Origin of the sequence: Amycolatopsis sp. WAC 01376 (assembly GCF_003947415.1) — a bacterium.
Classification (GTDB): Bacteria; Actinomycetota; Actinomycetes; order Mycobacteriales; family Pseudonocardiaceae; genus Amycolatopsis.
Genome location: NZ_QHKL01000009.1, coordinates 279,405 through 335,204 on the forward strand (window position 1 = coordinate 279,405; position 55,800 = coordinate 335,204).

55 protein-coding genes (2 of these 55 running past the window's edge) are annotated in these 55,800 nt (G+C 68.5%); 38 read left to right on the forward strand and 17 right to left on the reverse strand.

Going from position 1 to position 55,800, the window contains the following annotated elements; genetic code table 11:
- The 4 genes in view from DMH03_RS36795 to DMH03_RS36810 are tightly spaced (at most 3 nt apart) and all read left to right on the forward strand, a layout consistent with a single transcriptional unit that may run on beyond the window.
- Nucleotides 1-790, forward strand: the 3' portion of a protein-coding gene (locus tag DMH03_RS36795) for an ABC transporter substrate-binding protein (protein WP_125796601.1). 533 nt of this gene lie to the left of the window's left edge; the window shows 790 of its 1,323 coding nt (coding positions 534-1,323); its start codon lies off the left edge, out of view; it ends in the stop codon at nt 788-790.
- Complete coding sequence (locus tag DMH03_RS36800) at nt 787-1,734, forward strand: carbohydrate ABC transporter permease (RefSeq protein ID WP_125796602.1); 948 nt, start codon at nt 787-789, stop codon at nt 1,732-1,734. Before DMH03_RS36795 ends, DMH03_RS36800 begins: the two co-directional genes overlap by 4 nt.
- Entirely contained in the window at nt 1,734-2,576 is an 843-nt protein-coding gene (locus DMH03_RS36805; protein ID WP_034313318.1) for a carbohydrate ABC transporter permease, read from the forward strand. Before DMH03_RS36800 ends, DMH03_RS36805 begins: the two co-directional genes overlap by 1 nt.
- Before the next feature lie 3 nt (nt 2,577-2,579).
- Nucleotides 2,580-3,758: an ABC transporter ATP-binding protein gene (locus tag DMH03_RS36810; RefSeq protein WP_125796603.1), complete on the forward strand. Its 1,179-nt coding sequence runs from the start codon at nt 2,580-2,582 to the stop codon at nt 3,756-3,758.
- 444 nt (nt 3,759-4,202) lie between these two features.
- Here the strand turns inward: DMH03_RS36810 and DMH03_RS36815 are convergent, their stop codons facing one another.
- Nucleotides 4,203-5,552, reverse strand: coding sequence for an MFS transporter (locus DMH03_RS36815; RefSeq protein WP_125796754.1), 1,350 nt, complete (start codon nt 5,550-5,552; stop codon nt 4,203-4,205).
- Between the two features lie 118 nt (nt 5,553-5,670).
- Between DMH03_RS36815 and DMH03_RS36820 the strand changes: the two genes are divergently transcribed.
- From DMH03_RS36820 to DMH03_RS36855, 8 genes are all read left to right on the forward strand, one after another.
- Complete coding sequence (locus tag DMH03_RS36820) at nt 5,671-6,156, forward strand: MarR family winged helix-turn-helix transcriptional regulator (RefSeq protein WP_125780927.1); 486 nt, start codon at nt 5,671-5,673, stop codon at nt 6,154-6,156.
- A 58-nt stretch (nt 6,157-6,214) separates the two neighbouring features.
- Nucleotides 6,215-7,153, forward strand: a complete 939-nt coding sequence (locus DMH03_RS36825; RefSeq protein ID WP_125796604.1) for a hydroxymethylglutaryl-CoA lyase — start codon at nt 6,215-6,217, stop codon at nt 7,151-7,153.
- A complete protein-coding gene (locus DMH03_RS36830; protein ID WP_125796605.1) occupies nt 7,150-7,875 on the forward strand; it encodes an enoyl-CoA hydratase/isomerase family protein in 726 nt (241 codons plus the stop codon). Before DMH03_RS36825 ends, DMH03_RS36830 begins: the two co-directional genes overlap by 4 nt.
- Nucleotides 7,872-9,059: a CaiB/BaiF CoA-transferase family protein gene (locus DMH03_RS36835; protein ID WP_125796606.1), complete on the forward strand. Its 1,188-nt coding sequence runs from the start codon at nt 7,872-7,874 to the stop codon at nt 9,057-9,059. Before DMH03_RS36830 ends, DMH03_RS36835 begins: the two co-directional genes overlap by 4 nt.
- Nucleotides 9,060-9,827, forward strand: a complete 768-nt coding sequence (locus DMH03_RS36840) for an enoyl-CoA hydratase/isomerase family protein (RefSeq protein WP_125796607.1) — start codon at nt 9,060-9,062, stop codon at nt 9,825-9,827. It abuts the gene before it with no gap.
- Nucleotides 9,827-11,425: an AMP-binding protein gene (locus DMH03_RS36845; RefSeq protein ID WP_125796608.1), complete on the forward strand. Its 1,599-nt coding sequence runs from the start codon at nt 9,827-9,829 to the stop codon at nt 11,423-11,425. The genes DMH03_RS36840 and DMH03_RS36845 overlap by 1 nt, the downstream gene beginning before the upstream one ends.
- Entirely contained in the window at nt 11,425-12,396 is a 972-nt protein-coding gene (locus DMH03_RS36850; RefSeq protein WP_125796609.1) for a nitronate monooxygenase family protein, read from the forward strand. Before DMH03_RS36845 ends, DMH03_RS36850 begins: the two co-directional genes overlap by 1 nt.
- Nucleotides 12,397-12,512: 116 nt before the next feature.
- Nucleotides 12,513-13,274 (forward strand): NPP1 family protein, encoded by a 762-nt coding sequence (locus DMH03_RS36855; RefSeq protein WP_125796610.1) that lies wholly within the window; start codon nt 12,513-12,515, stop codon nt 13,272-13,274.
- A gap of 7 nt (nt 13,275-13,281) precedes the next feature.
- On the opposite strand, the gene DMH03_RS36860 is transcribed toward DMH03_RS36855, so the two are convergent.
- Nucleotides 13,282-13,482 carry a PspC domain-containing protein gene (locus DMH03_RS36860; protein WP_034313416.1) on the reverse strand — a complete coding sequence of 67 codons (201 nt, stop codon included), beginning with the start codon at nt 13,480-13,482 and terminating at the stop codon, nt 13,282-13,284.
- A gap of 200 nt (nt 13,483-13,682) precedes the next feature.
- On the opposite strand from DMH03_RS36860, the gene DMH03_RS36865 reads away from it, so the two are divergent.
- Complete coding sequence (locus tag DMH03_RS36865) at nt 13,683-14,606, forward strand: hypothetical protein (protein WP_125796611.1); 924 nt, start codon at nt 13,683-13,685, stop codon at nt 14,604-14,606.
- Nucleotides 14,607-14,675: 69 nt separating this feature from the next.
- Here the strand turns inward: DMH03_RS36865 and DMH03_RS36870 are convergent, their stop codons facing one another.
- The gene (locus DMH03_RS36870; RefSeq protein WP_125796612.1) at nt 14,676-15,356 is read right to left on the reverse strand and encodes a TetR/AcrR family transcriptional regulator; all 681 of its coding nucleotides are present in this window, start codon (nt 15,354-15,356) and stop codon (nt 14,676-14,678) included.
- Nucleotides 15,357-15,478: 122 nt separating this feature from the next.
- On the opposite strand from DMH03_RS36870, the gene DMH03_RS36875 reads away from it, so the two are divergent.
- On the forward strand, nt 15,479-17,002 hold the full coding sequence (locus DMH03_RS36875) for an MFS transporter (protein ID WP_125796613.1): 1,524 nt from the start codon (nt 15,479-15,481) through the stop codon (nt 17,000-17,002).
- 200 nt (nt 17,003-17,202) lie between these two features.
- Here the strand turns inward: DMH03_RS36875 and DMH03_RS36880 are convergent, their stop codons facing one another.
- From DMH03_RS36880 to corA, 3 genes are all read right to left on the reverse strand, one after another.
- Nucleotides 17,203-18,042: a ParB N-terminal domain-containing protein gene (locus DMH03_RS36880; protein ID WP_125780951.1), complete on the reverse strand. Its 840-nt coding sequence runs from the start codon at nt 18,040-18,042 to the stop codon at nt 17,203-17,205.
- A complete protein-coding gene (locus DMH03_RS36885; protein WP_125796614.1) occupies nt 18,039-18,686 on the reverse strand; it encodes a metallophosphoesterase in 648 nt (215 codons plus the stop codon). Before DMH03_RS36885 ends, DMH03_RS36880 begins: the two co-directional genes overlap by 4 nt.
- A 178-nt stretch (nt 18,687-18,864) precedes the next feature.
- Nucleotides 18,865-19,953 (reverse strand): magnesium/cobalt transporter CorA, encoded by a 1,089-nt coding sequence (corA, locus tag DMH03_RS36890; RefSeq protein ID WP_034313298.1) that lies wholly within the window; start codon nt 19,951-19,953, stop codon nt 18,865-18,867.
- Between the two features lie 250 nt (nt 19,954-20,203).
- On the opposite strand from corA, the gene DMH03_RS36895 reads away from it, so the two are divergent.
- A complete protein-coding gene (locus DMH03_RS36895) occupies nt 20,204-20,782 on the forward strand; it encodes a MaoC family dehydratase (protein WP_370311024.1) in 579 nt (192 codons plus the stop codon).
- 33 nt (nt 20,783-20,815) lie between these two features.
- Nucleotides 20,816-21,919, forward strand: a complete 1,104-nt coding sequence (locus DMH03_RS36900) for a DUF2332 domain-containing protein (protein ID WP_199749166.1) — start codon at nt 20,816-20,818, stop codon at nt 21,917-21,919.
- A 144-nt stretch (nt 21,920-22,063) separates the two neighbouring features.
- Here DMH03_RS36900 and DMH03_RS36905 read toward each other — a convergent pair whose 3' ends face one another.
- Entirely contained in the window at nt 22,064-22,492 is a 429-nt protein-coding gene (locus tag DMH03_RS36905; protein WP_125796616.1) for an NUDIX hydrolase, read from the reverse strand.
- Nucleotides 22,493-22,678: 186 nt separating this feature from the next.
- Between DMH03_RS36905 and DMH03_RS36910 the strand changes: the two genes are divergently transcribed.
- The 7 genes from DMH03_RS36910 to DMH03_RS36940 all read left to right on the forward strand — a co-directional run bounded on the left by DMH03_RS36910 (nt 22,679) and on the right by DMH03_RS36940 (nt 27,681).
- Complete coding sequence (locus DMH03_RS36910) at nt 22,679-22,840, forward strand: hypothetical protein (RefSeq protein WP_005167589.1); 162 nt, start codon at nt 22,679-22,681, stop codon at nt 22,838-22,840.
- Between the two features lie 24 nt (nt 22,841-22,864).
- Nucleotides 22,865-23,425, forward strand: coding sequence for a PH domain-containing protein (locus DMH03_RS36915; protein WP_034313292.1), 561 nt, complete (start codon nt 22,865-22,867; stop codon nt 23,423-23,425).
- 51 nt (nt 23,426-23,476) lie between these two features.
- Nucleotides 23,477-24,340: a PHP domain-containing protein gene (locus tag DMH03_RS36920; protein WP_125796617.1), complete on the forward strand. Its 864-nt coding sequence runs from the start codon at nt 23,477-23,479 to the stop codon at nt 24,338-24,340.
- Nucleotides 24,337-24,966: a MarC family protein gene (locus DMH03_RS36925; RefSeq protein ID WP_125796618.1), complete on the forward strand. Its 630-nt coding sequence runs from the start codon at nt 24,337-24,339 to the stop codon at nt 24,964-24,966. Before DMH03_RS36920 ends, DMH03_RS36925 begins: the two co-directional genes overlap by 4 nt.
- 682 nt (nt 24,967-25,648) lie before the next feature.
- Nucleotides 25,649-26,509 (forward strand): PD-(D/E)XK nuclease family protein, encoded by an 861-nt coding sequence (locus tag DMH03_RS36930; RefSeq protein WP_125796619.1) that lies wholly within the window; start codon nt 25,649-25,651, stop codon nt 26,507-26,509.
- Between the two features lie 34 nt (nt 26,510-26,543).
- The gene (locus tag DMH03_RS36935) at nt 26,544-26,888 is read left to right on the forward strand and encodes a hypothetical protein (protein ID WP_125796620.1); all 345 of its coding nucleotides are present in this window, start codon (nt 26,544-26,546) and stop codon (nt 26,886-26,888) included.
- 118 nt (nt 26,889-27,006) lie between these two features.
- Complete coding sequence (locus tag DMH03_RS36940; RefSeq protein ID WP_125796621.1) at nt 27,007-27,681, forward strand: hypothetical protein; 675 nt, start codon at nt 27,007-27,009, stop codon at nt 27,679-27,681.
- Nucleotides 27,682-27,723: 42 nt separating this feature from the next.
- Here DMH03_RS36940 and DMH03_RS36945 read toward each other — a convergent pair whose 3' ends face one another.
- Together DMH03_RS36945 and DMH03_RS36950 are read right to left on the reverse strand one after the other, a co-directional pair.
- On the reverse strand, nt 27,724-29,121 hold the full coding sequence (locus tag DMH03_RS36945) for a hypothetical protein (RefSeq protein ID WP_125796622.1): 1,398 nt from the start codon (nt 29,119-29,121) through the stop codon (nt 27,724-27,726).
- 35 nt (nt 29,122-29,156) lie between these two features.
- On the reverse strand, nt 29,157-30,758 hold the full coding sequence (locus DMH03_RS36950; RefSeq protein WP_125796756.1) for a DEAD/DEAH box helicase: 1,602 nt from the start codon (nt 30,756-30,758) through the stop codon (nt 29,157-29,159).
- 460 nt (nt 30,759-31,218) lie between these two features.
- Between DMH03_RS36950 and DMH03_RS36955 the strand changes: the two genes are divergently transcribed.
- The 3 genes from DMH03_RS36955 (at nt 31,219) to DMH03_RS36965 (ending at nt 33,557) form a co-directional block, all read left to right on the forward strand.
- On the forward strand, nt 31,219-31,872 hold the full coding sequence (locus DMH03_RS36955; RefSeq protein WP_125796623.1) for a ferritin-like fold-containing protein: 654 nt from the start codon (nt 31,219-31,221) through the stop codon (nt 31,870-31,872).
- 59 nt (nt 31,873-31,931) lie between these two features.
- Nucleotides 31,932-32,162, forward strand: a complete 231-nt coding sequence (locus DMH03_RS36960) for a DUF3107 domain-containing protein (RefSeq protein ID WP_076163324.1) — start codon at nt 31,932-31,934, stop codon at nt 32,160-32,162.
- A 114-nt stretch (nt 32,163-32,276) separates the two neighbouring features.
- Nucleotides 32,277-33,557: a heparan-alpha-glucosaminide N-acetyltransferase domain-containing protein gene (locus tag DMH03_RS36965; RefSeq protein ID WP_125796624.1), complete on the forward strand. Its 1,281-nt coding sequence runs from the start codon at nt 32,277-32,279 to the stop codon at nt 33,555-33,557.
- Between the two features lie 340 nt (nt 33,558-33,897).
- Here DMH03_RS36965 and DMH03_RS36970 read toward each other — a convergent pair whose 3' ends face one another.
- Both DMH03_RS36970 and DMH03_RS36975 read right to left on the reverse strand, forming a co-directional pair.
- Nucleotides 33,898-34,224: a DUF4873 domain-containing protein gene (locus tag DMH03_RS36970; protein ID WP_005167612.1), complete on the reverse strand. Its 327-nt coding sequence runs from the start codon at nt 34,222-34,224 to the stop codon at nt 33,898-33,900.
- Nucleotides 34,221-35,000, reverse strand: coding sequence for a TetR/AcrR family transcriptional regulator (locus DMH03_RS36975; RefSeq protein WP_125796625.1), 780 nt, complete (start codon nt 34,998-35,000; stop codon nt 34,221-34,223). Before DMH03_RS36975 ends, DMH03_RS36970 begins: the two co-directional genes overlap by 4 nt.
- A gap of 50 nt (nt 35,001-35,050) precedes the next feature.
- On the opposite strand from DMH03_RS36975, the gene DMH03_RS36980 reads away from it, so the two are divergent.
- The gene (locus DMH03_RS36980; protein ID WP_199749167.1) at nt 35,051-35,959 is read left to right on the forward strand and encodes a diiron oxygenase; all 909 of its coding nucleotides are present in this window, start codon (nt 35,051-35,053) and stop codon (nt 35,957-35,959) included.
- A complete protein-coding gene (locus DMH03_RS36985) occupies nt 35,956-36,879 on the forward strand; it encodes an alpha/beta fold hydrolase (protein ID WP_125796627.1) in 924 nt (307 codons plus the stop codon). The genes DMH03_RS36980 and DMH03_RS36985 overlap by 4 nt, the downstream gene beginning before the upstream one ends.
- Nucleotides 36,880-37,098: 219 nt before the next feature.
- Here DMH03_RS36985 and DMH03_RS36990 read toward each other — a convergent pair whose 3' ends face one another.
- A complete protein-coding gene (locus DMH03_RS36990; protein ID WP_125796628.1) occupies nt 37,099-37,635 on the reverse strand; it encodes a carboxymuconolactone decarboxylase family protein in 537 nt (178 codons plus the stop codon).
- A 162-nt stretch (nt 37,636-37,797) separates the two neighbouring features.
- Between DMH03_RS36990 and DMH03_RS42720 the strand changes: the two genes are divergently transcribed.
- Nucleotides 37,798-38,391, forward strand: a complete 594-nt coding sequence (locus DMH03_RS42720; protein ID WP_233611811.1) for an amidohydrolase family protein — start codon at nt 37,798-37,800, stop codon at nt 38,389-38,391.
- A gap of 30 nt (nt 38,392-38,421) precedes the next feature.
- Entirely contained in the window at nt 38,422-39,207 is a 786-nt protein-coding gene (locus DMH03_RS42725) for an amidohydrolase family protein (RefSeq protein ID WP_233611812.1), read from the forward strand.
- Between the two features lie 70 nt (nt 39,208-39,277).
- Here DMH03_RS42725 and DMH03_RS37000 read toward each other — a convergent pair whose 3' ends face one another.
- Nucleotides 39,278-39,901 (reverse strand): TetR/AcrR family transcriptional regulator, encoded by a 624-nt coding sequence (locus tag DMH03_RS37000; RefSeq protein ID WP_125796629.1) that lies wholly within the window; start codon nt 39,899-39,901, stop codon nt 39,278-39,280.
- 321 nt (nt 39,902-40,222) lie between these two features.
- Between DMH03_RS37000 and DMH03_RS37005 the strand changes: the two genes are divergently transcribed.
- The 3 genes from DMH03_RS37005 (at nt 40,223) to moeZ (ending at nt 43,632) form a co-directional block, all read left to right on the forward strand.
- Nucleotides 40,223-41,080: an alpha/beta fold hydrolase gene (locus tag DMH03_RS37005; protein WP_199749175.1), complete on the forward strand. Its 858-nt coding sequence runs from the start codon at nt 40,223-40,225 to the stop codon at nt 41,078-41,080.
- A gap of 81 nt (nt 41,081-41,161) precedes the next feature.
- Entirely contained in the window at nt 41,162-42,337 is a 1,176-nt protein-coding gene (locus DMH03_RS37010) for a DUF3152 domain-containing protein (protein WP_125796630.1), read from the forward strand.
- A gap of 116 nt (nt 42,338-42,453) precedes the next feature.
- Complete coding sequence (moeZ, locus tag DMH03_RS37015) at nt 42,454-43,632, forward strand: adenylyltransferase/sulfurtransferase MoeZ (protein WP_125796631.1); 1,179 nt, start codon at nt 42,454-42,456, stop codon at nt 43,630-43,632.
- Nucleotides 43,633-44,204: 572 nt separating this feature from the next.
- On the opposite strand, the gene DMH03_RS37020 is transcribed toward moeZ, so the two are convergent.
- Nucleotides 44,205-45,152: a hypothetical protein gene (locus DMH03_RS37020; protein ID WP_125796632.1), complete on the reverse strand. Its 948-nt coding sequence runs from the start codon at nt 45,150-45,152 to the stop codon at nt 44,205-44,207.
- 105 nt (nt 45,153-45,257) lie between these two features.
- Here DMH03_RS37020 and DMH03_RS37025 point away from each other — a divergent pair, with 105 nt between their 5' ends.
- Nucleotides 45,258-46,055 carry a TIGR02569 family protein gene (locus DMH03_RS37025; protein WP_125796633.1) on the forward strand — a complete coding sequence of 266 codons (798 nt, stop codon included), beginning with the start codon at nt 45,258-45,260 and terminating at the stop codon, nt 46,053-46,055.
- Between the two features lie 38 nt (nt 46,056-46,093).
- Here the strand turns inward: DMH03_RS37025 and DMH03_RS37030 are convergent, their stop codons facing one another.
- Genes DMH03_RS37030 through DMH03_RS37040 form a run of 3 tightly spaced genes read right to left on the reverse strand, consistent with a single transcriptional unit; the run spans nt 46,094 to nt 49,554 of the window.
- Nucleotides 46,094-48,337, reverse strand: coding sequence for an ABC transporter permease (locus DMH03_RS37030; RefSeq protein WP_125796634.1), 2,244 nt, complete (start codon nt 48,335-48,337; stop codon nt 46,094-46,096).
- Nucleotides 48,334-49,014, reverse strand: coding sequence for an ABC transporter ATP-binding protein (locus DMH03_RS37035; RefSeq protein ID WP_125796635.1), 681 nt, complete (start codon nt 49,012-49,014; stop codon nt 48,334-48,336). The genes DMH03_RS37030 and DMH03_RS37035 overlap by 4 nt, the downstream gene beginning before the upstream one ends.
- Before the next feature lie 15 nt (nt 49,015-49,029).
- Nucleotides 49,030-49,554: a PadR family transcriptional regulator gene (locus tag DMH03_RS37040; protein ID WP_125796636.1), complete on the reverse strand. Its 525-nt coding sequence runs from the start codon at nt 49,552-49,554 to the stop codon at nt 49,030-49,032.
- A 237-nt stretch (nt 49,555-49,791) separates the two neighbouring features.
- Between DMH03_RS37040 and DMH03_RS37045 the strand changes: the two genes are divergently transcribed.
- The 4 genes in view from DMH03_RS37045 to nirB are tightly spaced (at most 29 nt apart) and all read left to right on the forward strand, a layout consistent with a single transcriptional unit that may run on beyond the window.
- Nucleotides 49,792-51,861 (forward strand): molybdopterin oxidoreductase family protein, encoded by a 2,070-nt coding sequence (locus DMH03_RS37045; protein WP_199749168.1) that lies wholly within the window; start codon nt 49,792-49,794, stop codon nt 51,859-51,861.
- Nucleotides 51,858-53,285 carry an FAD-dependent oxidoreductase gene (locus DMH03_RS37050; protein WP_125796637.1) on the forward strand — a complete coding sequence of 476 codons (1,428 nt, stop codon included), beginning with the start codon at nt 51,858-51,860 and terminating at the stop codon, nt 53,283-53,285. Before DMH03_RS37045 ends, DMH03_RS37050 begins: the two co-directional genes overlap by 4 nt.
- A gap of 29 nt (nt 53,286-53,314) precedes the next feature.
- Nucleotides 53,315-54,673, forward strand: coding sequence for a NarK/NasA family nitrate transporter (locus DMH03_RS37055; protein WP_125796638.1), 1,359 nt, complete (start codon nt 53,315-53,317; stop codon nt 54,671-54,673).
- A protein-coding gene (gene nirB / locus DMH03_RS37060) for a nitrite reductase large subunit NirB (RefSeq protein WP_125796639.1) crosses the window boundary here: on the forward strand, nt 54,673-55,800 show its beginning. It continues 1,377 nt past the right edge of the window; 1,128 of the gene's 2,505 nt are visible here — the first part of the coding sequence; its start codon is at nt 54,673-54,675; the stop codon falls past the right edge of the window. The genes DMH03_RS37055 and nirB overlap by 1 nt, the downstream gene beginning before the upstream one ends.

Sequence of the window (55,800 nt, forward strand, 5' to 3'; positions counted from 1 at the left end):
GGCGCTCAAGGCGCAGGGCAAGCCGGCGAACGTCGTGTTCACCGGCGCGCAGTACGAAGGCCTCGTCGTCATCTACAACACGCTCGTCGAATCGGCGGGCGGCAAGATCCTTTCCGACGACGGAAAATCGGTCGTGATGGACGCGGGCGCGGTCAAGGCGCTGGAGATGCTCAAGAAGGTCACCACGGCCGGGATCACCGACCCGTCGCTGACCAACTCGAAGGAGGACGAGGTCCGCCAGGCGTTCCAGCGCGGGAACGCCGCCTTCGAACTGAACTGGCCGTTCGTCTACGCCTCCTACGCCAAGGAGAAGAAGGACGAGCTGAAGCATTTCAAGTGGGCGACCTATCCGCGGCTCGAAGCGGACAAGCCCGCCAAGACCACGATCGGTGGCTACAACCTGGCGGTCAGCTCGACTTCGAAGCACAAGGCCGAGGCCTACGAAGTCGCGCTGTGCCTGCGCAACGAGAAAAACCAGAAGTTCTCCGCGCTCAAGGACGGTGTCCCGCCGACGATCGAGTCGCTCTACACCGACACGGTCCCGCTCGACGCCACCGCGGGCGTCAGCGACGACAACCCGAGCATGGACACGAAGTACCCGATGCGGGAAACGATCCTGGACGCGCTCAAGAACGCGGCGGTGCGCCCGCTGACCCCGGCGTACCAGAACGCCTCGACAGTGTTGTCGAAGGTGCTTTCCCCGCCTTCTGAAATCGATCCGCGGAAGACGGCGGAGAAGCTGAAAGAACAGCTCGCCGACGCGCTCGAGTCGAAGGGAGTGATCCCGTGACCGTGCAGGAAGCCGCCGGTTCGGCGACCGCGAGCAAGCCGGGGAAGAAGAAACCCGCGCTCAGTGAAGGAAAGAAGGCCGAACGCAGACTCGGGCTCTGGCTGTGTGCCCCGGCGGCGTTCGTGATGATCGCCGTCACCGGCTATCCGATCATCTACTCGATCTGGCTTTCGCTGCAGCGCTACGACCTCAGGTTCCCGGCGCAGCAGGAGTTCGTCGGCCTCGACAACTACATTTCGGTGCTGTCCAACGGTTACTGGTGGACGGCGTTCGGGACGACGATGGGCTTGACCATCGTTTCGGTGGTGATCGAGTTCGTCCTCGGCATGGGCCTGGCGCTGATCATGCACCGGACCCTCGTCGGACGGGGCCTCGTGCGGACGGTCGCCCTGATCCCGTACGGCATCGTGACTGTGGTCGCGGCGTTCTCCTGGTACTACGCCTGGACGCCGGACACGGGCTACCTTGCCAACCTGTTCTTCCCGGACAGCGCGCCGCTGACCGAATACTGGCCTTCGCTGGCGATCATCGTGCTGGCCGAGGTGTGGAAGACGACGCCGTTCATGGCGCTGCTGCTGATGGCGGGGCTGGCGCTGGTGCCGGACGACCTGCTGAAGGCCGCGGCGATGGACGGCGCGACCGCTTGGCAGCGGTTCACCAAGGTGATGCTGCCGGTGATGAAACCGGCGATCCTGGTGGCGTTGCTGTTCCGCACCCTGGACGCGTTCCGCATCTTCGACAACATCTTCGTGCTCACCAACGGCGCGCAGGATACGTCGTCGGTGTCGATGCAGACCTACAACAACCTGGTCAAGGGGCTGAACCTCGGGATCGGGTCGACGATGGCGGTGCTGATCTTCATCACGGTGGCGATCATCGCGTTCATCTTCATCAAGGTGTTCGGCACGGCCGCACCCGGCAGTGACAATGGGGGTAAGCGCTGATGGCCATCGGTGGAGCGGTCACTCCCGGCCGCAAGTTCAAGTGGGGCCTCGTCGACATCCTGGTCCTGGTGTTCGCGTTGTTCCCGGTGCTGTGGGTGGTTTCGCTTTCGTTCAAGACCAAGGAGACCTTGGACGACGGGAACTTCATCCCGTCGGAATGGACGTGGCAGAACTACGCGGACATCTTCGAGACCACGGAGTTCATCAGGGCACTGGTGAACTCGATCGGGATCGCGATCATCGCGACGGTGATCGCGGTCGTCCTCGGCACGATGGCGGCGTACGCGATCGCGCGGCTGGACTTCCCCGGCAAGCAGGTGCTGGTCGGGATGTCGCTGCTGATCGCGATGTTCCCGCAGGTGTCGCTGGTGACGCCGCTGTTCAACATCGAACGTGAGCTGGGGTTGTTCGACACCTGGCCGGGGCTGATCCTGCCGTACATCACGTTCGCGCTGCCGCTGTCGATCTACACGCTTTCCGCGTTCTTCCGGGAAATCCCGTGGGAGCTGGAAAAGGCGGCGAAGATGGACGGCGCGACCCCGGCGCAGGCGTTCCGGAAGGTGATCGCGCCACTGGCGGCACCGGGGGTGTTCACCACCGCGATCCTGGTGTTCATCTTCTGCTGGAACGACTTCCTGTTCGCGATCTCGCTGACCTCGACCGAGGCCTCGCGCACGGTCCCGGCGGCGCTGTCGTTCTTCACCGGGTCCTCACAGTTCGAAGACCCGACAGGGACGATCTCCGCGGCCGCCGTGGTGATCACCGTCCCGATCATCCTGTTCGTGTTGTTCTTCCAGCGTCGCATCGTGGCGGGGCTGACGTCCGGTGCGGTGAAGGGCTGACCCATGGCTGAAATCGTTCTCGAAAAAGTGTCCAAGAAGTACCCCGACGGCGCCCTCGCGGTGTCCGAAGTGGACATCACGATCGCCGATGGTGAGTTCATCATCCTGGTTGGTCCGTCCGGCTGCGGGAAGTCCACGACCCTGAACATGGTCGCGGGCCTGGAGGACATCTCCTCCGGCGAACTGCGCATCGATGGCCGGCGTGTCAACGAGAAGGCGCCGAAGGACCGCGACATCGCGATGGTGTTCCAGTCCTACGCGCTGTACCCGCACATGAGCGTGCGGGAGAACATGGCGTTCCCGTTGCGGCTGGCCAAGGTCGACGACCGCACCGTGCGGGCCAAGGTCGAGGAGGCGGCGCAGATCCTCGATCTGACCGGACATCTGGACCGCAAGCCGGCGAACCTGTCCGGCGGGCAGCGGCAGCGCGTCGCGATGGGGCGGGCGATCGTGCGTAACCCCAAGGCGTTCCTGATGGACGAGCCACTGTCCAACCTGGACGCGAAGCTCCGCGGCCAGATGCGGACCTCGGTGTCGAAGATCCAGAAACAGCTGGGCACGACGACGCTCTACGTCACGCACGACCAGACCGAGGCGATGACCCTCGGCGACCGGGTCGTCGTGCTGAGGGCGGGCTACGTGCAGCAGATCGGTTCGCCGCAGTTCCTCTACGACAACCCGGCGAACCTGTTCGTGGCCGGGTTCATCGGCAGCCCGTCGATGAACTTCGTGCCCGCGACGCTGGAGAACGGGACCGCCCGCAGCGCGCTGGGCGACATCCCGCTCACCGACCGGGTGCGGCAGCTGGTCGAGGCCGCGGACGCGCCGGGCGAGGTCATCGTCGGCATCCGGCCGGAGCATTTCGAGGACGCCGCGCTGGTGGACTCCGCCGCCCGTCAGGGTGCGACGTTCACCGCCCACGTCGACGTCCTCGAGTCGATGGGTTCGGAGAAGTTCGCGCACTTCACGGTCGAAGGTGAGGCCGCGTCGTCGTCCGACCTCGCGGATCTCGCCGCGGACAGCGGATCCGCGGACGTTCCCGGTGCCGAGTCGCAGATCGTGGCCCGCCTCTCGGCGGCGTCCTCGGCGGCGGAGAACCAGAACGTGGAGCTCTGGTTCGACGCGGACAAGATCAAGCTGTTCGACGGTGCCAGCGGCAAGAACCTGACCTACACCGAGTAGGCGCCGGAACGCTGTGGGCCAGGTGGGGTCGTGAGTGGCGTTTCGGGTTCTATTGAGGGGTAAGGCAAACGTGTCGTCTCTCGAGTGAGGCGGGGGGCTGGGTGACGCGGCACCGCTCTCGCGTGTTCAGACCCCGCACCACGGAGTGCGGCATCCAGGCACGCGAGTCACGCCTTACCGAAGTACATGAAGGCCCCCTTCCTTGCGCTAGACGCAAGGAAGGGGGCCTTCATGTACTTCACGATCAGCCGCCCCACTGCCACCAGGGACCACATCCGACGGTAGCGAAAGCCTCCTTCACTACCTTCAGGGTAGGCAAGGAGGCCCTCACTGCCAGGAGAACGCCTACGCAGGGACGACGCCGGCCCCGCGCCACGACACGGTTGACTTACCCCTCAATAACCCGAATCGCCACTCACGACCACCTGTACCGAGGCGGCTCCGTCACTTCTTCTCCTTGAGGTCGCTCGCCCGCACGCCGACAAGGAGGACGACCACCGCGAGCAGCACTATCCCGCCGCTGATCTGCAGCCCGAGGGAAAGACTGCCGGTGGAGGACTGGATGAAGCCGAGCAGCGACGGCGACGCGGCGGCGGCGAAGGAACCCATCGAGGTGACGACGGCGATGCCGGTCGCGGCCGCGCGGTCCGACAGATAGATCGACGGGATCGAGTAGAACACCGTCAAGCCCGAATAGTGTGCCGCCGCCAAGACGGCGAGAAGGATGACGACCGCCACCACGTTGCCGTGGGAGAAGGAGATCGCGAACATCGTGAGGGCCGCGACGATCCACGCCGTCGCGGCGTGCCAGCGCCGTTCGAGGGTGCGGTCGGAATGCCGTCCGACGAGCAACATCGCGCCGATGCCGACCAGTGGCGGCACGGCGGAGAACAGGCCGAGGTTCAGCACGTTGCCCACCCCGGCGTCGGCGATGATCCTCGGCGCCCAGAACGAAACGGCGTTGGCCAGGGTGTACGCGCCGCAAGCGCACAGCCCGAGGATCCACACCTTGGGGTCCTTCAGCGCCATGCGAAGCCCGGCGTGGGTCTGCGTACCGCCCTTGCCGCCCTTGAGCCGCTGATCGGCGTCGAGGTCGGCGCGGACCGCGGCCTTCTGCGCGGGAGTGAGCCAGCGAACCTGCTCGGGTTCGTCGGCGAGCCAGAACAACACGACGAGGGCGAGCAGGATCGGCGGGATTCCCTCGATGAGGAACAGCCATTGCCAGTCCGCCAAACCGGCGACGCCGCCGAGGGAGTGCATGATCCCGCCGGAGATCACCGAACCGACGATCCCGGAAACCGGTACCCCGATGAAGAAGATCGCGGTCATGCGGGTCCGGCGGGCGGACGGGAACCAGCGGGACAGGTAGAAGAGTGCCCCGGGGAAGAAGCCCGCCTCGGTGACGCCGAGCAGGAACCTCGCCACGTAGAAGGTGAACTCGTCCTGGATGAACATCGTCGCCACGGTCACGGCACCCCAGGACGCCATGATGCGGACGAGTGACTTGCGGGCTCCGATGCGTGCCATCAACGCGTTGCTCGGCACCTCGAAGAGGATGAACCCGATGAAGAACACCGTCACGCCGAGGCCGTAGACCGCGGGCCCGAAACCGAGATCGCGTTTGAGACCTTCCTGCGCGATTCCGATGTTCGTCCGGTCGATGAAGCTGACGATGTAGCAGATCACGAGCAAGGGCATGATCCGCAGCGCGATCGCGCGGTAAGTGGCGGGACGGTCGACCGACGCGGTGTCCGGCTCGGCGGGCTGGTCGGTGGAGGGACTGGAATCGGCCACGGTGTTCGACTCCCTTGTCGAGGTGCGTGTGCCGCCGCGGGGTGCGGCGACGACGCGTAGCATGCGCTCCAGTGTTGATACTGTCAACAGTTGGATCGTGATCGGTAGGATGCCCGGCATGACCGAACGTCCGGATGGACACGAGCTCGTCCCGATCTCCCGGCTGCTCTCCTACCGACTCTCCCGCACGTCGGCCGCGCTGTCGCGTTCGGCCGCGCTGCGCTATCGCCGGGAGTTCGACGTGAGTCTCGGCGAATGGCGCGCGATCGCCCTCATCGCGGCCGACCCGACGCTCACCTTGAATCGGCTGGCTCGCCGGGCCGGTCTGGACAAAGCCCAGATGAGCCGGGTGGTCGCCAAGCTGGTCGAGCGCGGATTCGTGAGCCGCACGGCGGCCTCGCGCCGCACTTCCCGGCTGGCGTTGACCGAGGACGGTCTCGCCGTTTACCGGGGCCTCATCGTCGCCGCGAACGAACGCGACGCGGCCTTCCTCGGCATTCTGACCTCGGAGGAGACCGAGGTCCTCGAGCGTGCCCTCGACAAACTCGCCGACGCCGCGCTCGCCGTCGAGCAGGAGGAGCGTGAGCGTGACGAGAAACCTTAAGTGTTGACATTATCAACTGTTGGCGAGTAGTTGTGGAGTCACCAGAGGAGGTGACTCGATGACCGACGAGGTCACTGTTTGTGAGTGCTTCGCCAGGGACGGTCTGCAACACGAGCCGGAGTTCGTCCCGACGGCGACGAAGGTCGCCCTGCTGGAAGGTTTCGTCCGCGCGGGATTCACGCGAATCGAGGCGACGAGCTACAGCCATCCGGAGAGGGTCCCCGCGTTCTCGGACGCGAGCGACGTACTCGCCTCGCTCGAGCGGCGGCCGGGAGTCGCGTTCAAGGCGACGTGCCCCAACCCCCGCGCCGTGCTGCGTGCGCTGGACGACCTCGAACGTGGCGCGGGGGCGGAAGAACTGAGCCTGCTGGTCTCCGCCAGCGAGAGCCACACCGAGCGGAATCTGCGCACCACCCGCGCCGCGCAGTGGGAGCGGGTCACGGAGATGGTTCGCTTGGCGGACAAGCGTTTCCGCCTGATCGGCGTGGTGTCGGTCGCGTTCGGCTGCCCGTTCGAAGGTGCCGTGGACCCGGGACGAGTCGTCGAGGACGTCGCCCGGTTCGCCGACCTCGGCGCCGACGCGGTGACCCTGGGCGACACCACCGGCGTGGCGACGCCGAAGAGCGTGACCGCATTGTTCGAGCGGCTCGGCCGGGCCCATCCCGGGCTGCCGCTGATCGCGCACTTCCACAACTCGCGGGGCGCGGGTATCGCCAACGCGGTCGCCGCGCTGGACGCGGGCTGCCGCCACTTCGACAGCGCGATGGGCGGCGTCGGCGGCCACCCGTCGTCGATCGGCTACGGCGCCGGGCTGACCGGGAACGTCTGCACCGAGGACCTCGTCGACCTGTTCCACGCGATGGGTGTCCGAACCGGACTGGACCTCGAAGCGCTCGCCGAGTCGTCCGCCGCCTGCGAGGAAGCCCTCGGCCGTCCGCTGCACAGCATGGTCGCGCGAGCCGGTTTCGCCCGCACACAAGGAGAAAGCCGACGATGACCGTCACCCTGCTCACCGAGGACCGCGGCCGGGTCCGGATCCTCACCCTCGACCGGCCGGCCAAGCTCAACGCACTCGACACCGCCCTCACCCTGGCGCTGAGGGACGCCCTCGACGACGCCGACCGCGATCCCGGTGTCCGCGCCGTCGTCCTGACCGGCAACGGGCGCGGGTTCTGTGCCGGCGCGGATCTTTCCGAGTTCCCCGCCCTCACCCCCGACCAGCCGGACGCCGTGCTCGAACGGGCGGCGCTGACCGCCGGGCTCCAGACCCGGATGCAGCGGATGGGCACCCCGGTGGTCACCGCGGTCCGCGGTGCGGCCGTCGGCGGCGGGGCAGGTCTCGCGATCGGCGCCGACATGGTCGTCGCGGGCGACGATCTGCGCTTCGGCTACCCGGAATTGCGGCACTCTCTCGTCCCGGCCCTGGTGATGACCGGCCTGGTCCGGCATCTGGGCCGCAAGCTCGCGTTCGAGCTGATCAGCACCGGCAGGCTGCTCACCGCGGCCGAGGCCTTCGAACACGGCCTGGTCAACCGGGTCGTCGCTCCCGCGGACGTCCTCACCGCGGCGCTGGAGATCGCCGGGACATGGGCGGCCGTCGAGCCACGGGCCCTGGGCGCGGCCAAGGACCTGTTCTACCGGGTCGGCGATCTGCCGACCGACGCCGCGATGCGCGCCGGTCAGGACGTCAACGCGCTGATGCGGGGGTTCCGCCGGTGACACCGCCACTCGAAGGCATCACCGTGCTCGACTTCTCCCGCGTTCTGGCCGCCCCGATGGCCACGCAGATCCTCGGCGAACTGGGCGCGACGGTGATCAAGGTCGAACGGCCGGGCTCCGGCGACGAGACCCGTGGCTTCGAACCCCGGCTCCCCGCCGGGGAAAGCGCCTACTTCTTCGCCGTCAACCGGGGCAAGCGTTCGGTGACCCTCAATCTGAAGGATCCCCGCGGGCGCGACGTCGCCCGCCGCCTCGCCGCCCGCGCGGATGTCGTGGTGGAGAACTTCCTGCCCGGCACCATGGACGGACTCGGCCTCGGGTACGCGGAGCTGGCGGCGGACAACCCCGGTCTGGTGTACGTGTCCGCCACCGGATTCGGGCAGACCGGTCCGGACAGTGCCCGCAAGGGTTACGACACCGTTTTCCAGGCCCTGTCCGGAATCATGGCGATGACCGGCGAACCGGACGGTCCGCCGGCCAAGACCGGGATCCCGGTGGCGGATCTGACTTCGGGGCTCTGGGTGGTCATCGCCGCGCTCACCGGGCTGGCGGGCCGGGGTGTCACCGGCCGCGGCCGTCACCTGGACGTGTCGATGATGGACGTGCAGCTCAGCCTGCACGCCTTGAACGCCGCGCGGCTGTTCGCCCTCGACGAGGACCCCGCGCCGACCGGCAGCCAGCATCCCGGTCGCGTCCCGTCCGCCGCGTTCCTGGCCGCCGACGGTCGGTGGGTGCACATCAGCTGCAGCGACCAGCACTGGCGTGACCTGTGCCGGGTGCTCCGTCTCGACGACCTCGGCTCCGACCACACCCTTCGGGACAACGCGGGACGAGTCGCGCGGCGGGACCGGGTGATGACCGCGTTGCGCACCGCGATCGCCTGCCGTGACAGCGACAAGCTGGTCGAAGAGCTGCGGGCGGCCGACGTGCCCGTCGGCGAGGTGCGCGGCGTACGCGAGGCACTGGCCGATCCGCACGCGCGGGCGCGCGGCGTCGTCGGCGCCTTCTCGCATCCCACCGAAGGCACGTTCCCCGCGCTCCGCACCCCGTTGCGGGAGACGGGCGCGCCGCCACCGGACACGGCCAGTCCGCCGATGCTGGGCGCCGACACCGACGCCGTGCTCGCGGACGCGGGCCTCGGCACGGACGAGATCGCCGCCCTGCGCGGCGCGGGGGTGATCTGAATGGACGAGCGGATCCGGCTCGAGGTCGCCGGCGGGATCGCTCAGCTGCGGCTGGCCCGCCCGGCCGCGCGCAACGCCGTGGACCTGCCCCTGTGCCTCGAGCTACGCGCGGCTTTCGAGGAGATCGACGCCGACGAGTCGGTCCGCGTCGTCCTGATGTCCGGAGAGGGCCCGGTCTTCTGCGCCGGCGCCGACCTCAAGGAGCGTGTCGGCAAGGACGCGTCGTGGGTGCGCCGCCGTCGCGTGGCCTCGTTCGCCGCCTACGCCGCCATCGAGGCCTGCCGTCGCCCGGTGATCGCGCTGGTGCACGGTGCCGTCGTCGGTTCGGGTGGCGAGATCACCCTGGCCGCGGACTTCGCCATCGCCGCCGAAGGCACCACCTTTCGCTTCCCCGAGCCGCATTGGGGCACGATCGGCGCCACCCAGCGGCTCCCGCGCGCGATCGGACCGCGGCGGGCCAAGGAACTGCTGTTCACCAACCGCCCGCTGGACGCGGCGGAAGCCCGCGAGCTCGGGCTGGTCGTACGGGTGGTCCCGCCGGAGGAGCTGACCGACGTCGGCCTCGAGACGGCGCGGAGCATCGCCAAAGCGCCACCGGGAGCCATCGCGCTGACCAAACGTGCGGTGGATCTCGGCGGCGAAACCGACCTCGCCCGCGGCATCCGCATCGAAATGGCCGCGATCGAACAGAATCTGGACACTGGTGACTGGCGTGCCGGCCTCGACCGCTTCCGCGGCCGCTCCGCCACGCCCGAGGAGACAGAGTGATGGACCTGCGCACCGTTTGCCCGCTCACCGCACACGAGGCGCTGGAGCGCGCCGCGCTGACCGCTCCGGATGTCGAGGCCGTCGTCACCGCCGACGCGCGGATCACCTACGGCGAGCTCGCCGGGGACGTCGTGCGGATCAGGGCCGCGCTGGTGGCGCACGGTGTCGGGCGGGGAGACCGGGTCGGCGTCTGCCTCGGCAACGGGCCGGACTGGGTCGCGCTGTTCGTCGCGATCGGCTCGCTCGGCGCCGTCACCGTGCCGGTCAACACCCGGTGCACCGCGGACGAGGTGCGGTACATGCTGGCCAGGGCGAAGGTCTCCACGCTCTTCGTCGCGGACCGCGTGCTGCGCGTCGACTTCATCGCGATGCTGCGCGAACTGGGCCTCGGCGCCGACGGGCGCTGCGCCACGCTGCCCGACCTGACGTCCGTGGTGGTACTCGGCACGGACGTGCCGGACGGGGTGACTGCGTGGGCGGCGTTCCTCGCCGCGGCGGACGGTGACGTCCCGGCCACCGCGGAACCGGACGACGTCCTGCTCGTGCAGTACACGTCGGGCACCACGTCCCGGCCGAAGGGGGTCCTGCTGACCCACCGCGGCATGAGCGCCAACGCGTACTTTTCGGGCGCCCGGCTCGGTTTCCGCGTCGCCGACCGGTTTCTCAGCGCCCGGCCCTTCTTCCACGTCGCCGGAAGCACGTTGTCGGTGCTCGCCTGCCTCCAGCACGCCGCCACCTTGGTGACCATGGCCAAGTTCGAGGCCGGGGAAGCGTTGCGCCTGCTGGAAAAGGAACGCTGCACGCACTTCTCCGGCAACGACACCATCGCGATGCTCCTGCTCAACCATCCTGACCGCGCCGTGCGGGAACTCCACCTGCGCGGCGCTTGGGTCGCCGCCTCACCGACCGTGATCCGGCGCGTGATCGACGAGCTCGGTGCCCGCGAATGCGTTGCGGGATATGGCCTTTCGGAGGCGTCACCGAACGTCGCGCAGTCGTGCTGGTGGGAAGCGGAGGAGATCAGGGCGTCCGGCGCGATGGCCGTCGAACCCGGGGTGGAGGTCCGGATCCGCGCGCTCGACGGGGATCAGGACTGCGCTCCCGGCATCCCCGGCGCGATCCTCGTCCGCGGCTGGAACGTCATGCGCGGCTATCTCGACGCCCCCGAGCAGACGGCCGCGGCGATCGACGCCGGCGGCTGGCTGTCCACCGGGGACGTCGGCCTGCTCGACCACACCGGCAGGCTCCATTTCACCGGGCGCACGAAGGACATCATCCGCGTCGGCGGGGAAAACGTCGCTCCCGCCGACATCGAGGACGTCCTGCACCGGCATGACGCGGTCCGGCAGGCCGCCGTGGTCGGCGTGCCCGACGAGCGGCTGATCGAGGTCCCCTTCGCGTTCGTCGTGCTCCGCGAGCCCGGCGCGGTCACCGAAGAGGAACTCCTGCGCTGGGCGAAACTTCGGATGGCGGGTTTCAAGGTGCCGCACCATCTGCGGATCGTCGACGGCTTCGAAGGCATCGGCATGACCGCGAGTTCGAAGGTGCGGAAGAACCAGCTCGCGGCACACGCCCGCACCCTGTTGGGGCTTGCCTGATGAGCCGGATCCCGACCGCCGTCACCGCACTGCTGGGCATCGATCTGCCGATCGTGCAGGCGGGGATGTCCTGGGCCTCGTCGTCCTCCGCGCTGCCGCTCGCGGTGAGCAACGCGGGCGGACTCGGTGTCGTCGCCGCCGGGCCGATGCGGCTGCCGGATCTGGCCCGCACCCTCGGCGAGATGGCCGACGGCACCGACTCGCCGTGGGCGGTGAACCTGCCGCTGTACCGGTCGGGTGCCGACGAGGTGATCGAGTTGCTCCTCGCGCGGCGCCCGCCGGTGTTGATCGCCTCGCAAGGCGGTCCGCGGCGCTATCTCGACCGTTTCCACGACATCGGGACGATCTGCCTGCACGTGGTCGCCGGTACCGAGCACGCGCGGAAGGCCGTGGACGCCGGCGTCGACGGGCTCGTCGTGGTCGGCGCCGAGGCCGGGGGACATCCGCCGCCGGGCCTCGTCACGACGTTGGTCCTCACTCGCGCGGTCGCGACCGCGGTGCCGGGCACCCCGATCATCGCGGCCGGAGGACTCGCCGACGGGGCCGGCCTCGCCGCGATGCTCGGCGACGGCGCGGGCGCCGTCCAATTCGGCACGCGATTCCTCGCCAGCGCCGAAGCCACCGTGCATCCCGGATACAAGGATGCCGTGGTCGCGGCCGACATCGGCTCGACCCGCACGGTCGGCCGTGGACTCGGCCTGATCAGGGCGCTGGCCAACGACTTCACCGACCGGATGACCGAACTCGAGGACCGCGCCGCCGATCTCGAACAACGACGCGGCGTGTTCGCGGCTTCGACCCTGCGGGACGCCGCGCTCGACGGCGACCTGACGAACGGCAAGGTCGAAGCGGGGCAAGCGGCGGGGCTGGTGACCGACGTCCTGCCCGCGGCCGTCATCATCCGGCGGATCGTCGACGAGTACCGCGCGGTCGTCGATCAACTGCCCCGAGCCGACGTCACCGATCCGTAGAACCTGTCCACTTCGGACATCCGGATTCCGACCTTCGGCGGTTTACGATCACCGGCCGATCCGGGACCCTCAGCCCGACGCGCGGAATACCGAGACCGAGCGAAAGGGCGCCTGCCTTGCCGAAGAAGCTGACACGCCGTCTCCTGCAGGGCCTGGTCGGAGCGGTCCTCATCACCACGCTCGCCCCGGCCGTCGCCTGGGCCGAACCCCCGCAGGCCTTGCCGGCCAACGCGACCGAAGCCGACAGCAAGTGGCAGCCCGCGTTCGACTACGACACCGACGGCTGCTATCCGACGCCCGCGATCTCGCCGACCGGCGCGGTGGCCACCGGGCTCAAGAACTCCGGGGCCCTCAACGGTCAGTGCCGGGACCGGTCAGACCTCGACAACACCAACTCCTACGCGCGCTCGAAGTGCAACAACGGCTGGTGCGCCCACCTGTACGACCTCTACTTCGAAAAGGATCAGGCCGTCCCGATCATCGACTGCTGCGGGCACCGGCACGACATCGAGCACGTCGTCGTGTGGGTCAACGAGGGCCAAGCGCGGTACGTGTCGACGTCAGCGCACGGCAACTACTCCACTTACGACCGTTCCAAGGTCTCCTGGGAGGGGACCCACCCGAAGATCGTCTATCACAAGGACGGCGCGAGCACCCACTGCTTCCGCATCGCGAGCGCGACCGAACCGCCGGAGAACCACTACAACGCCTGGCAGTACCCGGACCTCGTCAGCTGGGACAGGTTCCCGCCCGGCATCCGGGACACCCTCGTCCGCGCCGATTTCGGCAGCGCGAGCCTGGCGATCAAGGACGGCTCCTTCGAGCACAACCTCGGCAAGGCCAAACCGGCGGGCATCCCCTTCGACCCCAATGCCTGAGGACGGCTCAGTACTCGCTCTCGGGCAGGGCGAGCCACAGCACGAGGTAGACGATGAACTGCGGGCCGGGCAGCAGGCAGGACAGCACGGCGAGCAGGCGGACCTTGCCCGGCGTGGTGCCGAAGCGTTTGGCGAGACCGGCGCAGACGCCGCCGATCATGCGGCCCTGGCGCGGTCGGGTCAGGCGGGCGGCTACGGGGTTCGTCACGGTTTCTTCCCTCTCGGTCGTCACGTTGTGTGAAACCCATTCTCGTCTCGTGACGGCCGGACCGCATCCCACCGCGGAACGAAACGCACCCCTAAGGGCGTGAAATCGCGGTAAGGCATTCACCTGGGAAAACGTGGCGGACCCTGTGTTCTTCGCCCGTAGGGGCTGGTGTTCCGCGATCTTTTGACGATACTGCTCCGGTGCCCTCGAAGAGACTCAGCGCAGTACTCTGCGGCCTGTTCCTCGCCGCGGCCTGTTCCGCCCCGGAACCGGCGGTGGCGCCGTCGACCACGGCGGGTGAGGAGGCCCTGACCGCCTCCGAGGCGCTCGGGGAATACTCGTCGCTCGATTACTGCAGCCTCGTCGACCAGCGGAAAGTGATCGGCGGCGGAAACGCGGTCAAGCCGCCTTTGAGCTCTTTCGAGTCCTGCCGCCTCGAATTCGTCGAAGGCGCCAATCGCTACACCGTGACCACCGGCCCGATCACTTCCGGGCAGGATCCGAACAATCAGCCGTACGAATACGGTGGTCCGCTGCCGGAAGGCGTCAGCGTCCAGCAGTCGACGTTCAACGAGGACACCGCCTGCACGCGGCTGCTGACCTTCGCCGACGGGATCAGGCTGTCCATCGCCGTCACCTCCGACAACACGACCCCGGCCGACCGGACGGCCCGCTGCCGGATCGCCGACGCGACGGTCGGCAGCGCGGCGGGGGTGATCGGCGCGCGCCAGGTCGGGCGGCTGAACCTCGACCAGCGCTCGTGGGGCCGGGTCGCCCCGTGCGCGCCGCTCGACCAGCACGAACTCGACGCCGCCGCCGGCGCGGAGACCAAACCGGCCCCGGCGCTGTCCGGGCACAGCTGCATCCGCGGCAAGGTCAGCTTCTCGCTGTCGGTCGGGGCGGACACCACGCCGGGCGCCACGGAGGCGCTGGGCGGACGGCAGGTCCAGGTCACCACGTCGGGCGCGTTCTGCCAGGTGACCACGCACCGGCCGATTCCTGGCACCCCGGAACGGGTCGAACAGGCGACGCTCTCGGTGGTCGGCGTCGACGGCGCGCCGGAGGACGCCACCTGCGCGGCAGCCCGGGAGGTCGCCGTGGCGGTGTTCCCGAAGCTCCCCTGACGCGCATTCAGAGGACTAAACGCGGTAGTTGCACGCGCAAGGATCGCATTCAGAGGACTAAATGCGGGGTCAGGAGCGCAGTCTGGGCAGCCGGAACGAGCACATCGCCTCGTCCAGCGTCTCGAAGTCCAGCGGCGGATGCGGCAGCGGCGTGGCGCGGCCGGGTTCGGCGCGCAGACCGTCCAGCAGCATGGCGAGGCACCGGCGCCACAGGTCCGGCTGGATACCGTGCGTGAACTCGATGACCGAGCCGATCATCTGGTGCAGGAGCGGTATGTCCGTCGGCACGAAATCGGCGCGGAGGGCACCGGCGGCCTGAGCCCGCTCGACGAGCTGTGTGATCAACGGCACCATGCGGGACTTCGCCTCGGCGACGCGCTCCTGGCCGAAGACGTTCGACAGCATGACTTCACGTAACCCGCGGTCACCGGCGTGCAGTTCGGCCGCGCGCCACGTAAAGCCCGCGAATCCCTCCCAGGGATCTTCGGCGCGAAGCGCTTCTTCGGCGAACTCGCGGATCGTCTCGAACTGGTCGACGAACATGGCCTCGACCAGGTGTTCCTTACTCGGGAAACGGCGATAGACGGTGCCGACGCCGACGCCGGCGTGATGCGCGACGTCGTCGAGCGTCGCTTCGAGCCCGCGTTCGCCGAAGACATCGCGTGCCGCCGCGATGATGCGCTGCCGATTGAGTTCAGCGTCGCGCCGCAGCGGCCGCGCCGGTGCGGCGGGAGCAAGGTCCCGAGCCATTCGTCCAGCTTAACAAACGAAGTAGAGGACACTTCTCCACTTCTTGTGTACCTTGGGCGCGGAAAGGGGAGATACCTACTCCACATAGCTTCTTCGTCACTATCGGTGAGGAAACCGCCCGTATGTCTGACTCATCCACCGCTGTCGCCACGCCGCCGGGGGACGCGGCCGCGCAGCACACCAACCCGCACCACGCCAGGAGATGGCTGATCCTGGTGATGATCGGTCTCGCCCAGCTGATGGTGGTGCTCGACGCCACCGTCGTGAACATCGCGCTCCCGTCGGCGCAGCAGGACCTCGGCTTTTCGAACGACGCCCGCCAGTGGGTCGTCACCGCCTACGCGCTCGCGTTCGGCAGCCTGCTCCTGCTGGGCGGACGGCTCGCGGACCTCTTCGGCCGCAAACGCGCGTTCCTCGTCGGGCTCGCCGGTTTCGCCATCGTGTCGGCGATCGGCGGTGCCGCCACCAGCATCGAAATGCTGCTCGTCGCCCGTGCCGCACAGGGTGTCTTCGGCGCGCTTCTCGCTCCGGCGGCCCTCTCGCTGCTGACCACGACCTTCACCGACCCGAAGGAACGCGGCAAGGCCTTCGGCGTCTTCGGCGCGATCGGTGGTGGCGGCGCGGCGATCGGCCTGCTGCTCGGCGGCGTGCTGACCGAGTACCTCGACTGGCGCTGGTCGATGTACGTCAACATCGTCTTCGCGGTGATCGCGTTCGCCGGTGCGGCCGTGCTGCTGAAGAACTCCGAGACCGACGGCCCGCGCCCGAAGCTCGACATTCCTGGCACGATCACCGCGTCGGCCGGCCTGTTCGCGCTGGTCTACGGCTTCGCGAACGCCGAGCGCGACTCGTGGTCCTCGATCACGGTCTGGGGTTTCCTCGCCGCCGGTGTCGTGCTGCTCGCCGCGTTCGTGGCGATCCAGCAACGTGCCGAACACCCGCTCCTGCCGCTGCGCGTGCTGCTCGACCGCGACCGCGGCGGGTCGTACCTCGCGATGTTCCTGCTCGCCATCGGGATGTTCTCGATCTTCCTGTTCCTCACCTTCTACATTCAGCTGAACCTCGGGTTCACGCCGGTGCAGAGCGGGGTCGCGTTCCTGCCGATGGTGGCCACCCTGATGATCAGCGCGACGTCGGCGACCGCGATCCTGTTGCCGAAGTTCGGCGCGAAACCGTTGGTGTCACTGGGAATGCTGATCGCCGGAGCGGGTCTGTTCTGGCTGGCGGCCATCGACACCACCAGCACGTACGCCAGCGGGGTGCTGTTCCCGCTGATGATCATGGGCGTCGGTATCGGCCTCGCCATGGCGCCCGCGATGAGCGTCGCGACCTTCGGGGTCGACACGCGCGACGCCGGCGTCGCGTCGGCCATGGTCAACACCGCGCAGCAGGTCGGCGGCTCGATCGGGACCGCGCTGCTGAGCACGCTGGCGGGCAACGCCGCGACGTCGTTCACGGTAGGGAAGGTGGCTTCGCCGCAACTCGCGGCCGAAGCGGCTGTGCACAGTTACACGACCGCTTTCGTTTGGGGCGGGTGGATCTTCGTCATCGGTGCGGTGATCTGCGGGCTGCTGCTGCGGTCCGGTGCCCCGGCGAAGGCGCCGGAGGGCGCTTCGGAGGGTGCTCCGGTCGCCGTGCACATGTAGCTCCCGAAACGCTAGGAAAGGACCGTTCCTTGCAAATTTTGCAAGGAACGGTCCTTTCCTAGCGCGCGGAGGGGGCTGAAGGGGACTTTCGCCGCATGGCATGCGAGGAAGGCGTCCTTCACGCACCGCCGGATGTCATGAAAGGGTCGTTCAGGACAAGAAATGTCCTGAACGACCCTTTCATGACACTTGAGGGACCATCAGCGGGACTGTGACCGCACAGCTTCGAAGACCTCGTCGTCCCACCGGTGCGTCCGGATCAGCCGGTACCGCTCGCAAGCCACCCACAGGTACGCCTCGGCGTCGGTCCGGTCGCCGATCAGATCCGCCTGCCGCAGCATCGCCACCACCGGCACGAACTCCTCGTCGAACCATCGCTGCGCGAGCGTCGCGCGGTCCGAGTAGGCGCCTTCGTCCTGCATCAGCCGGAAGCCCCACGCTTCCACGTGCTCGCCGAGCCGCGCGTAGTCCCACGGATCGGTGAACACGACCGAAGCCCGCGCGTGCCCGGACAGCGGGACGCGTTCCAGGAACAGCCGCCGGTAGTCCTTCACGATCAGGTCGCCGCGGTACCGGATCCCGCTGGGGTCCAGTTTGGTCCGTACCTCGGTGACCATCGCCTCTATTGTGGACAGTCGCATCGCGTGCGCCACCGAAACGCGGTGGTGCCCGTCGATGATGAAGTGCAGTTCGCCGACGCGGTACACCTCGATCGGCGGAATCGACTCGCCGCGCCTGGTGGCGAGCGCCAGCCGTTCCCAGCGTTCGCGGACGCGGCCGGACGTCGGGCGGAAGCGGCGGTCGAAGTCGCGGCCGCGGTCGACGCTGCCGACGATCGAATCCAGCCGGATCACCCGCGCCCCGATCTTCCGCTCGCCGAGGTAGCCGAGCGCGTCCACCACCTCGTGGAACGGCAGCATGATGTTGACGTCGTCGGGCTCGCGGCGCAGCCAGGTCGCCAGCCGTGACAGCACCTGACGCCGTCGCGCGCGAAGGAAGTCGTGTTCCGCGTCCGCGCGGGGAAAACCCGTGTCCTTCATGAGAACTCCATGATCCGGTGCCCGACGACGTTGCGTACCGTGGTCCCGCCGACCACCCGGTCCGGCACGGGTTCGCCGTGCGGGTGGATATGCCCGTGCAGCAACCACTTCGGCCGCAGCAACTCGATCGTGCGATGGAGACAGTCGAAGCCGCGGTGCGGCGGATCCTCGCGGTCGCCGCAATGCCGCGGCGGCGCGTGCGTGAGCAGGACGTCGACGTCCCGCCCGTCCCGCCAGCGGCGGAACCGGGCCCGGCGCACCAGTCGCCGTGCACGCCTGGCCTGCTGGCGTTGCGTCCACTGGTTCGGGCCGTCGTTGTAGCGGACCGAACCGCCGAGCCCGGCGAAGCGGAGCCCGCCGACGTCGACGACCCGGCCGTCCGCGATCACCCCGCCCGCCGGACCGGGCCACACCGCGGGGAAACCGTCCTTCATGGACAGTCCGCCGTAGCGCGTGTAGCCGGAAAGGTCCGGGTCGTGGTTTCCCGGGACGAACACGCAGGGCACGTCGAGCGCACCCGCCAGGAACTCGAGGTAGTCGTACGGCAGGTCGCCGGCGCCGATAACGAGGTCGGCCGAGTGGTTGCGGACGGCGGACGTCCACAACCGCTCTTCGACCTCGTCCGCGACGACCAGCGCTTTCATACGCTCCAGCGTAATGCCGGAGGCGCTACTTCGGGCCGTGCGCGAACGCGGGGTCCTTGGCGATGATCGCGATCACGATGCCCAGCCAGACGACGCAGAAGGCCAGTGCCCAGAACTTGAGGTTGGTCAGGATCCTTGGCATGAGGGAACTCCAGAACTGCCGAATGCGGAAGAAGGGTCAGAGCCAGCGGTTCTTCCTGAATATTCGGTAGAGCAGGATGCAGACGCCGAAGATGACCGTCATCGCCACCGGGTAGCCGAAGCGCCAATGCAGTTCCGGCATGTAGTCGAAGTTCATCCCGTAGATGCCGGCGAGCGCCGTCGGGACCGCGATGATCGCCGCCCAGGCGGTGATCTTGCGCATGTCGGTGTTCTGCTGGAGCGTGATCTTCGCCAGTGTCGCGTCGACCAGGGTGGTCAGCAGTTCGTCGAAGTTCGCGACCCGCTCCGCCACGGTCGTCAAGTGGTCGGAGACGTCGCGGAAGTACGAGCGGACCTCGTCCGGGATCAGCCGCGTGTAACCCTCGGCGAGGCGCTGCAGCGGCGTCCCCAGCGGCATGACGGCGCGGCGCAGCTCCAGCACTTCGCGCTTCATGAAGTAGATCTGCTCGGCGCTCACCTTGGACCGCGGCGCGAAGACGTGCGTCTCCATCTCGTCGATGTCCGACTCGATCGCGGTGGTGACGTCGAGGTAGTGGTCGACGACGTGGTCCGCGATCGCGTGCAGCACCGCGGACGGCCCGAGGTCGAGCCGCTCCGGGTCCTGGTCGAGCTCGCGGCGCAGCCTGGCCAGCCCCGAGTGGTTCCCGTGCCGCACGGTGATCACGAAGTCGCGGCCGAGGAACGCCATCAGCTCACCGGTCTCGACGATCTCGTTGGCCGTCGCGGGCGACTCGTGCTCGACGTAGCGGACCGTCTTCAGCACCATGAACAGCGTGTCGTCGTAGCGCTCCAGCTTGGGCCGCTGGTGTGCTTCGAGCGCGTCCTCGACGGCCAGTTCGTGCAGGCCGAAGGTGTCCGCGATGCCCTGGATCTGGACCGCGTCGGGCTCGTGCAGGCCGATCCAGACGAATCCCGCGTGCCGCTTGCGCACCTCTTTGATCGCCTCGGCATGCGTCCAACGGCCCGGCAGGCGCTTGCCCTCCACATACACCGCGCAATCGACGACGTACGCCGAAAGGGGGACGGGCAGCGGGCGTTCGGGGACGCTCTTGGCGCGGCCGTTGCTCCGGCCGCGAAGGCCGCCGAGCGAGGGAATGGCAGGCATGGGATCTCCTGGGCAGACGTCGTGCGTTGATGCGCGAAGACGACGGGCCAAGCGGTCGGGGGGCCGCTCGGCTAGGCCAGCGTTCCCGGTTTCGTCAGCCCTGCCAGGTGGGGATCCGGCGAGACGTGAAGGGGGGAACGCTGCGACTACTAGGAAGCGGACTATCGCCACTGGACATCGGGTTCCTCACCTCCTTCGGCTCGGCGGACGGTTACGCAGTGGTGTGGGTCGCGTTGACGACCCGACACCAATGGTCGAGGGTACTCCTCAACACGAAAGCCTGTCGTTCCAGGCTCACGCCGCGTTACTCGTGCAGGAGGAATGGGTGCAGTTCGGTCGCTATTACGAAGAGTTCGAGGTCGGCGCGGTCTACAAGCACTGGCCGGGCAAAACGGTCACCGAGTACGACGACCACCTGTTCTGCCTCATCACCATGAACCACCACCCGCTGCACCTCGACGCGCACTACGCCGGGGAGACCACCGACTTCGGCAAGAACGTCGTGGTCGGCAACTACGTCTACTCGCTGCTGCTGGGGATGTCGGTGCCGGACGTGTCCGGCAAGGCGATCGCGAACCTCGAGGTCGAATCGCTGAAGCACGTGAAGCCGACCTTCCACGGCGACACCATCTACGGCGAGACCGAGGTGCTGGACAAGACGCCGTCGAAGTCGAAGGACGACCGAGGTGTCGTCTACGTCGAGACCCGCGGCTACAAACAGGACGGCACGATCGTGTGTGTCTTCCGTCGCAAGGTGATGGTGCCGAAGCGGTCCTACGGCGACAGCAGGGGCGGTGAACAGCCCGGCCGCCCCGTCCCGCACGAATAATGGGTGTCACGAACGGGAAGAGGGAGCGCGTCGATGCCCATCGGGCTGGATGAGATCAAGAGCCGCCTGCGGAAGTTCGCGACGGTCGAGGCGGCCGGTGTTTCGCCGCTGTACGAGCACCTGGCGACGAAGGCGTCCGAGGACGACGACGTGGCCGGTCTGCTGACCGACGCCCGCGGCGGTGAAGCCCGCGGAACGCTGCTTTTGGCGACCGCGCACCGGCTCATCCAGGCCGACCCGATCCACCCGCTCTCGCGGTACTACCCGTCCGTCGGCGGTTTCGACGGCGTGGACTCGGAGACGTGGCCGCTGTTCCGCTCGTTCCTGCTGGAGCGGGCGGACAAGGCGCGGGCGATCATCTCCTCGCGGTACACGCAGACCAACGAGGTCCGCCGTGCCGCGCTGCTCTACCCCGCCATGACGACGGCGGCGAAGGAAGCGGGCGGCAAGATCGCGCTGCTCGAGGTCGGATGCAGTGCGGGGCTGCTCCTGGGCCTGGACAAGTACGCCTACCGGTACCAGTGCGACGGCGGCGAACAGCTCACCGCCGGTCCCGCGAAGACCGCGGTCGGCCTGCACTGCGCGCTGGACCTCGCGCCCGCCGCCGTCACGCCGAAGGTGCCGAAGAAGCTGACGATCACCGCCCGCGCCGGCCTCGACCGCGCCCCGGTGGACCTCGCCGACGAAGACGAACTGGCCTGGCTCGAAGCCTGCGTCTGGGCCGATCAGCCGGACCGGATCCGGCTCCTGCGCACGGCCGCGGCGGCTCAGGGCAAGCAGCGGCCGGACCTGATCGCCGGCGACGCAGTCGACGATCTCGCCTCGGCGGCCGCCACCCTGCCCGCCGACGCGCCTCTCGTCGTGCTGACCAGCCACGTGCTCGCGTACCTGGGAGACCGGCGGGCGGACTTCCTCGAGGCGTTGCGGAAACTCGCCGCGGACCGGCCGCTCTGGTGGGTCAGCGAGGAGTTCTACGCCGCCGCGCTGGAGCATTTGGTGCCCGGCCGGGCCGATCTGGCCGAACCAGCGGACCAGGCTGTGCTCGGCCTCGTCCGCTGGGACGCCGGTGTCCCGGACGTGCGTGCGCTGGCCAGGACGGCCCCGCACGGGCAGCGGATGACGTGGCTCCCGGTTTAGCCCTGCCCGGACAGCGGCAGACCCGACTTCCGGGTTTACCCATTCGGCTCTTCGAAGATGTCGGCAAAGCATCGGGAAGGATAATTTTCACCTCCCGCGCCGCTTTATCCCCGCGTCATTCGCCGAATCGGACACGGCAGGTCGTCAAGACGGCGCGACGTCCCCGGTCGGCAGCACTCCCCAGTCGCGCAGAGTGACGAACAGGAGTTCGGCCAACCGGCCCTCTTCGTCGAGTTCGATCAAGGTTCCGGCGTCGATCCACCGGGCGTCGTCGGCGTCGTCCCCTGCACGGAGAGTGCCGCCGTCGACCGCGCAGGCGTAATCGTGGATGTCGTACGGGCCGCGGCGGGCGTTGCCGACGTATGTGCGCGGTATCACGTCGAGCCCGGTCTCTTCGCGCAGCTCCCGGATCACGGCCGCTTCGTCCGTTTCGCCTGGTTCAACCCGTCCGCCGGGAACCGACCACAGTCCACGTCCGGGTTCATTCGCGCGCCGGATCAGCAGAATCCGCCCGAGTTCGTCGTGGACGATGCCGCCGACACAGCGGACGGTGCTGTCCGAAACGGTGTTCATTCCCGAATGGTAGACGCGGGCTTCCTGACAATGGCTGTCCTGTACACGGAGAGTAGCCGTACGGTACACTTCCCCTCGCCGGCTGACCCAAGCGCGGGACTTCCCTCCCGCGCGGGTGGAAGGTGCGGTACAAAATGAATAGTCAGTATCCGCAGTCAGTCACCGTAAGAGACAGGATTGATCGCTGTGAACGCGAAAAAGCTCCTCACTTTCGCAGGAATCGCGTTGGTGCTGTTCTTCGTGATCGCGCAGCCAGGTCAGGCCGCGGGCCTCGTGGGAAACATCATCGGCTTCCTGCGTGACTCGGCCGAATCGGTGATCACCTTCGTCAGCAACGTCTTCAGCTAGCGGGGGAGCGGATACTCTATCGGTATGTTCGCCCCACGCGATCCAGACGAGTATCTTCTCGACACCGAGCGGCGGGTCATCAGGATCCGCCGGCACTGGGCTGTGCTGTTGTGGGAAACCTTCGAGACGGCCGCGTTGCTGGCCGTCTGCGTCCTGGTCTCCTACCTGTTGCCGCCCGCCGCGTGGGTCATCCAGAACATCCTCTGGTATGCCGCGTTGCTCATCATCCTGCGCTTCGCGTACGTGGTGATGGAGTGGTGGGTCGAGCGCCTGGTGGTCACGGACAAGCGGTTCGTGATGACCACCGGTGTCTTCACCACGAAAGTGCTGATGATGCCGATCACCAAGGTCACCGACCTCACCTACGAGCGTTCGGCGTGGGGCCGGATGATGGGGTACGGGACCATGGTGGTCGAGTCCGCCGGTCAGATCCAGGCGCTGAACCGCATCGACTACCTGCCGAAGCCGGAAGAGTTCTACGACACGATTTCCGAGCTCGTGTTCGGCGACAAGCAGAAGCAGGCCGAGCGCTTCTCGATGATCAAGGCGCAGCGTGCGGCACGCGGCAAGAAGAAGGTCGGTTAGCGCAGGTCCCGGAGTCGCTGTGACCTGGCGCATCGTCGATACTGAGCGGCGATGCGCATCGACCTGCACGCCCACTCCACCGCCTCCGACGGTACCGACAGCCCTGCCGGGCTGGTCGCCGCCGCCGCGAAGGCGGGCCTCGACGTCGTCGCGATCACCGATCACGACACCACGGCCGGCTGGGCCCCGGCCGCCGAGGCACTCCCGCCAGGGCTCACCCTGGTGCCCGGCGCCGAGCTGTCCACGATCTCCGTCGACCCGGTGAGCGGACGGCATATCAGCGTCCATCTGCTCGCGTACCTCTTCGACCCGGCGTCGCCCGCGGTCGTCGCCGAGCAGACCCGGCTGCGCTCCGAGCGGCGATGGCGGCTGCGCGTGATGGCCGCGGTGCTGGCCGCCGACGGCCTGCCGGTCGATCCCGACGAGGTCATGTCGCTGCTGCCCGAGGACGGTTCGGCCGGACGGCCCCACCTCGCGCAGGCCCTGGTGCGGGCCGGTGTCGTCTCGTCGGTGAACGAGGCGTTCGGGAGCTACCTCGGAAACGGCAGCGGGTACTTCGTGGCGCGGCAGGACACGCTCGTGGAGGACGCGATCGACATGATCGCGGCGGCGGGCGGGGTCACCGTCATCGCGCATCCCTTCGCGTACACGCGCGGCGCGACCATCACCGTCGACGTGCTCGCCGGGCTGGCGAAGCACGGCCTCACCGGCGTCGAGGTCGACCACCCGAACCACGACGAGGAGACGCGCGTCCGGCTGCACGGGCTGGCGGGGGAGCTGGGGCTCGTGCGCACCGGGTCGAGCGACTATCACGGCACGAACAAGACCATCGATCTCGGCGACGAGACCACCGATCCGCTCGCCTTCGAAGAACTCGTCGCGCGGGCGACCGGCTACGAGGTCGTGACCCGGTGACGATCACGGACTTCTTCGACGCGCGCCTGTTCATGAGCGCGACGATCACGCTGATCGTCATCATGGACCCGCCCGGCACGGTGCCGGTGTTCCTGAGCCTGACCGGCCGGAAATCGGTGGCGTTCCGCGCCAAGGCCGCGCGGCAGGCGGTGCTGGTCTCGTTACTGGTGATCTCGCTGTTCGCCGTTGCGGGACAAGCGATCCTGTCCTACCTCGGCATCGGGATCCCGGCGCTGCAGGGTGCGGGCGGGCTGTTGCTGCTGCTCATCGCGCTGCAACTGCTCACCGGCGAGACCGGCGGCGAGGCCGAGGCGGCGGGCGACGACGTCAACGTCGCGCTCGTGCCGCTCGGGACACCGCTGCTCGCCGGCCCGGGCGCGATCGCAGCGACCATCGTCTTCGTGCGGCAGGCCGACGGGCACGTCGGCGCGTACGTGGCTCTCGCGCTTTCGATCGTGACTGTGCACTTCGTGCTGTACCTGTGCATGCGGTACTCGGGTGTGGTCATCCGGCTGATCAAGGAAAGCGGGATCACGCTGCTGGCGAAGATCGCCGGTCTGCTGCTGGCCGCGATCGCGGTCGAGCTGGTGGCGAACTCGGTGAAGGGCTTCATCGCGGGCACGTGACCGGGCGCCGGTGATAGCAAAGGTCCCTTGCTCTCTCTCGTGCCCGGCCCCTCACCGTGCGTGCAATGAAAGGCTCCTTCCTTGCCAAATTTGCAAGGAAGGAGCCTTTCATTGCACGCGGCGGCCGTGAGGGCCTCCTTCCCTACCCTGAAGGTAGTGAAGGAGGCCCTCACGGACAGGCGCGTAGCTTAAGTTGATCTTGGGCGGGTTTTGATCGCAAGTGGCGACGGTTGCCGCAGGTCAAGCGCTCGCTTGCCCTGGTCGACGGGAGCCGCCGCGCCTCTGGTGTCCACTGTGGACACATTTCGATGACTGAATGTCCGATTGATGACGAAATGGGCGGTTCAGTCAAGGGGTCGTGAGTGGCAAAGGTCGCTCTAACCCTCATTGCCACTCACGACCCCCTCGCGTAGCTGCGCAAAGCGCCTAAATCGGGCACCTGGATCCGGATTAACGTCCTGTGTGGACAGTTGTGCCCCGGGTCCGCTGCCGGTGACTTGTCCGGCTGATCGAGCAGACCGGCGGCCGCTCAAGATCAACTTAAGCGACGTGGCAAGGAGGCCCTCACGGACAGGCACGCTGCTGAGGGCCAAAGCGATAGCAAAGGTCCCTTGCTCCCTTCCTGGGGATCCCCTCGAAAAGTGTCGGTGGGGGTGCGTAGCGTTGCGGGCGGGGTGATCCGATGGAGCAGATTGGTTTCGACTTCGGCGTCGAGGCGCCGCGCAAGCTGACGAAGGTCTCGCCCGCGCGCCTCGCGACGTTCGAAGATTGCCCGCGCCGTTATCGCATGTCGTATCTGGACCGCCCGTCCCCGACACGCATCGGCGCTTGGGCGCACAGCACGCTCGGTGCGGTGGTGCACAACGCTTTGCGGGCGTTGTTCGACCTGCCGGTGATCAAACGCGTGCCGCAGCGGGCGATGGCGCTCGTCGCCGAACACTGGAAGGACGCCGGGTTCGAAGACACCGACCAGGCCGCCCGGTATCGAGCCAGGGCGAAGGCCTGGGTCGCGGAGTACGTCGAGCACAACGACGTCAGCGTCGATCCGGTCGGGCTGGAGCGCTGGGTTTCCGCGCCGGTCACGCTCGAGCCGGGCAGCGGGCCCAGCCTCATCATCGAGGGCCGCGCCGACCGCATCGACCAGCGTGGCCGGGAACTGGTGATCATCGACTACAAGACCGGCCGTCGTGAGCCGGACGAGTACGAGGCGCGCTCTTCGCAGGCCTTGGCGCTGTACGCGGTCGCCGCGGCCCGGACGCTGCGGACGCCGTGCTACCAGGTCGAGCTGCACCACGTGCCCACCGGGACCATCGCGGCCGCCGAGCACACCGAGGAGAGCCTCAAGCGGCATCTCCAACGCGCCGACGAGACCGCCGGGGACCTGCGCCTGGCAACGGATACCCTGGACGCCGGCGGCGACGAGGACGTGTTGTTCCCGGCGCGCCCGGGCCGCCGTTGCTCGTGGTGCGACTTCCGGCCCAGCTGCGCGGCAGGTCAGGAGGCCGGGCCCGCGGCTCAGCCGTGGGAGTTGCTGGCGCCCTAGATTCTCCAGATTCGACGATTGGACAGGCGAGGACGTGTCGTCACCGGACACCGAAGAGCTCGCGACCACACCGCCGCCCGCGGAGCGGAACGCGCCCGCGGCGACCGAAGGCGGCCGGTTCTGGCGCGGGCTGACCGGATCGCTCGCGGCCGGGATGGCCGTGCTGGCGGTGTGCGTGGTCGCGATCGCCACGATCTGCCTGTTCACCGGCGCGCCGGGGCCCGGTCTCCTGATGCTGATCGGCCACCCGGTGGCCGCGGTGCTCGCCTTGCTGGCGCAGCGGGTCGTCGATGGGCGCACTGGCCGCGTCGCGGGCTTCGCGGGTCTTGGCGTCGTGGTGAGTGTGACGGCCGCCCTGAGCCTGTTCTGGTGGAGCTGACCGCGGCAGGAAAGTGCCATGGACCGGCGAACTGGCTCACGTCCCTGCGAAACTATGGCTCACTGGGCACGTCGTAGATGAACACGCTGCCCCGCAGCGAGGATGAAGGGCACCGTCGATGACCTACCCACCCCAGCCAGGACAGCCCGACCAGGGCACTGGCGGGCAGCAGCAGTACCCAGGGCAGCAGCAGCCGGGACAGCAGTATCCAGAGCAGCAGTACCCGCAGCAGCAGTACCCGCAGGGTGGTTACGACCAGAGCGGCGCGTACCCGCAGCAGCAGTACCCCGGCTACGGCCAGCAGCAGTACGGCCAGAACCAGCAGTACGGACAGGGCTTCGGCGGGCCGCCCGCGCCCCCGAAGAACAACAAGACGGCCCTTCTGGTCGGCATCGCCGCCGCTGCCGTTGTCGTGGTCACGCTGGGTATCACGGGGTTCGTTGCTCCCGGGTTCTTCCTCGGTGACGACAAGCCCGGCAAACCGTCCGGCCCGGAAGGCACCGCGCAGGCGATCATCGACGGCATCAACGCCCACGACGGGGCCGCGTTGACGGCGCTCAAGTGCACGAACGCGGAAAAGGACATCGACCAGGTCATCGATCGAGTCAGCCAAGCGTCGGACGCCACGCTCGGCGCGGTCACGAAGGTCTCCGAGACCAAGTACACGGCGGCCGTCACGCTGAGCATCGCAGGGCGACCCGCCACCGCCACCGGCACGCTCGCGAGCGAAGACGGCAAGTGGTGCTGGAAGGAAGTCAGCCGGCTGCGCACCAAGTCCACGACGACGGGCTGACGACGGGGGCGATAGCAAGGGACCTTTGCTATCGCCTGCCGGTCACTTGAGCGCGACCAGGGTCGGACCGCGTTGCTCCAGCAGCACCGGACCGACCGACGAGAGCACCACCGGGCCGGTGTAGCCACGCCTGTCGACACCGACGGTGCGGATGGTGGCGCCGGTCGTCTCGTCGAGCACGGCGAGCCCGCCCTGGATGGGCACGACCAGCTGTTCCCCGAAGGTGACGCCGGGGCCGGCGGAGTTCTTCAGCGTCCAGCGCGGCGTGAGGTCGTCGCGCGAGAACGCCATGGTCTTCGAGCCGGTGAACCAGTAGACGCCCTGCGCGGTCCACGCGGTCGTCATGACGCCGCCCACCGGGTCCTGCGTGATGTCCGCGTCGGGCACGTCGAGCGGGTACGCCGCCTTCTGGAGGCCGTCGCCGCCGTAGATGACCAGCAGTTTCTGTTCGGGCAGCACGATCAGCGCCAGATCGCCGGACATCGCGACGATCTTCGCGTTCTTGCCGGCGAGCACGGTGCTGTAGTCGACCTTCGGGTCGTCGGCCTCGTCGTTGGTCGCGCGGTAGACGGTGAAGCGGTCGGCCGGGTCGCCAGGGCAGCGCTCGATCACGCCGATCTTGCCTGCCGCGGCGGCCACCGTGCCGTAGGTGCAGCCGGTCCTCGGCTGCTTGTTCGGGTTCACGATGGCGGGGACCTGGCCGTATTCCATGCTCTTGACCAGGTCGTCGCGCCAGGTGTTCAGCAGTTTCGTGCCGGTCGTGGTGACGTGCGATCCGTCGACGACCAGCCGGGTCCCGAGTTCGGCGTCGCCGTTGCGCTGCGCCGTGCGGCGCCCGGTGCCGGCGTCGAGCTGGGTGACTTCACTGCAGCCGGTGTCCTTGCGGTACACCGCGTCCACCTTGATCCCGGCGAGCGCGACCGTGCACAGTTCGAGATCGCGGGAATAGCGCCACCGGACGTCACCGGTGTACGGATCCCGGCCGAGTACCTCGCCCTTGTCCGCGGTGACGACGCTGTTGGCCTCGCCGATCGGGACGGGTGTCGACGAACTCGGTGCCTGCCACAGTTCGGTCAGCGAGCCGGGCACTTCCGACGGCGCGGGCGGGAGCCCGGGCGGCATGGTGTTGGCAACCTGCGCGACGGTCGCCGCGTTGTCGCTGTTCACGCCGATGACGACGCCGGTGACGGCGACGACCACCCCGATCGCCGCGGCGAGCATACGATCCCTCGTGCGGTTCCACGGCGAGCGCCGGGCGCGTTTCCCGCCCAGCGGTGGCTCGGTGGCCACCGCCGCGGCGGGTTCGGCGTCCAGCACGTCTTCCGTGCCGATCGCGTTTTCGGCCGTCTGCGGTTCGGCACCGCTCGACGGCTGTTCGGGATCGGCGGGCACGGGCCGCGCCGGTTCGTCGTCCGGCGCGGCGTCCCAGCGTTCGCTCACGTGCCCCTAGCTCCCCACGTCGAGGTCTGAAGCTCTCAGTCTGCCGACGCAGGTGTATCAGAAGTCGCCGAGGGACGGCGACGGCGACGGCGGCGAGCCGGACGCTCGGCGCTGTCGCCTGCCTCCTTCTCGACCGCCGGGCCGCTGACCTCGGGGCTCGGCTTCGCGGCGCCGCGGCTGCGGCGACGGGCCCGCGTGCGGCCCTCCGAAGAGGCTTCGGCCGCTTCGCCCTCGGTGCCTTCCGCCGAAGCGTCCGCGGCCTCGGTCGTGTCGGTCGCGTTCGCGCCGCCACGGGTCCGCTTGCGCGGCGTGCGGTTGCGCTTGCGGGGCGCTTCTTCTTCGTCCTTCGGGCCCTGGCTCGGGCCCTGTCCGCGGCCGCGGCGCTTGCCGCCCAGGTCTTCTTCGACCTCGGCCGAAAGACCGGCGCGGGTCCGCTTCGACAGCGGGAGGCGCCCGGTGGTGCCCTCGGGGATGCCCAGGTCGCTGAACAGGTGCTTCGACGACGAGTACGTCTCGGCGGGCTCGGGCATGTCGAGCCCGAGGAGGTCCGAGATCATCTTCCAGCGCGGCGTTTCGTCCCAGTCGACGAGGGTGATCGCGACACCGGTGCGCCCGGCGCGGCCGGTGCGGCCGATCCGGTGGACGTAGTTCTTCTCGTCCTCCGGCGTCTGGTAGTTGATCACGTGCGTGACGTCGTCGATGTCGATACCGCGGGCGGCGACGTCGGTGGCGACCAGCACGTCGACCTTGCCGGCGCGGAACGCGCGCAGCGCCTGCTCGCGGGCACCCTGGCCCAGGTCACCGTGCACGGCGGCGGCCGCGAAGCCGCGCTCGACGAGCTCGTCGGCGACCTTCTGCGCGGTGCGCTTGGTGCGGGTGAAGATCATCGTCAGGCCACGGCCCTCGGCCTGCAGCGCGCGGGCGATCAGCTCGGGCTTGTCCATCGAGTGCGCCCGGTAGACGAACTGGGTGGTGCGCTCGTGGATCGCGCCGGCGTCGTTCTCCTCGGCGCGGATGTGCGTCGGCTGGGTGAGGAACGTGCGGGCCAGCGTGATGATCGGACCCGGCATGGTCGCCGAGAACAGCATCGTCTGGCGCTTGTCCGGGACCATCCGCAGGATGCGCTCGATGTCGGGCAGGAAGCCCAGGTCGAGCATCTCGTCGGCCTCGTCCAGCACCAGACCGCGGACCTTGCCCAGCACCAGGTGCTTCTGCTCGGCCAGGTCCAGCAGGCGGCCCGGGGTGCCGATGACGACGTCGACGCCGCTGCGGAGCGCCGCGATCTGCGGCTCGTAGGGGCGGCCACCGTAGATGGCCAGTGTGCGGATGCCGAGGTGCTTGCCCGCGCCCTTGAGGTCGTTCGCGACCTGGACGCACAGCTCACGGGTCGGCACGACGACCAGCACCTGCGGGGTGCCGTCGCCGGGGACCTCGACGCGGTGCAGCAGCGGGACACCGAAGCCCAGCGTCTTGCCCATGCCCGTGCGGGCCTGGCCGATCAGGTCGTCGCCGGCCATGGCCAGCGGCAGCGTCAATGCCTGGATGGCGAAGGTGCGCTCGATCCCGGCCTCGCTCAGCGCCTTCACGATCTCCGGCTTGACGCCGAAGGAAGCGAAGGAGGGGGCTTCGGGTTCCACCGGTGCGCCCGCCTGCAGCGGGTGCGACACGTCGAGCGCCGCCGGGCCTGACTCGCTGTGCTCCAGCGCGACGGCCTCCGGAACGCCGGTGGGGTTGTCTTCGGGCGTGTTTTCGTTCGTGGTCAGGGTGCTCGCCTCTCTCGTGACCAGCGCGCACTGCCCTGGTCACCGATCGACACTCGACCACGAAAATTCGCTCGGGCTCCGCGCTACTGGCGCTGAAGCGGCCCTTCGTGGGAATGCCGCAGGATGGCGTGCACGCACATCATTCTTGCGCTGATCGGGGCCGCACCGGCTGTCCTTCAGCCGCAGCAGCGTCCCGATCCGGGACGGATGATCCGTCGTATCCGGCCGCCAGTCTACCTGATCTGCGGTTTTTCGATAGACCCCGCCGCGCCGACGAAGGTGGGATCGGTCTCTTCCCGTCCGGCCGGGTGTGTTCGGCGATACCCTTTCCGCCGTGACGGAGGCAAAGCAGATCAGCGAGGGCGTAGTCGATTTGCTCGGCGTACTCGCCTACGGGGAATTGTCCGCATTCGATCGCCTGGCCGAGGACGCGCGCACCGCGCCGACACTGTCCGGCCGGGCCGCGCTGGCGTCCATGGCGGCCGCCGAGATCGGGCACTACGACCTGCTCACCAAGCACCTCGCGGGGCACGGCGTCGCGATCGAAGACGCCATGAGGCCCTTCGTCGGGCACATCGACGCCTGGCACGCCTCCACGGCGCCGCGCTCCTGGCTCGAGTCACTGGTGAAGGCCTACGTCGGCGACGGGCTCGCGGCGGACCTCTACCGCGAGATGGCCAGCTGGCTCGACCCCGAAACCAAGGATCTGGTGCTCACCGTGCTCGCCGACACGGGACATTCCGCGTTCGCCGAACGCGAAGTCGCGGCCGGGATCGAGGCCGACCCGAAGGCGCGGGACAAACTCGCGCTGTGGGGCCGCCGCCTGCTGGGCGAGGCGTTGACGCAGGCCCAGTACGTCGTCGCCGAGCGGGACGGGCTCGCCGAGCTGATCGTCGAAGGCTCCGGCGACCTTTCGGGAATCGCCGCCCTGTTCCGCCGGTTGCAGCAGGGGCACACCAAACGCATGCAGGTGCTGGGGCTCGGCTGACGTCTCTTCGGCTAGCCTTGGCAGGCCAGTAGTTTCGAACTTTCAAGCGGAGGTCCCACGTGGAGGTCAAGATCGGCATCAAGGACACGCCGCGAGAGCTCGTGGTGTCCAGCAACCAGTCGCCCGACGAGGTCGAGGAACTGGTCGCGAACGCCTTGAGGGCCGGCGACGGGATCTTCCGCCTCGACGACGAGAAGGGCCGTAAGTACATCGTGCCCACCGACCGGATCGCCTACGTCGAGATCGCGCCGTCAGACGTTCGCAAGGTCGGCTTCGCTGTTGGTGGCTAACCCGATCGGGTTGTAGTCGGATGTCACAGTGGCGTCACCGCCGCGTCTCAGCCAGCTCTCAGATTTGATCGTCACGCTAAGGCGGGGACGGCAGGGGGCTAGCCGAGAAATGAGGTGGACGGCGTCACTGTGATGGACCGCGCGCTGGTCGACGGCGTGCGTACAGTTCCCGAACAAGGCAAGCGGGCCGCTGGGCGGCTGACCGGCATCGACGTCGCCCGCGGCCTGGCCGTCCTCGGCATGTACGCGGTGCATGTCGGCCCCGATCCCGCCAAAGGCGGCGTCGGGGTGCTGTTCAAACCGTTCGAAGGCCACTCCGCGGCGTTGTTCGCGGTATTGGCCGGGGTCTCGATCGCGCTGATGTCCGGCGGACGCCGCCCGAAACTGGGCCGCGACCGGACGCGCGTCGCACTCAAGCTGGCGACCCGGGCACCGCTGCTGGTGGCGCTGGGGCTGTGGCTGACCAGCCTCGAAACCGGCTACATGGTGATCCTGGCCTACTACGGAGCCTGTTTCCTCTTCGCGATCCCGTGGCTGCGCGCGGGTGCGAAGGCACTGGCGATCGCGGCGGTCGTCGTCGCCGTGGCGGGCCCGCTGCTCTCGCATCTGATCAGAGCGCAACTGCTTCCCCGTGACCTGCTGTTCTTCGCGCCGGACCTGACCGCGGACGATGTCACGTCGACCGGGCTGCTGAAGGCCGCGACCGTTCTCGTCCTGACCGGGACCTTCCCCGCGTTGACGCTGATGGCGTACGTGTTCGCGGGGATGTCGCTCGGGCGGATGGACCTGACCTCGCGCAGCGTGTGCCGTCGGCTGTTCTTCGGCGGATCGGCGCTCGCGGTGGGCGGTTACCTCGTGTCCTGGCTCGCGACCGGGCCGCTCGGCGGCATGCAGGCCGTCTACCGCTCACTGGAACCGGCCGCCGCGCAGATGGGGATGACGCCGCCGGAATTCCTCCGGCTCCACCACACCTGGATCCACGGCACGCCGCCGACCACCAGCTGGGCCTGGGAACTGCTGCCGACAGGCACCTCGTACACGCCGTTCGACCTGCTGATCTCGATCGGGATCGCGGCGGCGGTGATCGGCGGCTGCCAGCTGCTGATGCCGAAGTTCGAGCGCGTGCTGCGGCCGCTTTCGGATCTGGGCGGGCGGGTGCTGAGCGCGTACGTGCTGCATTTCGTGGCGATCGCGCTGCTGTGGGACGAGAGCGACGGCGACTCGATCTTCAGCGTGCTGCACTTCGTCGAGTTCTCGGTGGTCGCGCTGACCGCGGCCGTGGTGTGGCGGAGGTTCGTCGGGCGCGGGCCGCTGGAATGGGCGATGAACAAGCTGTCGAGCTGGCCGAAGTACCTGGTGCCGCGTGCTCGAGTACCCGCTCAACGGCAGGGCTGACGTTCTCTTGGAGCGCGTGAAGGCCCCCTTCCCTCGGCTCAGCCGAGGGAAGGGGGCCTTCACGCGCGTTGACGCCCGAATCCTCCCCGCTCGGTTGTGCCTGGGTGACTTGATCAAGCTTCAAGACCGGGCGACCTCGTGACGATGTAGGAATCTGGACACTGAACGTCCCAATTCCCACATCGTCAGCCTTCGGGCCGGTCCGCTCCAACTCGAATCGCCACTCACGACCCGCGCCGTTGTCGCCGCTGACCTGCGGAAAGAGAGCAAGGGACCTTTGCTGTCACCTGGCGGCGATAGCAAAGGTCCCTTGCTCACCCGCGGGCTTCCGCCTCAGCGGTCAGGCGTTGAGTTCGTTCAGTTCTTCCAGCGAGGTCGGCACGTGGAAGGGCGGCGTGCTGGTGCCCATGATGCGGTAGCGGTCCCACGGGTCCGGGTCGGAGAGTTCGCCCTTCGCGCTGTATTCGCCCGCGCGGATCTCGACGGCGGTCTTCTTGCCGCCGGCGGCCGCGGACACCTGCTCGTTGGTGGCCACGCGGCCGTACCAGCGGTAGTACCCGTCGATGGGCTGGAAGTAGCCCCGCAGGTCGACCGTCGCGGCGATCTCGGTTCCGTCGATCACGAGGACCGCTTCGCCGGCGTAGCCGTCTTCGTCGTGCTCGCTCATTGCCCCTCCGCCTGCTTTTCCTCGGTCTTCCGCATTTGGACGACCTTGTTCTCTTCGAGCGGCAGATTGGGATCGATGACGATGCCCTGCTGCCGGGAGAGGCCGTCGATCGCGGCCCAGATGATCTGTGTCAGGTATTCGACGACGCTGTCGCGGCCCATCGAGCGCCGGTCCAGCCACCATTCGCCGGTGCTCTGCACCATGCCGACGATGCCGTGCGCCCACGGTTCGGCGGCGCCGGAGTCCATGTTGAACATCCGCATGTAGTCGCCGAGCAGCGCGGTGAGCGCGGTGGCGATCAGTTCCTTGTCCTCGGCGACGACGTCGGATTTGACGACCACCTTCTCCTGGAGGCCGCCGCGGGCGAGCAGGCGGTACAGGTTCGGGTGTTCCTCGATGACGCTGAAGAACGCGTCGAGCGCCATCCGGATCCGGGGGATCGGGGCGAGTTCGGAGTTGATGGCCGGGATCAGCCGCTGGAAGAGGATCTCCGTGCCGCGCTGCCCGAGCGCGACGTACAGATCCGCCTTGTCGTCGAAGTGCCGGTACAGCACGGGTTTCGTGACGCCCGCTTCGGCGGCGACGTCTTCCATGCCGAGGTCCGGTCCGTGCGTGTCGAGCGCCCGGAGGGCCGCTTCGACGAACTCCGCGCGGCGCGCGATCCGGTGTTTGCGCCAGCGGTCGCGACGGGCGTCGCCCGTGTCGGCCTCACCCGCGGTGGGGTGCTTGCTCGACTGCTTGCTGTTGCGCTTGACACGTTCGATCACCCCAGTCATGCTACCAGAGGTAACTGTTACCGCGAGTTACAGATAGGGGTGTGTCGGCAATGACGCGGGCGCTGAAGGAAACAGACCGGGAGAAGACGGCCGAGCGGCTGCTCAAGTCCTCCGCAAACAAGTTCTACGACCCCGACGTCGACATCGACTGGAACGCTCCGCTCGTGGACGGGAAGCACTACATCCCGGCACATCGCTCTTCGCTCTACGGCACCGAGCTGTGGGACTCGCTGTCCGAAGAGCAGCGCATCGAACTCGGCAAGCACGAGGTCGCGAGTGTCGCCACGACAGGACTGTGGTTCGAGATCCTCCTGATGCAGATGCTGCTCAAGGAGGTCTACGAGGAAGACCCCACCAGCTCGCACGCCCAGTACGCGCTGACCGAGATCGCGGACGAATGCCGTCACTCGACGATGTTCGCGCGGATGGCTTCGCGGATCGGCTGCCCGAACTACGGGCCGGTGCCTTGGCTGCGGCGGTTGGCGAAACTGATGCCGACGATCAGCTACGGCCCCGCGCGCTACGGCGCGATCCTCGTCGCCGAAGAGGTCCTCGACCGGCTTCAGCGCGAGCAGATGAACGATCCGGACATCCAGCCGCTGGTGCGCATGGTCAACCGGATCCACGTGCTCGAGGAAGCCCGTCACGTCACCTTCGCCCGCGAAGAGGTCACTCGCGGAATGGCGAAGCTGTCGAAGAAGGAAATCATCTATCAGCAGTTCATCATCGCGCTGATTTCGTACTTCGTGACGCGGGCCTTCATCAACCCGCACGTCTACAAGGCCGTCGGCATCCGGCCGCGTGACGGGGTGGAAGCCGCGATGAACAACCCCAACTGGCAGGAGAGCGTGCGGTGGGCGGGCGAGAAGATCATGCCGTTCCTGCAGGAATCCGGTCTGGTCGGCAAGCCCGGCATGTACTTCTGGCGCAAGTCCTTCCTGCTGCCGGGGAAGCGATGAAGAGCGTCAAGCAGCGCGATGCCGTCTCGTGGGACCCCTCGCGGGAACACCGGTTCGTGACCGGCGACGGCACCGCGCTGCACGTCGAGATGAGCGGTCCGGCCGACTCCGAACTCACGCTGGTACTCGTGCACGGCTGGACCCAGGACCACCGGACCTGGGACGGCGTGGTGTCGCGGCTCGGCGACTCCGTCCGGATCCTTCGCTACGACCTGCGTGGCCACGGCGGCTCCGCGCCGGCGAAACCGGGGACGGCCACGATCGCGACCCTCGCCGACGACCTCGCCGAACTGATCGAGGACCGCGTCCCGAACGGACCGCTCGTGCTCGCCGGGCACTCCATGGGCGGCATGACGATCATGGAACTTTCCCGCAGACATCCCGATCTGGTGGACCGGCGCGTCGCAGGGGTCGCGTTCGTCGCCACATCGTCCGGTGAGATGGACCGGATCACCCTCGGCCTGCCGGGGATCGCGGGCAGCGGCGCGGCGAGGTTCGAACGGAGGCTCGCGAAGCTGCTCGCGAAGAACCGCCGTGACGCCTTGCCGCTGCCGCTGTCGGTGGTGCGGCCCGGCGCGCGACTGCTCGTCTTCGGGCGGCGGCCGCAGCGGGCCGACGTGGACTCGGTCGCCGAACAGTTGCTGTGCGCGCATCCGGCGAGCGTCGCCGGATTCCAGGACGCGATCTCCCGGCACGACTGCCGGGTCACGCTGGCCGCGCTGCAGGGCAAACCGGTGATCGTGCTGGCGGGGGAGCGGGACAGGCTCTGCCCGCCCCCGCACGCCAAGGTCATCGCCGACGCGCTGCCGGAAGCCGAATTCGTGCGCTACCCGGGCGCCGGGCACATGCTGCCGCAGGAACGAACGCAAGAGGTTTCGGACCGCATCGCGGCACTCGTCCGCCGCGCCGCGAGGGTCTGAAAGCGGGAGCAAGGGACCTTTGCTCTCTCTCGCGTGCCCGGCCCCTCACCGCGCGTGCAATGAAAGGCTCCTTCCTTGCAAATTTGCAAGGAAGGAGCCTTTCATTGCACGCGGCGGCCGTGAGGGCCTCCTTCCCTACCCTGAAGGTAGTGAAGGAGGCCCTCACGGACAGACACACTGCTGAGGGCCACAAGCGATAGCAAAGGTCCCTTGCTCTCTTCAGAGGCGCGTGTAGCCGTTCTCCAGGAGGCGGACGCCTGCCTCCCGATAGGCGTCCTGGTCGTCGATGGCGATCGTGGCCAGCCCGTCGACGTAGCGGTTGAACATGCAGAAAGCAGCCGCGATCAGGACGGTGTCGTGGATTTCGACGTCCGTCGCGCCCTCCGCGCGGGCGGCCTTGATCAGCTCTTCGCTCACGGACTTCCCGCTTTCGCGGACTGCGAGCGCGACGTGCAGAAGCGACCGCACCTTCGCCGAGACGGGTGCGCCGTCGATGTCCTTCCAAGCCGCTTCGACGACCGGCATGCCCCCTTCGAGCGCTTCGGCGGCGACGGCGCCGTGACTGCGTGAGCAGAAAGTGCAGTCGTTGCCGCGCGAGACGACCGCGGCGATCAGTTCCCGCTCGCCGACGCTGAGGCTGCTCGGGCCGCGAAGCAGGACCTCGGCGAGTTGCCCGAGCGGTGCCGCCGTCTCCGGCCGGTAGGCGAACAGGGCGGTGATGCCGGGCAGGTTCTCGTCGAGCGCGATGTGGGGCATGGAGACTCCTCGCGGATCGGGACGTGGTCGCTTGATTCATAGCCGAATCGCGGCTCTGCCCGGTGCCGCTGGATGGTCCAAAGCGAGAGCAAAGGTCCCTTGCTCTCGCGGGAGGCGCTAGCGTGATCTCGCAACGCTGCTTTCGACTGGGGAGTTGGAACGATGAAACAGCGCGGATCCATCCTGTCCGTTTTCACCCTCACCCTCGCCGTGGTCCTCGGCGCCGCCCTGCTCACCGGCATCGGCGGCGAAACCACCGAAGCCGGGAGCGACGCGGAGTTCACCGGCGCCGGCCGGGTCGTCATCCGTCACGCCTCGATGGTGCTCACGATGGACCCGAGTCTCGGCGAAGGACCGCTCGGCGCCCTCGCTGACGCCGATGTCGTGCTGGAGGGCACGAAGATCAAAGAGGTCGGCAAAGACCTCGACGCGGGTTCCGCGAAGGTCGTCGACGGCCGCGGCAAGATCGTGCTGCCCGGGTTCGTCGACCTGCACAACCACCTGTGGCAGTCGCTCATCCGAGGCTGCGCGGCCGACAAGGAACTCATCGGCTGGCTCGGCAAATGCGTCATCCCGTTGTACCGCGCCCCGGTGACCGACGCGGACGCGTACGCGGGCACGAAACTCGCCGCGGCAGACGTCGTCTCGACCGGCATCACCACGGTCACCGACTGGTCGCACGCGTTCAACATCGACTTCGCCAAGGGTGGTCTCCGCGCGCTCGGCGAGTCGAAACTGTGGTTTCTCTACTCTTAGAATCTTGCGCTGCAGAACGAGATCCGCCGCGTGAAGCGCGAGGTCATCGATCCGAATCCGTTGGCGCGCTTGCAGATCGGCACGCATCCGTCCACCGGGAACTTCCCGAGCGTCGACGCTTCGGAGAAGCTCGCGCGTGAACTCGGCGTTTCGCTGAACGTGCACCTGCTCGAATCGAAGGCCGACCTGACCGCGGGGCAGATGGACGCGCTCCGGCGGGCGAACGCGCTGCACCCCGGGCTGGTGGCGAACCACGTCATCCAGACCACCGACGCCGACCTCGACGAACTCGCGGCCGCGGGGGTCGGCGTCGCGCACAACCCGCTGTCGAACATGCGGCTCGCGTCGGGGGTGATCCGGCTGCCGGAGATGAAGAAGCGGTCGATGAAGGTCGGGCTCGGCCTCGACGGCGGCACCAACGACACGAGCGACATGTTCAACGTGATGCGCGCGGCCGTCGGCCTCCAGCGGGCGACCAGGACGGATCCGGCGGTCTACCCGACGACGGCGGACGTTCTGCGCATGGCGACGCTCGGCGGCGCGGAAGCGCTGGGGATGGACAAGGAGATCGGGTCGTTGACGCCGGGCAAGCGGGCGGATCTCCAGCTGGTCGACGCCCAGGCGGTCAACTTCGCGCCGAAGGTGGACTGGGTGAATCAGCTGGTCTTCAACACCCAGCCCGCGAACGTCTCGTGGGTGTTCGTCGACGGCCGCGCCCTCAAACGCGAAGGACGCGTTGTCGGGATCGACACCGCGAAGGTCGTCGCCGACGCCCAGCTTGCCGCCGACCGCCTGAAGAAGCTCCTGCCCCAGTGACCCACGCAATTCGTCCTCTGAATGCGGTAGTTGCACGCGCAAGGACCGCATTCAGAGGACGAAACGCGGGTCAGTGCTGCAGCGGGAAGCCACCACCGATGCCTCGCCAGGCGAGGTTGGCGGTGAGGGCGACGGCCTCTTCCTTGCTCATCGACTTGTGGTGCGCCAGCCAGAACCGCGCGCTGACCTGCGAGAGACCCACGAGGCCGACCGCGAGCAGCCGTGCCTTGTCCTCGTCGAGGCCCGCGTCGGCGGTGATGGTCTCGGTGATCGCGTCGACGCTGGCCGACGTCGCCCGGTCCACCGCCTCCTGCACGGCGGGCTCGCCGCGAAGGTCGGACTCGAAGACCATCCGGAACGCGCCCGCGTCGTTGTCGACGAAGTCGAAGAACGCGCCGACGGTCGCCGGCACGCGCTGCTTGTTGTCCGTCGTGGAGTCGAGCGCGTCCTTGACCCGCCGCACCAGTTCGTCGACGTGGCTCTCCAGCAGCGCGATGTAGAGGTCGAGCTTGCCGGGGAAGTGCTGGTAGAGGACCGGCTTGCTGACTCCGGCCTCTTCGGCGATCTCGTCCATCGCGGCGGCGTGGTAACCGTTCGCGGCGAACACCCGCTGAGCGGCGGCCAGCAGCTGGGCGCGGCGTTCCGTTCTGGGCAGGCGGACGCCTCGTGCCTGCAGTCGCGCCATTTCTGTCATCGTTCCTCCAGTTCGAGGCACTCGTCTCCGCCGCGAACGCATCCGCCGTGTTCGAGGCAATCCTTACCGCCGAGAACTCATCAGCGCAGTCGAGCGGGCTCCGCCGGGCGGGGTCACCGCCGCGTGAAGTGATCTCGAGATTACTCGCCGGTACAGCCGGACCGCCAAGGGTCGGGCATCCTTGGTGCTGTGTCTTCTCCAGTTTCCCGTGCCGCCGGGGGCCGCCCGCCGTTGACCCACGTACCGCTGTCGCGCAGGTCGTTGCCGTCGCTGGACCCCGCGCCGCCGCCGTGGCCCGGGGAAACAATAGGTGTCGGCGGGGTGAAATTGCACATCCGCCGTACCCCGGGCGGTCCCGAGACGGCCGTCTACGTCCACGGGCTCGGCGGCTCGTCCACGAATTGGACCGATCTCGCCGCCCTGTTGGCGCCCCAAGCGGCAGGTACTTCGGTCGATCTGCCGGGGTTCGGCTACTCGGAGCCGCCCGACGCTTTCGACTTCAGCCTCGACGCGCACGCCGAGATCGTCGCGAGCCACATCAAGAGCCTCGACGCCGGGCCGGTGCACCTGTTCGGCAACTCGATGGGGGGAGCGGTCGCGCTGCTCGTCGCGGCCCGGCATCCGGAACTGGTGAAGACGCTGACGCTGATCTCGCCGGCGATGCCGGATCTCCGGCCCAGCATGAAGCGGCTGTCCGATCCGCGGATGGCGTTCGCGTATCTGCCGCTGATCGGCCCGCGGGTGCGCCGTCAGCTGGCCGCGCTCGGCCCGCGCGAACGCGCCATGCAGGTCATCAAGCTGTGCTTCGCCGACCCGGGCCGCTTCGCCGAAAGCAGGCTGGACGAGCTCGAGGAGGAGCACAGCGCTCGCGCCGCCTTCGCCTGGGCCGCCCCCGCGCTCGCTCGCAGCACGTTCGGCATCTTCCGGACGTGGTCCGCGCGCGGTCCCGCGTCGTTGTGGGCCGTCGCGCCGAACGTCGCCGCGCCGACACTCGTCGTCTGGGGGCAGCACGACCGGGTGATCTCCGTCCGGCGCGCGGAGCGCACCGCTCGGCTACTTCCGCACGCCCGGTTGCTCGTTCTCCCCCGAACCGGCCACGTGGCGCAGATGGAACGCCCGAATGTCGTAGCGCGGGCCGTTTTGGGCATGTGGGAATCGGTCGAATCGGGCACCTGGTAGCCCATTCGGGTGGGCAGGACACGCCGCGCGAAGCGCCGGTCGCTCACAACATCACAGTTCGGTTATGGCACCCTGGTTCCCGTGGACCGGGTTAAGCAAGGCGCGCAGGGCGAAGGACGGCGGTCTCAGTACTCCGCCTCCGGTCGCCGTCCGCCGCGTACCCAGCCTCGGACCTCCGACGCGCCGCCCACCGGCCAGTACCGGCCGACACCGCCGCCGTCGCAGCGGCTCGACGAGGACCGCTACCGCCCCGGCGGCCGCCGGACCAGCGCCCAGCCGCTCAGCGCGTCGTGGAAGCCGCACGAGCCGGGTGCCGCCAAGTCCAAGACGCGCAAGCGCAAGGGCGGCGTCGGCCACTTCGCCAAGACCTACGGCTGGCGGGTGTACGCGCTGCCGATCCTCGTGGTCATCACCGCGCTGGTCGTGTTCAACACCGCCACCGGCCCGCCCGAGCCGATCGCCACGGACGGGACGAGCGTCGCTTCGGGCGATGGAGCCGACGGTTCCGCCGGCAACGGCGGCGAGCCGGGCGCGGGTGTCGACGGGGGCGGCGACGTCCTCCCGGAGAACCCGGCCAAACCGGTCGATCTCAAGATCCCGACCGCGGACCTGCCCAAGGGCGACCCTTTCACCGAGTCCGGCCAGGGCACCTATCACGTGGTGCCTGGCAAGGGGGAGAAGGTCGGGACGGGACAGCTGTTCACGTACACCGTCGAGGTCGAGGACGGGATCGATCCGGTCAGCTATGGCGGTGACGACAGCTTCGCCGTGATGGTGGAGGGCACGCTGTCCAATGCCAAGAGCTGGACGTGGGACGGCAAGAAGGCGCTCCAGCGGGTCGACGCGAGCTACCCGAACCCCAGCTTCCGGGTGAGTCTCACCACACCGAACACGACGCATCGCGCGGACGTCTGCATGTTCCAGATCACCTACGAGACCTCGTGCTACCGGTCGAGTTTCGACAAGCGCGTGGTGATCAACCTCGCCCGCTGGGTGCGCGGAGCGATGGCGTTCGAGAGCGACATGGTCGGGTATCGCCAGTACGCGATCAACCACGAGGTCGGGCATGCCCTTGGCGGAAAGCACGTGGGCTGCAAGGAGAACGGCGGGATCGCGCCGGTGATGATGCAGCAGACGTTCGGTGTCTCCAACGACTTCGTCGCGCAGCTGAACAATCTTCCCGGCGGTGACCGCGGCAAGGTGCCCGCGGACGGCAAGGTCTGCAAACCCGGCTCCTGGCCGAACCAGACACCCTAGTCCCGCCATCCCATCTGCTGGAATTTCCCAGGATCTGAAACAGGGGAAGTCGTTTCCGCCTGTCGGTGTTGTAGATACTGGGATGCGACCGCGATCCACGCGAGATGGAGGACCCGATGTCAGGCACGCTGCCGCCGCTCGTTGAGCCGGCCGCCGAGCTCACCAAGGAAGAGGTGGCCCGGTACAGCCGTCACCTGATCATCCCGGACGTCGGGATGACCGGGCAGAAGCGGCTGAAGAACGCCAAGGTGCTGGTCATCGGTGCCGGCGGCCTCGGCAGCCCGGCGCTGCTGTACCTGGCCGCGGCCGGGGTCGGCACGCTCGGCATCGTCGACTTCGACGAGGTCGACGAATCGAATCTGCACCGCCAGGTCATCCACGGCCAGTCCGACATCGGCAAGCTCAAGGCGGCGTCCGCGCAGGAGTCGATCGCCGAGATCAACCCGTTCGTCAAGGTGCACCTGCACACCGACCGGCTCGAGTCGTCCAACGCGCTGGAGCTGTTCGAGCAGTACGACCTGATCCTCGACGGCACCGACAACTTCGCGACGCGCTACCTGGTCAACGACGCCGCCGTGCTCACCGGCAAGCCCTACGTGTGGGGCTCGATCTACCGGTTCGAGGGGCAGGCGAGCGTGTTCTGGGAGGACGCGCCGAACGGCAAGGGCCTCAACTACCGCGACCTCTACCCCGAGCCGCCGCCGCCCGGGATGGTGCCGTCGTGCGCCGAGGGCGGGGTGCTGGGCGTGCTGTGCGCGTCGATCGGCTCGATCATGGTGAACGAGGCGATCAAGCTGATCACCGGCATCGGTGAGCCGCTGCTGGGCAGGCTCGTCAGCTACGACGCGCTCGAGATGAAGTACCGCGAGGTCAAGATCCGCAAGGATCCGGAGACTCCGAAGATCACCGAGCTCATCGACTACGAAGCCTTCTGTGGCGTTGTGTCCGACGAAGCAGCTTCGGCCGCTTCGGGGCACACGATCACTCCGGCGGAGCTCAAGGCCAAGTTCGACAACGGCGACAACTTCGCCCTCATCGACGTCCGCGAGCCGCACGAGTACGAGATCGTGAACATCAAGGGCGCGACGCTCATCCCGAAGGACAAGATCCTCTCGGGCGAGGCGCTGTCGGAACTGCCGCAGGACAAGCCGATCGTGCTGCACTGCAAGTCGGGCGCGCGTTCGGCGGAGGCGCTCGCGGCGCTGCACCAGGCCGGGTTCAAGGACGCGACCCACCTCGGTGGCGGCGTGCTGGCCTGGGCGCGGCAGATCGACCAGAGCCTGCCGACTTACTGAGGGTTCTGGCTGGGCCTGGGGTGCGGGTGATAGCAAAGGTCCCTTGCTCTCTTTGGTCCGGCGAGCGCACCCTCTTGCCGCTCATGCAATGAAAGGCTCTTTCCTTGCAAAATTTGCAAGGAAAGAGCCTTTCATTGCACGGCGGCCTTCAGGGACCGGCGGCCCCGCGCGCCCCTGGCCGCAAGGCGATAGCAAAGGTCCCTTGCTCTCTTCTTGGCGATGCCGTGAAGGCCCCTCAGGGTCAGGGGCCCGATTTCTGGCCGCCGGCGGGGCTTCAGTGTCCACAAGGGACACCGCCGGGCGATTGAGTGTCTGATTGATGCCACTATGTACGTTTCTGTGCGAGGTCGTGAGTGGCAATGAGGGTTAGAACAACAAAAATCACTCACGACCCCCTTGTGGAACCGTGCAAGTCGCCCAAATCGGGCACGCTTGTCTTGTAAAGTGTCCCTTGTGGACAGTCGAGCCGGGTGAGGCTCCTGTCGGGTCCACCACGACACGTTCGCCTTGTCCCGCTATGGCGGCGGAGCGACTTTGCCGGGCCCTGACCCTGAAGGTAGTGAAGGAGGCCTTCACGGACCGGACCTGCCCGCGACGAAGATCGCCCGCACGAAGGTCGCGAACCCCGCGACGACGTCCTTCCGGTTCCCATGGGGCGACCTCGGCACGGCGGCGATGATCTCGGCGTCGGTCAGCGGGTGGGTCTTCGCGGCCAGGTCGCGCAGTTCCTCGGGTTTCCAGTTGTGGTTGCCCGCGACGTGCACCGAAAGCGCGCCGCGCCGCTGGATGAACTCGATCCGGTCCGCGTTCCGCCGGAGGAACTCGCCGTCGCCGACTTGGGCGCACGTCGCGTTCGAGAGGCGCCAGCCGGTCTTTGCCGACGTCTCGCAGCTGTCGACGGCGTCGGTCGCGAAGGTCCAGACGGGCGAGATCCACAGTTGGGGCGCGTATTCGACGATCAGCGCTCCGGAGTCTTCGGTCGTTTTGGTCGGGAGCCGCCGGGGACCGAGGTCGGCCGCGAGGGTGCGATCGCGCGGAACACCGGTCACGGCCAGCCGCCGGGTGGCGGTGTCTTCGGGCAGGGCCGCGGGAACGGCGATCCCGCCCGCGATCAGCGCGACCAGGAGGATCCCGGCGACGGCCCGGATCCGGAGGTCGTACGCGAACAGCCCCGCGACGAGCAGCACCGGCAACCCGAGGAACGGCACCGCGAACCAGGGATCGAACGCCTCCGCCACCTCCATCACGAAGATCGCGCCGAAAACGCCCGCAATCCCGGTCGCGAAGGCCCACGCCAACCGGGGCCAGGGTTTCGCGACGGCAGGAAAGGCTTCCGGCGCGGCGAACCCGACGAGGTAGACCACGCCGATCGACACGAGCGGCACCGGCAACGCGAGCCAGGGAGCGTGCAGGAACGCGGCGAGCGGGAGCAGCAGGCCCACGGTGACCGCGCCCAGGGTGCCGAGCAGCCACAGTGAGCCGAGTGCGAGGGCGGTGCGCTGCGCCGTTCGGGGGATCACGGTCGAAGAATGGCAGGTCAGAAGCGATCCTGTCTTGAGTATCGCTACTCAATACCAGCGCGTCTTCTCGTTCGTGGCGCGGAAGACGGGGTAACGTCCCGAGCCGTGCGTGCCACCCTTGAAAGCCCTCCGGAACACGTCTGTTCGGCGTTCGGCGGACGTACCGGTGACGCGGAACCGCTGCCCGGCACCACCGCCTGGCGCTACAACGATCTCGTGCTCAAGCCCGTCGTGGACAAGTCGCGGACGCTGTGGACGGCGCGGGCGCTGGAGGCCATCGACGAGCCGGGGTTGCGGGTCGCGAAGCCCGTTCGGTCCAGCGACGGCCGGTGGGTGGTCGGCGGCTGGTCGGCGAACCGGTTCGTGTCCGGTACGGCCGAGCACCGCTACGACGAGGTCGTGCACGCGGCGGTCAAACTGCATCGGGCGACGGCCGGGTTGCCGCGGCCGGATTTCCTGGGGCGGCGCACCGATCTCGAGGCGCTGGCCGACAAACTCGCCTGGGGCGAGGCGGACATGCCGCTCGACGAGAACAAGGGCGGCCGCTGGTTCGAGGTACTGGCGGGCTCCCGAAGACCGGTCAAACTGCCGGACCAGGTCGTGCACGGGGAGCTTCTCGCGGGCGTGCTGTTCGACGGCGACGCGGCCCCCGGCATCGTCGATTTCGTGCCGTACTACCGGCCCGGTGAATGGGGTGCCGCGATCGTCGCGGTCGACGCGCTGGCCTGGGGCGGCGCCACCATCGATCTTCTCGAACGCTGGGCGCATCTGCCCGAATGGCCCCAGCTTCTCTTGCGGGCGATCCTTTTCCGTCTCGCCGCCAACGCCCTCGACCCGCGGTCGACGCGAGCGGCGCACGACGGGCTCCGCGCCGCCGCCCGCGACGTCAGCGCCGTGTTGTAGGTCCGTGAAGGCCCCGGACCAGGGCCTTCACGGACGGATCATTCGGTGCGCAGGTTCTCCGCCTTCGCCGCCGAGCGCACGGACGGCACCGTCGACGCCGTCACCAGCAGGACCATCACGACCGCCGCCGCGGCGAGCATTCCGACCGCGGACCAGTCGACGTACAGCCCTTCCCAGAACAGCCGCCTGCCCAGCGCGGCGACGGCGATCCCGGTCGCCGTGGCGACCACGATGCCCAACAGCAGCGGAATCCCGTTCTGCCACAACAGGGACCGGACGATCACGCGCACCGGGACACCGGTGGCGGACAGCGCTCCGAGCGCCCGGCGCCGTTCCCGGACCTGTTCCTGGGCGAGCACCAGCAGGCTCACCCCGGCCAGCAGCAGGACCAACAGGGCGCCGCCGAACAGGATGTTCCGCGCGTCGTCGAACATCCGGGCCTCGTCGGAGGCCCGTTGCCCGTTGTAGGACGTCACGGTGACCTGTCCGCTGTACGGCGCCACCGAGTTCCGCACCAGTTCGACGAAGTCCGGATTTCCGGTCGTCCCGCGCAGGCTCACCGTGACCGGCGCGGCGGCCAGGTCGACGCCGGCCACCGCGGCGGGTGTCGCGAGGAAGCTCACCCCGAGCTGCTCGCCGAGCCCCCACGGTTTCACCTCGAGTGGCCGCGGCGTGACCGGAACGGTCCAGGGTCGTTCGCGCTTGTCGTTGTCGACGAGTTGCATCGACTGTCCTTTTTGGATGGACGTGGTATCGGCGTACACGTCACCGTCGCGGCAACCGGCCGCGGTGGTGGCCGCTTCGATCGTGGCGCAGTCGGCGACGGCGAAGGAGGTGAGCGCGTAGCCCGCGCTGCTCGCGCCGACGAGCATCGAGCGCATGCTCTGGAAGTCGGCCGCGCCGGGAACCGCGCGGACGGCGGCCACCGCCCGGTCGGCCACCGGGCCGTCCGCGTGAACGGTGGCCCGGCCTGCGGTCCTGTCCTCGTAACCGGCCGTCAGCACCGCTTGTCCGGTCAGCAGGCTTTGCAACCCGATCGCCCCGGCGAGCACCACACAGAGACCCGCGACCACCCGTGAAGGGGTGCCGCTGTCGTTGCGCAGACGGCGGATCGCGAGCTGGAACGACGGCGGTCCGCCCTTGATCCTGGAGACGACGCGTTCCAGGAGCCACGGCAGCAACGCCGGGATCCCGAGCATCAGCAGGACGGCACCCCCGATCAGCGCGATCCGGCCGAGTTCGCTGGCGACACCCAGATCCGGGGCTATCAGAGCGATTCCGCCGACGATCGGCAGCAACCGCCACCACAACCGGCGCTGCGGCGGAGTGGTCTCGCGGACCACTCCGAGCGGTTCGGCGACCGTGTGCCGTTGGGCCGCCCAAGCCGTCGCGACGGTCAGGGCGGGGACCACCAGCACGATCAACGCCACCAGTGGCCACGGTGGCGTCAGGTCATTCGGGTACACCCCGAAACGGAACACCTGGAAGTCCGCCACCGCGCCGCGGAAGAGCAGGAACAACGCAGTTCCGGCGACCATCCCGGCCACGGCGCCCACGAGGGATTCCGCCGCGGTGATCCGGCGCAGCTGGGTGAGGGACGAGCCTGCCAGCCGTAATGCGGCGAGCCTCCGGTCACGGGACGCACCGCCGAGCCGGGAGACCGTCCCGATGAAGATGAACACCGGCGTGAGCAGGACGAAAAGGCCGACCAGCAGCAGTGAGAGGACTCCCTGTTCGAACGGCTTTTCGTAAGCGGGGTCGGAACCGAACGCGTAGGTCGCGATGCCACCGCTCAGTTCGTCCGTGCCGACGTAGGCGACCAGGTCGTTCGGATTGAGCACGGCTTCCGCATCGATGATCCCGACGGGTTCGCCGGGCAGACGCGGCCGCAGCAGGCCACTGGTGTCGGACGCGACGAGTTCTTCCAGTTTCGGCGAAAGGAAGACCTCACCCGGCGCGGGCAACCGGTCCACGCCCGGCGGGATCGGCGAGGTCGGCCCGGTGGGCTGGAGGTGGACGAGCGCGATCGCCTGGCCACGGAAGTCGGTCTTGGTCGCGCTGTAGTTCAGCGGTGCGACACCCGGGACCGGTTCGTGCCGCGGGGAAGCGGCGTGCACCCGCTGGTCACGGTTCTCCATGACGGTGCCCGCGGAGGCGCCGACCAGGAGGATCGCCACCGCGAGCCCGACGCCGACGGCGCTCAGGACGATCCTGACGATCGAGCCCCGGCCGCCCCCGACGGCCAGCCGGAACCCGAGCAGCAGATCTTCGCGTCCGGTCATCGGGTGACCACCGGTTCGCGGGTCCGGCCGTCTCGCACGATGACCTCCCGGTCGGAGTAGGCGGCCACCCGCGGTTCGTGGGTGACCAGGACGACGGCGGCGTCGGTCTGTTTCGCCGTCTCGGACAGCAGGCGCATGACGAGCTCACCGCTCAGCGAGTCCAGCGCGCCGGTCGGTTCGTCGGCGAAGATCACCGACGGTTCGGTGATCAGCGCCCTTGCCATGGCGACTCGCTGGCTCTCCCCGCCCGAAATCCGGCCTGGCGTGCTGTCGTCCGAGTCGCCGACTTCCAGCCGGTCGAGCCAGTCCCGCGCGATCCGCTCGGCTGGACGGCGTTTCATCCCGCCCAAGCGCAGCGGCAGCGCGACGTTCTCCAGGCAGGTCAGCTCCGGGACGAGCTGCCCGAACTGGAAGACGAAACCGAATTCGGTGCGGCGCAAGGCGCTGCGTTCGGCGTCGGGCATGGTCGCGAGATCGCGCCCGCGGAACAGCACCTGGCCCCCGTCTGGCCGCAGGATGCCGGACAGGCAGTGCAGCAGTGTCGACTTCCCGGATCCCGATGGGCCCATGATCGCGACGATCTCGCCGGCTTCGAGCGTCAGCCCGGCCCCGGCCAGCGCCTGATTCGGGCCGAAGGCCTTGTGCAGGCCGAGCCCGTGTAACAACGGTGTTTCCACTGTGTGGTCCCCAGATCAGCGCGTCAGCTGGCGCGCGAGGTCGTCGAGGCGGGCGGCGGTGAGTTCCAGCCACCGCAGATCCGCTTCCAGATGGAACAGCGCGTGGTCGCAGATCAGCTGGTCGGCGAGGTCGCCGTCGGTCTTGCGGGCGGTGAGCTCGCGCATGGCGCGCAGGTGGGAGCTCCGCTGGGCGTCGAGCAGATCCTGGGCGCCCCGGCCGGACAGGAGTGCGAGCACGACCTTGGTGTAGAGCGTGTTCTGCAGGTAGACCGAGGGATTTTCCGGGCTCTTCAGCCATTCCTCGACGTTGGTGACGCCCGCTTCGGTGATCGCGTACCGCTTCCGGTCCGGTCCGCCGCCCGCTTCGACGCCGTTCTCCTCGACCAGGCCGTTCTTCAAGAGCCGGTTCAGCGTCGAATAGACCTGGCCGTAGTGCAGTTGACGGTCTTGCCGGAACTGCTTGTCGTAGAGCTGTTTGAGGTCGTAACCGTGCTTGGGGCCCGCTTCGAGCAGGCCGAGCAGCGTGTTCCCGATGGACATGAGGGCGACTATACACAGTGTGTATACGCACGGTCTATACACTTCGTTCATAGTCGCAATTCGTCCTCTGCTTGCGGTCGTCGCACGCAAGCAGAGGACGAATCGCGGGGGTGCGGTGACCTCACGGTGTGACGTCCATCGGCGGCGGTCAATGTCAAACGCCTGAAACATTCAGGACTTTCCAGGTAACACGGCCTACCTACCTTCAAGCGCTATCGACGCCTGGAGGAGGTGCCCGTGCCGCTCGCCGCCCCCACCGCGACCGCGGTGGACACGCACTGCCCGTACTGCGCCCTGCAGTGCGGGATGAGCCTCGACGGCGCCCGGGTCGCGCCGCGTGACTTCCCGGTCAACGCCGGCGGCCTGTGCCAGAAGGGCTGGACGTCGGGGGAGCTCCTCACCTCGCCTTCCCGCCTGACGACGCCGCTGATCAGGGTCGACGGCGAACTGCGGCCCGCGTCCTGGCCGCAGGCGCTCGACCTCGTCGCGCGGCGGCTCACCGAGATCCGCGCGGCCAAGGGTGCCGATTCGGTCGCCGTCTTCGGCGGCGGCGGGCTGACCAACGAGAAGGCGTACCTGCTGGGAAAGTTCGCCCGGGTCGCGCTGGGCACCTCGCAGATCGACTACAACGGCCGGTTCTGCATGTCGTCGGCGGCGGCCGCCGGGATCAAGGCGTTCGGCGCCGACCGCGGGATGCCGTTCCCGGTCACGGATCTCGCCGATGCCGACGCGGTCCTGCTCGTCGGCGCGAACCCGGCCGAGACGATGCCGCCGTTCACCCAGCACCTGAGGGGCGCGGACCTGATCGTCGTCGACCCGCGCCGCACCCCGACCGCCGAACTGGCCGGATTGCACCTCGCGCCCGCGCCGGGTACCGACCTCGCGCTCGCCCAGGGGATCCTGCACGCCGTCGTCGCCGACGGGCTGCTCGACCAGTCCTATGTGGACAAGCGGACGTACGGCTTCGAGCAGCTGTGGCGCTCGGTCGCGGCCTGGTGGCCGGAGCGGGTCGAGCAGGTCACCGGGGTCTCCGCCGCGGACCAGCGCCGTGTCGCCGCCAAACTCGCCGCGGCCCGCAACGCCTACATCCTCACCGCGCGCGGCACCGAGCAGCACGCCAACGGCACCGCGATGGTCAACTCCTGGATCAACCTCGCGCTCGCGCTCGGCCTGCCGGGGCGTCAGGGTTCCGGCTTCGGCTGCCTGACCGGGCAGGGCAACGGCCAAGGCGGGCGTGAGCACGGGCAGAAGGCCGACCAGCTGCCCGGCTACCGCAAGATCGACGACCCCGCGGCCCGCGAGTACGTCGCCGGGGTGTGGGGGGTTCCGCCGGAATCCCTGCCGGGGCCGGGACGTTCGGCCGTCGAGTTGCTGGAGGCGCTCGGCACCGAAGACGGACCGAGCGCGTTGATGGTGTTCGGCAGCAACCTGGTCGTTTCCGCGCCCGGTGCGGGGAAGATCCAGGACAAAGTGTCCTCTTTGGACTTCCTGGTGGTCTCGGACCTCGTCCTGTCGGAGACCGCGGCGATGGCCGACGTCGTCCTGCCGGTCACCCAGTGGGCCGAGGAGGACGGCACGATGACCAACCTCGAAGGCCGGATCCTGCTGCGGCGCAAGGCCATCGATCCGCCGTCCGGTGCGAAGACCGATCTCTACGTGCTTTCCGAACTCGCCCGCCGGTTCGGGCAGCCGGACGGACGGTTCCCGGCGGACGCCGAGACCGTCTTCACCGAGCTCCGCCAGGCGTCCAAGGGCGGCGTCGCCGACTACTCGGGCATCACCTACGACCGGCTCCGGGGCGGCGAGGCCCTCTACTGGCCCGTCCCGGCGGAATCGCATCCCGGCACACCGCGGATGTTCCTCGACTCCTTCGCCCATCCGGACGGCCGCGCGCGGTTCGTCCCGGTGGACCACGTCGGCCCGGCCGAGCTGCCCGACGCCGAATTCCCCTTGCAGGCCACCACGGGCCGGGTCCTGCAGCACTACCAGTCCGGGGCACAGACCCGGCTGGTCAAGGAGCTGAACGACGTCGTAGCGGAGGCCTTCGTGGAAGTTCATCCCGACACCGCCGCGAGGGCGGGGCTGGCCGAGGGCGACCTCGCCGTCGTGCGCTCCCGGCGCGGCGAGACCGTCGCGCGGGTCCGTTGCGTGGCGTCGCTGCGCCCCGACCTCGTGTTCCTGCCGTTCCACTTCCCCGGTGCGGGAAGGGCGAACCTGCTGACCAACCCGGCGCTCGACCCGACGAGCCGGATGCCCGAGTTCAAGGTGTGCGCGGTCGCGCTCGCCCCGGCCGAGGCCGTCGCGTGAGCCCCCGGTCGGTGGTCATCGCCGGATACGGGATGGCGGGCGCGCGGCTCGCGGACGAGATCCAGCGCCGCGACCCCGAAGGCGAACGCGTGCGGATCACCGTCGTCGGCGCGGAGGAGCACACCGCCTACAACCGGGTGCTGCTCTCGTCGGTGGTCGCCGGGACCATGCGGCCCGAGGCCGTCCGGCTGCACGACGACGAATGGTCGACCCGCACCCGTGCCGACCTGCGGCGGGGCGTCACCGCGACGTCGATCGACCGCGCGGCCAGGCGGCTGCATCTCGACGACGGGTCCACAGTGGACTACGACGCGCTCGTGCTCGCCACCGGCGCGAACCCGTGGATGCCGCCGGTCGAAGGGCTCGAACCCGGTCCGGACGTCGTCGCTTTCCGCACCCTCGACGACTGCGCCCGCATCCTAGACGCCGCCAAACTGGGCGCGCCGGTCGCGGTGCTCGGCGGCGGGCTACTCGGCCTGGAAGCCGCGCGAGGCCTCGCCGGACGCGGAAACCTCGTCACCGTCGTACATCCGATGCCGCACATCATGGAACGCCAGCTCGACGCGGAATCCGCGCGGGTGCTGACCAGGAAGCTCGAAGAACTCGGCGTCGGCTTCCGGCTCGGCGTCGGGGCCGCGCGCTATGTCAGCGGCGACGGGCTCAAACTCGACGACGGCACGCACGTACCCGCCGATCTCATCGTCGTCTCCACCGGCGTCCGGCCCGAGACGAAACTGGCCGTGGACGCCGGGCTGACCGTCGAGGGCGGCATCGTCGTCGACGATCTGCTGCGCACCAGCGACGGCCGGATCCACGCGATCGGTGACTGCGCGAAGCATCCGGGCGCGTTCGGCGGTCTCGTGCAACCCGCGTGGGAACAGGCCGCCGTCGTCGCGGATCTGGTCACCGGCACGAAATCCGCGGCACGGTATCGCGGCACGCAGGCGGTGACGCGGCTCAAGGCGCGCGGCATCGACCTCACCGCGCTCGGCGAGACGACGACCGGCGCGGACGACCCGGCCGCCGAAGTACTCACCTTCAGCGACCCGGTGGGCTGCCGTTACGGCAAGCTCGTCATCCGTGAAAACCGGGTGGCCGGCGCGATCCTGCTCGGCCTGCCCGACGCGGCCGCCACGATCACGCAACTCTACGACCGGGGCACTCCGGTGCCCGAAGACCGGCTGGCAGTCCTTTTAGGACGCTCCCTTCCGCCCGGTGCGCCGTCCGCGGCGAGCCCGGCCGATCTGCCCGCGTCGGCGGTCATCTGCCGCTGCAACGCGGTGACCAAGGGACGGCTCGTCGAGGCCTGGCGCGCCGGTGCCACCGACGTCCCGGCCCTCGCCGGAGCGACCAGGGCGACCACCGGCTGCGGCGGCTGCAAGGACGCCGTCGGCGGGGTCGCGAAATGGCTGGCCGCCCAGTGAACCCGAACGCATCCACCAAGGAGGACCTCATGCACGCTCGTGGCAAGCGCTGGATCGAGCACTGGGATCCGGAGAACGAGCAGTTCTGGGAGGAGACCGGGAAGAAGATCGCCCGGCGGAACCTCTGGTTCTCCATCCTCGCCGAGCACATCGGCTTCTCCGTCTGGACACTGTGGTCGGTCATGGTCCTGTTCATGGGACCGCAGTACGGCTTCTCGGCCGCGGACAAGTTCCTGCTGGTCTCGACGCCGACGTTGATCGGCGCGTTGATGCGGCCGCTGTACACCTTCGCGGTGGCACGGTTCGGTGGCCGGAACTGGACGATCGTCAGCGCGCTGCTGTTGCTGGCGCCGACGATCCTGGCGGCGATCGCGATGCAACCGGGCACCTCGCTCGGCACCTTCCTGCTGATCGCCGCGCTCGGCGGGGTCGGCGGCGGGAACTTCGCGTCGTCGATGACCAACATCAACGCCTTCTACCCGGAGAAGCACAAGGGCTGGGCGCTCGGGCTCAACGCGGGCGGCGGGAACCTCGGCGTGGCGGCGATCCAGCTGATCGGGCTGCTGGTGATCGGCACCGTCGGCGCGACCGCACCCAGGGTGGTGCTGGCGATCTACATCCCGCTGATCGTGGTCGCGGCGGTCTGCGCGTACTTCTACATGGACAACCTCGCCTCGATGAAGGGCGACACCAAGGCGATGCGCGAGGTCGTCAAGGATCCGCACACCTGGGTGATGTCGTTCCTCTACGTCGGCACGTTCGGTTCGTTCATCGGCTACAGCTTCGCCTTCGGCCTGGTGCTGCAGAACCAGTTCGGCCGCACTCCACTGCAGGCGGCCGCGGTGACGTTCCTCGGCCCGCTGCTCGGCTCGTTCTCGCGTCCGACCGGCGGCTGGCTGGCCGACCGGATCGGCGGCGGCAAGATCACCTTCGTGACGTTCGTCGGCATGGCCGCGGCGACCGTGGTGCTGATCCTGGCGTCGACGTCGAACTCACTGGCGTTGTTCACCGTCGCGTTCATCGTGTTGTTCGTGCTCACCGGCATCGGCAACGGCTCGACGTACAAGATGATCCCGGCGATCTTCCGCGCCAAGGCGAAGGTCGCGATCAGCGAGGGCGCGGACGAGACGCTGGAGATGCTCAAGGCACGCAAGCTTTCCGGGGCGTTGATCGGGTTGGCCGGGGCGATCGGCGCGCTCGGCGGGCTGTTCATCAACCTGGCGTTCCGGCAGTCGTTCGCGGACACGAAGAGCGGGGTGCCGGCGTTCGTCGCCTTCCTGGTCTTCTACGGGTTGTGCTTCGCCGTCACGTGGGCGGTGTACCTGCGCAAACAGCAGTCGGAGGTGACGAGCGTCCGGGGTCTGGCGCTCGCCGGAGCGGAGGTCTGATGCGGAAACTCGTCGTCGCGGGACACGGCATGGTCGCGCACCGGCTCGTGGAAGCGGTGCGCGCGGAGGACAAGACCGGCGAGTGGCAGATCGTCGTCCTCGCCGAGGAGGCGCGGCCCGCATACGACCGTGTCGCCCTGACGTCCTATGTGGACACTTGGGATCCGGCTTCCCTCGCTCTGGACGGAGCGGACTACGCGGAAGACCCGCTGGTCGAGCTGCGGCTCGGTGACGCGGTGGTCTCGGTGGACCGGGACCGCAAGGTCGTCGTCACCGAAGCCGGCTACGAGCAGCCGTACGACGCTCTCGTCCTGGCGACCGGTTCACGGCCGTTCGTCCCGCCGGTGCCGGGACACGATCTTCCGGGCTGCTTCGTCTACCGGACGATCGAGGACCTCGACGCGATCCGGGAAGCCGCTCAGCGGCCCGGGCGCGGACGTCGTTCGGCGGTCGTCATCGGTGGCGGACTCCTGGGGCTGGAAGCCGCGAAGGCGTTGCGGGACATGGGCCTCTCGCCGCACGTCGTCGAGATGGCGCCGCGCCTGATGCCGCTGCAGGTCGACGAGGGCGGCGGCGGCCTGCTCCGGCGGCTGATCACCGACCTCGACGTGACCGTCCACACGGGAACGTCGACCGACGCCATCGAGCCGGACGGCGAGCGCTACATCGCGAAGCTCGGCAACGGTACGGAACTCGACGTCGATCTCGTGGTGTTCTCCGCCGGTATCCGGCCGCGTGACGATCTGGCGCGTTCGTCCGGGCTGGAGGTCGGTGCGCGGGGCGGCATCCTGGTCGACGACACCTGCCGGACGTCGGATCCGGCGGTGTACGCGATCGGCGAATGCGCGGCCGTGGACGGCAAGGTGTACGGCATCGTGGCGCCGGGGTACGCGATGGCGGAGATCGTCGCGGCGCGGTTGACCGGCGGCGAGGGCACGTTCCCCGAGCCGGACATGTCGACGAAGCTCAAGCTCATGGGCGTCGACGTCGCGAGCTTCGGCGACGCGCACGCGGCGACCGAGGGTGCGCTGGAGGTGGCGTTCAACGACGCCGTCGCCGGGACGTACAAGAAGCTCGTCATCTCGGACGACTCGAAGACGTTGCTCGGCGGGGTGCTCGTCGGCGAC

What these genes read in the sequence shown, in the direction of transcription:
- DMH03_RS36805 (WP_034313318.1), top strand. Translation starts at nt 1,734, where the DNA reads ATGGCCATCGGTGGAGCGGTCACTCCCGGCCGCAAGTTCAAGTGGGGC.
- DMH03_RS36810 (WP_125796603.1), top strand. Translation starts at nt 2,580, where the DNA reads ATGGCTGAAATCGTTCTCGAAAAAGTGTCCAAGAAGTACCCCGACGGC.
- DMH03_RS36820 (WP_125780927.1), top strand. Translation starts at nt 5,671, where the DNA reads ATGACCGAACGTCCGGATGGACACGAGCTCGTCCCGATCTCCCGGCTG.
- DMH03_RS36825 (WP_125796604.1), top strand. Translation starts at nt 6,215, where the DNA reads ATGACCGACGAGGTCACTGTTTGTGAGTGCTTCGCCAGGGACGGTCTG.
- DMH03_RS36830 (WP_125796605.1), top strand. Translation starts at nt 7,150, where the DNA reads ATGACCGTCACCCTGCTCACCGAGGACCGCGGCCGGGTCCGGATCCTC.
- DMH03_RS36840 (WP_125796607.1), top strand. Translation starts at nt 9,060, where the DNA reads ATGGACGAGCGGATCCGGCTCGAGGTCGCCGGCGGGATCGCTCAGCTG.
- DMH03_RS36845 (WP_125796608.1), top strand. Translation starts at nt 9,827, where the DNA reads ATGGACCTGCGCACCGTTTGCCCGCTCACCGCACACGAGGCGCTGGAG.
- DMH03_RS36850 (WP_125796609.1), top strand. Translation starts at nt 11,425, where the DNA reads ATGAGCCGGATCCCGACCGCCGTCACCGCACTGCTGGGCATCGATCTG.
- DMH03_RS36870 (WP_125796612.1), bottom strand. Translation starts at nt 15,356, where the DNA reads ATGGCTCGGGACCTTGCTCCCGCCGCACCGGCGCGGCCGCTGCGGCGC.
- DMH03_RS36875 (WP_125796613.1), top strand. Translation starts at nt 15,479, where the DNA reads ATGTCTGACTCATCCACCGCTGTCGCCACGCCGCCGGGGGACGCGGCC.
- DMH03_RS36880 (WP_125780951.1), bottom strand. Translation starts at nt 18,042, where the DNA reads ATGAAGGACACGGGTTTTCCCCGCGCGGACGCGGAACACGACTTCCTT.
- DMH03_RS36885 (WP_125796614.1), bottom strand. Translation starts at nt 18,686, where the DNA reads ATGAAAGCGCTGGTCGTCGCGGACGAGGTCGAAGAGCGGTTGTGGACG.
- corA (WP_034313298.1), bottom strand. Translation starts at nt 19,953, where the DNA reads ATGCCTGCCATTCCCTCGCTCGGCGGCCTTCGCGGCCGGAGCAACGGC.
- DMH03_RS36895 (WP_370311024.1), top strand. Translation starts at nt 20,204, where the DNA reads ATGGTCGAGGGTACTCCTCAACACGAAAGCCTGTCGTTCCAGGCTCAC.
- DMH03_RS36900 (WP_199749166.1), top strand. Translation starts at nt 20,816, where the DNA reads ATGCCCATCGGGCTGGATGAGATCAAGAGCCGCCTGCGGAAGTTCGCG.
- DMH03_RS36905 (WP_125796616.1), bottom strand. Translation starts at nt 22,492, where the DNA reads ATGAACACCGTTTCGGACAGCACCGTCCGCTGTGTCGGCGGCATCGTC.
- DMH03_RS36915 (WP_034313292.1), top strand. Translation starts at nt 22,865, where the DNA reads ATGTTCGCCCCACGCGATCCAGACGAGTATCTTCTCGACACCGAGCGG.
- DMH03_RS36920 (WP_125796617.1), top strand. Translation starts at nt 23,477, where the DNA reads ATGCGCATCGACCTGCACGCCCACTCCACCGCCTCCGACGGTACCGAC.
- DMH03_RS36930 (WP_125796619.1), top strand. Translation starts at nt 25,649, where the DNA reads ATGGAGCAGATTGGTTTCGACTTCGGCGTCGAGGCGCCGCGCAAGCTG.
- DMH03_RS36940 (WP_125796621.1), top strand. Translation starts at nt 27,007, where the DNA reads ATGACCTACCCACCCCAGCCAGGACAGCCCGACCAGGGCACTGGCGGG.
- DMH03_RS36970 (WP_005167612.1), bottom strand. Translation starts at nt 34,224, where the DNA reads ATGAGCGAGCACGACGAAGACGGCTACGCCGGCGAAGCGGTCCTCGTG.
- DMH03_RS36975 (WP_125796625.1), bottom strand. Translation starts at nt 35,000, where the DNA reads ATGACTGGGGTGATCGAACGTGTCAAGCGCAACAGCAAGCAGTCGAGC.
- DMH03_RS36980 (WP_199749167.1), top strand. Translation starts at nt 35,051, where the DNA reads ATGACGCGGGCGCTGAAGGAAACAGACCGGGAGAAGACGGCCGAGCGG.
- DMH03_RS36985 (WP_125796627.1), top strand. Translation starts at nt 35,956, where the DNA reads ATGAAGAGCGTCAAGCAGCGCGATGCCGTCTCGTGGGACCCCTCGCGG.
- DMH03_RS36990 (WP_125796628.1), bottom strand. Translation starts at nt 37,635, where the DNA reads ATGCCCCACATCGCGCTCGACGAGAACCTGCCCGGCATCACCGCCCTG.
- DMH03_RS42720 (WP_233611811.1), top strand. Translation starts at nt 37,798, where the DNA reads ATGAAACAGCGCGGATCCATCCTGTCCGTTTTCACCCTCACCCTCGCC.
- DMH03_RS37000 (WP_125796629.1), bottom strand. Translation starts at nt 39,901, where the DNA reads ATGACAGAAATGGCGCGACTGCAGGCACGAGGCGTCCGCCTGCCCAGA.
- moeZ (WP_125796631.1), top strand. Translation starts at nt 42,454, where the DNA reads ATGTCAGGCACGCTGCCGCCGCTCGTTGAGCCGGCCGCCGAGCTCACC.
- DMH03_RS37030 (WP_125796634.1), bottom strand. Translation starts at nt 48,337, where the DNA reads ATGACCGGACGCGAAGATCTGCTGCTCGGGTTCCGGCTGGCCGTCGGG.
- DMH03_RS37040 (WP_125796636.1), bottom strand. Translation starts at nt 49,554, where the DNA reads ATGTCCATCGGGAACACGCTGCTCGGCCTGCTCGAAGCGGGCCCCAAG.
- DMH03_RS37055 (WP_125796638.1), top strand. Translation starts at nt 53,315, where the DNA reads ATGCACGCTCGTGGCAAGCGCTGGATCGAGCACTGGGATCCGGAGAAC.